Source organism: Staphylococcus canis (assembly GCF_016238445.1).
In the GTDB taxonomy this organism is placed as follows: domain Bacteria; phylum Bacillota; class Bacilli; order Staphylococcales; family Staphylococcaceae; genus Staphylococcus; species Staphylococcus canis.
Map to the genome: position 1 here is coordinate 57,672 of NZ_JABANU010000006.1, position 42,472 is coordinate 100,143.

Here is a 42,472-nt window from a genome sequence, read left to right on the forward strand (position 1 = left end):
GACTTTTAATGCGATGAAGCGAAAGGTTACTGACACACCCGGCCGCTTTGCCATGGCGATGTGTGAGATAGTTTTCGTGGAGAAGTCTATCACTAAATGAAGACGTATAAGGAGGGTAAATGATGGCAAAACAAAAAATCAGAATTAGATTAAAAGCTTACGATCACCGCGTTATCGATCAATCAGCTGAAAAAATTGTGGAAACTGCAAAACGTTCTGGAGCGGATGTATCTGGTCCGATTCCATTACCAACAGAAAAATCTGTTTACACAATTATTCGCGCGGTACACAAATATAAAGATTCTCGTGAGCAATTCGAACAACGTACACACAAACGTTTAATTGATATTGTTAACCCTACACCAAAAACTGTAGACGCTTTAATGGGTCTTAACTTACCATCTGGTGTAGACATCGAAATTAAATTATAATAGAAAATTTTAGGAGGTGGACTTTCGATGACCAAAGGAATCTTAGGAAGAAAAATTGGAATGACACAAGTATTCGGTGAAAACGGAGACTTGATCCCTGTAACAGTAGTAGAGGCAAAAGAAAACGTAGTATTACAAAAGAAAACTGAAGAGGTTGACGGTTACAACGCAATCCAAATCGGTTTCGAAAATAAAGAAGCATATAACAAAAATGGTAAAACAAATAAATATGCTAACAAACCTGAAGAAGGTCACGCTAAAAAAGCTGACACTGCACCTAAGCGCTTCGTTCGTGAATTCAGAAACATGAGTGTTGAGAATTACGAAGTAGGTCAAGAAGTCACAGTTGATACATTTGAAGTTGGTGACGTTATCGACGTTACAGCTACTTCAAAAGGTAAAGGTTTCCAAGGTGCAATCAAGCGTCATAATCAAGGCCGTGGACCAATGTCACATGGTTCTCATTTCCACAGAGCACCAGGTTCTGTAGGTATGGCATCTGATGCTTCTCGCGTATTCAAAGGACAAAAATTACCAGGCCGTATGGGCGGTAACACTGTAACTGTTCAAAACTTAGAAGTTGTTCAAGTAGATGCGGAAAACAACGTAATTTTAGTTAAAGGTAATGTACCTGGCCCTAAAAAAGGTTTTGTTCAAATCCAAACAGCAATCAAAGCTGATAAATAATCAGTAGTGAAAGGAGGAAATGCATAATGGCAAATTATGATGTATTAAAAGTTGACGGTTCTAAAGCGGGCACAGTTGAACTCAGCGATGCAGTATTCGCAATTGAACCTAACAATGATGTATTATTCGAAGCGATTAATTTACAACGCGCTTCATTACGCCAAGGAACTCACGCGGTAAAAAACCGTTCAGCAGTTCGTGGTGGTGGACGTAAACCATGGAGACAAAAGGGTACAGGACGTGCGCGTCAAGGTACAATTCGTGCGCCACAATGGCGTGGTGGTGGTATCGTATTCGGACCAACTCCAAGAAGTTACGCATACAAAATGCCTAAAAAAATGCGTCGTTTAGCGTTACGTTCAGCAATTTCAGCTAAAGTTCAAGACAATGGACTTAAAATTGTTGATAACTTTAACTTAGACGCTCCAAAAACAAAAGACTTCAAAACAACTTTAACAAACTTAGAATTACCTAAAAAAGTATTAGTTGTAACAAACGGTGAAGACGTAAATGTTGAATTATCTGCACGTAACATCCCAGGTGTTCAAATCACTACACCAGAAGGATTAAACGTATTAGATATCACTAATGCAACTAGTATCTTAATCACAGAAGAAGCAGCTAAAAAAGTTGAGGAGGTGCTCGGATAATGGAAGCTAGAGATATTCTAAAGCGCCCCGTAATCACTGAAAAATCATCTGACGCTATGGCGGAGGATAAATATACTTTCGAAGTTGACGTTCGTGCGAACAAAACTGAAGTTAAAAAAGCAGTTGAAGAAATCTTTGAAGTTAAAGTTTCTAATGTAAACATTATTAACTACAAACCAAAGAAAAAACGCATGGGTCGTTATCAAGGTTACACTAACAGACGCCGTAAAGCGATTGTTACTATTAAAGAAGGTCAAATCAACCTATTCAACTAAAAACATACCAATAAGGAGGTAAGCGACAATGGCTCTTAAACATTATAAGCCAATTACTAATGGTCGTCGTAATATGACTACATTAGACTTCTCTGAGATCACTGAGTCTAAGCCTGAAAAGTCATTATTACAGCCGCTACCGAAAAAAGCGGGTCGTAACAACCAAGGTAAATTGACAGTACGTCATCACGGTGGAGGACATAAACGTCAATATCGTGTTATTGATTTCAAACGTAATAAAGATGGAGTGACTGGTAAAGTACACTCAATCCAATATGATCCAAACAGATCAGCAAACATTGCATTAATCGTATATGCAGATGGTGAAAAACGCTACATTATTGCACCTAAAGGTTTAGTAGTAGGTCAAACTGTAGAAAGTGGTTCAGATGCAGATATCAAAGTAGGTAATGCACTTGCATTGAAAGATATTCCTGTAGGTACTACAATTCATAACATTGAGTTAAAACCAGGACGTGGTGGTCAAATCGCACGTTCAGCTGGTGCTAGTGCACAAGTATTAGGTAAAGAAGGTAAATACGTATTAGTTCGTCTTCGTTCAGGTGAAGTACGTATGATTCTTTCAACTTGCCGTGCAACAATTGGTCAAGTTGGTAACCTTCAACATGAACTTGTGAACGTTGGTAAAGCTGGTAAATCAAGATGGTTAGGTAAAAGACCAACAGTTCGTGGTTCTGTAATGAACCCTAACGATCACCCACACGGTGGTGGTGAAGGTCGTGCACCTATCGGACGTCCATCTCCAATGTCACCATGGGGTAAACCAACTCTTGGTAAGAAAACACGTCGTGGTAAAAAACGTTCTGACAAACTTATCGTACGTAGACGTAAAAGAAAATAAAAATAGCTTATTTGGGTGTGCGGCGTAATCGCTGCACGCACATAATAAGAAAGGAGGCGCCACTATGGCTCGTAGTATTAAAAAGGGACCTTTCGTCGATGATCACTTAATGAAAAAAGTAGAAGCGCAAGGCGACAGCGAAAAGAAACAAGTAATTAAAACATGGTCACGTCGTTCAACGATTTTCCCAAATTTCATTGGACACACATTCGCAGTATATGATGGCCGTAAACATGTACCTGTATATGTAACAGAAGATATGGTTGGTCACAAATTAGGTGAATTTGCTCCAACACGTACATTCAAAGGTCACGCAGCTGACGACAAAAAAACTAGAAGATAATAAATTCCGATAAGTAGAGGAGGAAACACGAATGGAAGCAAAAGCGGTTGCTAGAACTATCAGAATCGCACCTCGTAAAGTAAGATTAGTCTTAGATCTAATCAGAGGTAAAGATGTAAGAGAAGCAGTAGCTATCTTAAAAGTTACAGATAAAGCATCTTCTCCTGTTATTGAAAAATTATTAATGTCCGCTTTAGCTAATGCAGAGCACAACTATGGTATGAATACAGACGAATTAGTTGTAAAAGAAGCATACGCTAACGAAGGACCAACATTAAAACGTTTCCGTCCACGTGCTCAAGGACGTGCAAGCGCAATTAATAAAAGAACAAGTCACATTACAATCGTAGTAAGTGATGGTAAAGAAGAAGCTAAAGAAGCTTAATTAAATACAAGGAGGGAATACCGTGGGTCAAAAAATTAATCCAATCGGACTTCGTGTTGGTGTTATCCGTGACTGGGAAGCTAAATGGTACGCTGAAAAAGACTTCGCATCACTTTTACACGAAGATTTAAAAATTCGTAAATTTATTGATAATGCATTGAAAGACGCATCAGTGTCACACGTTGAAATTGAACGTGCTGCAAATCGCATTAACATTGCAATTCACACTGGTAAACCAGGTATGGTAATTGGTAAAGGCGGATCAGAAATTGAAAAGCTACGTAACAAATTAAACCAATTAACTGATAAGAAAATTCACATTAACGTAGTAGAAATCAAAAAAGTTGATTTAGATGCTCGTTTAGTTGCTGAAAATATTGCACGTCAATTAGAAAATCGTGCTTCATTCCGTCGTGTGCAAAAGCAAGCTATCGGCAGAGCAATGAAATTAGGTGCTAAAGGTATCAAAACTCAAGTATCAGGTCGTTTAGGAGGCGCAGACATCGCGCGTGCTGAACAATATTCAGAAGGAACTGTACCACTTCATACTTTACGTGCAGACATCGATTATGCACATGCTGAAGCAGACACAACTTATGGTAAGTTAGGTGTTAAAGTATGGATTTATCGTGGAGAAGTTCTTCCTACTAAGACAAATAGTGAAGGAGGAAAATAATTATGTTACTACCAAAGCGTGTAAAATATCGTCGTCAACATCGTCCTGACACTAAAGGTCGTTCAAAAGGCGGTAACTTTGTAACTTTTGGTGAGTATGGTCTTCAAGCAACAACAACATCTTGGATCACATCTCGTCAAATCGAATCAGCGCGTATTGCAATGACACGTTATATGAAACGTGGCGGGAAAGTTTGGATTAAAATCTTCCCTCACACACCATATACTAAAAAACCTTTAGAAGTACGTATGGGTGCTGGTAAAGGTTCAGTAGAAGGCTGGATTGCAGTTGTAAAACCAGGTCGAATCTTATTCGAAGTAGCTGGTGTATCTGAAGAAGTAGCGCGTGAAGCATTACGTTTAGCTAGCCACAAACTTCCAGTTAAAACGAAGTTTGTAAAACGTGAAGAATTGGGTGGTGAAACAAATGAAAGCTAAGGAAATTAGAGACTTAACCACTTCAGAAATCGAAGAACAAATCAAATCTTCAAAAGAAGAGCTTTTTAACCTACGCTTTCAATTAGCTACAGGTCAATTAGAAGAGACTGCTCGCATTAAAACAGTAAGAAAAACTATTGCGCGTCTTAAAACTGTTGCACGTGAAAGAGAATTAGAACAAGGGAAAGCGAACCAATAATTTAATTGAAAGAGGAGGTTACGAAAGTGAGCGAAAGAAATAATCGTAAAGTTTACGTTGGTAAAGTAGTTTCAGACAAAATGGACAAAACAGTTACAGTTTTAGTTGAAACTTACAAAACACATAAACTATATGGTAAACGTGTTAAATACTCTAAAAAATATAAAACGCATGACGAAAACAATTCAGCTAAACTAGGAGATATCGTTAAAATCCAAGAAACGCGTCCTTTATCAGCGACAAAACGTTTCCGTTTAGTAGAAATTGTCGAAGAATCAGTAATTATTTAATGACTATTAATAGATAAAGGAGGTTCAATCATGATCCAACAAGAAACACGTTTAAAAGTAGCAGACAACTCTGGTGCGCGTGAAGTGCTTACGATCAAAGTATTAGGTGGATCTGGCCGTAAAACAGCTAACATTGGTGACGTTATCGTAGCTACTGTTAAAAATGCTACACCTGGAGGCGTTGTTAAGAAAGGCGACGTTGTTAAAGCTGTAGTTGTACGTTCTAAATCTGGTGTACGTCGTAAAGACGGTTCTTACATCAAATTCGATGAAAATGCATGTGTAGTGATTCGTGACGACAAAGGACCACGTGGAACTCGTATTTTCGGTCCAGTAGCTCGTGAGTTACGTGAAGGAAACTTCATGAAAATCGTTTCTCTAGCTCCAGAAGTACTTTAATATAAGAATCAGTAAAAAACACAAATTCAAGGAGGTGCCCACATGCATATCAAAAAAGGTGACAACGTAATCGTTATCGCAGGTAAAGACAAAGGTAAAACAGGTAAAGTTGTAGCAACTGAACCTAAAAAAGACCGTGTCGTTGTGGAAGGTGTTAACATGATTAAAAAACACCAAAAACCAACTCAATTCAATCCTGAAGGTGGAATCTTAGAAACTGAAGCAGCTATTCATGTTTCTAACGTACAATTATTAGACCCTAAAACAAATAAACCTACACGCGTAGGCTATAAATTCGTTGATGGTAAAAAAGTTAGAATCGCTAAAAAATCAGGCGAAGAAATCAAGTCTAATAAGTAATAATAGGTGAAAGGAGGATCCACTTTGAATCGTTTAAAAGAAAAGTTCAATTCAGAAGTTACAGAAAGCTTAGTTAAGAAATTTAACTACAGTTCAGTAATGGAAGTACCAAAAATCGACAAAATTGTTGTAAATATGGGTGTTGGTGATGCAGTTCAAAACTCTAAAGTATTAGATACAGCTGTTGAGGAATTAACTGCAATCACTGGTCAAAAACCACTTATTACTAAAGCGAAAAAATCAGTTGCGACATTCCGTCTTCGTGAAGGTATGCCAATTGGTGCTAAAGTAACTTTACGTGGTGAAAGAATGTATGAATTCTTAGATAAATTAATCTCAGTATCATTACCACGTGTACGTGACTTCCGCGGTGTTTCTAAAAACGCATTTGATGGCCGTGGTAACTACACATTAGGTGTTAAAGAACAACTTATTTTCCCTGAGATTGATTATGATAAAGTATCAAAAGTACGTGGAATGGATATCGTTATCGTTACAACTGCTAACACTGACGAGGAAGCTCGTGAATTGTTAACACAATTCGGTATGCCATTTCAAAAATAATCTCTAAAGGAGGCTAATTAAGTGGCTAAAAAATCAATGGTTGCTAAGCAACAAGGTAAACAAAAGTTCCAAGTCCGTGAATATACTCGTTGTGAACGCTGTGGCCGTCCACATTCTGTATATCGTAAATTTAAACTTTGCCGTATTTGTTTCCGTGAACTAGCTTACAAAGGTCAAATCCCTGGCGTACGTAAAGCTAGCTGGTAAAATTTAATTCTTGAAAGGAGGCAACAAACTATGACATTGTCAGATCCAATTGCAGATATGCTTACTCGTGTAAGAAACGCAAACATGGTGCGTCACGAAAAATTAGAATTACCTGCATCAAATATCAAAAAAGAAATTGCTGAAATCCTTAAAAATGAAGGTTTCATCAAGAATGTAGAATATATCGAAGATGATAAACAAGGTGTTATCCGTTTATTCTTAAAATATGGTTCAAATAACGAACGTGTTATTACAGGTTTAAAACGTATTTCAAAACCAGGTTTACGTGTTTATGCTAAAGCAAACGAAGTACCTAAAGTATTAAATGGTTTAGGTATTGCATTAGTATCTACTTCTGAAGGTGTTATCACTGATAAAGAAGCTAGAAAACGTAATATTGGTGGAGAAGTATTAGCATACATTTGGTAATATTAAATAAGGAGGTGCCATAACATGAGCCGTGTCGGTAAAAAATTAATTGAGATTCCTAGCGACGTAACTGTAACTATCGATGGTAATACAGTTTCTGTTAAAGGACCTAAAGGTGAATTATCACAAACTTTAAATGAAGAAATGACATATAAACAAGAAGAAAACACACTTGAAGTTGTTAGACCATCAGATTCTAAAGAACACAGAACTGTTCATGGTACAACTCGTGCGTTAATTAACAATATGGTACAAGGTGTATCTAAAGGATACGAAAAAACACTTGAATTGATCGGTGTTGGTTACCGTGCTCAACTTCAAGGTAAAAACCTTGTATTAAACGTTGGATACTCACATCCAGTTGAAATCGAAGCTGCTGAAGGTATTACTTTCTCTGTAGAGAAAAACACAACAGTTAAGGTTGAAGGTATCGACAAAGAATTAGTAGGTGCAACAGCATCAAAAATTCGTGATGTTCGCCCACCAGAACCTTATAAAGGTAAAGGTATTCGTTACCAAGGTGAATATGTACGTCGTAAAGAAGGTAAAACTGGTAAATAATAAATAAAACTCTACAGAAAGGAGTATTAAGATGATTAGCAAAATTGATAAAAACAAAGTACGTTTAAAAAGACATGCTCGCGTACGTACGAAATTGTCAGGTACAAGCGAAAAGCCACGTTTAAACGTATATCGTTCTAACAAACACATTTACGCACAAATCATTGATGATACAAAAGGTATCACTTTAGCACAAGCATCTACTAAAGATAGCGGCGTAGAAGCATCTTCAACTAAAGTTGAACAAGCTGCTAAAGTAGGCGAAGCTGTTGCTAAAGCAGCATCAGAAAAAGGCATCACTGCTGTAGTATTTGACCGTGGTGGTTATTTATTCCATGGCCGTGTTAAAGCATTAGCAGATGCTGCTCGTGAAAATGGACTTCAATTTTAATTTAAAAGGAGGGACAAATTAAATGGCTCGTAGAGAAGAACAAGTTAAAGAATTCGAAGAACGCGTAGTTACAATTAACCGTGTTGCTAAAGTTGTTAAAGGTGGTCGTAATTTCCGTTTCACTGCACTTGTAGTTGTAGGTGACAAAAATGGCCGCGTTGGTTTCGGTACTGGTAAAGCACAAGAGGTACCTGAAGCGATCAAAAAAGCAGTTGAAGCTGCGAAAAAAGAACTTATCACGATTCCTCGTGTAAATGGTACAACACCACACACAATTACTGGACGTTTCGGATCAGGAAGTGTTTTAATGAAACCAGCTGCTCCTGGTACAGGGGTAATCGCAGGTGGTCCAGTTCGTGCCGTACTAGAGCTTGCAGGTATCACTGATATCTTAAGTAAATCATTAGGTTCAAACACACCAATCAACATGGTGCGTGCGACAATCAACGGTTTACAAAATCTTAAAAATGCTGAAGACGTTGCACGTTTACGTGGAAAATCAGTAGAAGAATTATATAATTAAGGAGGGAAATATTTAAATGGCTAAATTAGAAATCACCCTCACTCGAAGCGTTATTGGACGTCCTGAAACACAACGTAAAACTGTTAAAGCTTTAGGTCTTAAAAAAGTAAACTCAACAGTCGTTGTAGAGGATAACCCAGCGATTCGTGGACAAATCAATAAAGTAAGTCACTTAGTATCAGTAGAAGAAAAATAATTGAGGAGGTGCCGAAATGAAGTTACATGAGTTAAAACCATCAGAAGGTTCACGTCACGTACGTAACCGTGTAGGTCGTGGTGCGGCAACAGGTAACGGTAAAACTAGTGGCCGTGGTCAAAAAGGTCAAAAAGCACGTTCAGGTGGTAAAGTAAGACCAGGTTTTGAAGGTGGACAATTACCATTATTCCGTCGTATCCCTAAACGTGGTTTCACTAACATTAACCGTAAAGAATATGCTATCGTTAATTTAGACCAACTTAACAAATTTGAAGATGGTACTGAAGTAACACCTGAATTATTAATTGAATCAGGCGTTGTTAAAAGTGAAAAATCTGGCATTAAAGTATTAGGTAATGGTACATTAGAAAAGAAATTAACAGTTAAAGCACACAAATTCTCAGCTTCAGCTCAAGATGCTATTGAAGCGAAAGGCGGAGCTTACGAGGTGATCTAATTGTTTCACACGGTTATGAATTTCTTTAAAACTAAAGAAGTTCGAAACAAGATACTCTTTACGCTTGCAATGTTAGTCATTTTCAAAATTGGTACGTATATTCCAGCACCTGGTGTAAACCCAGCAGCTTTTGATAATCAACAAGGTTCTCAAGGCGTCACTGATCTACTTAATACATTCGGTGGAGGAGCCTTGAAGAACTTCTCCATATTTGCTATGGGGATTATGCCTTACATTACGGCTTCAATCGTTATGCAGTTATTGCAAATGGATATTGTTCCAAAATTTACTGAATGGGCAAAGCAAGGTGAAACAGGACGTAAAAAACTTAATACGTTTACACGTTACTTCACAATTGTTCTTGCGTTCATTCAGTCTATAGGTATGTCTTTTCAATTTAATACCTATTTAGATGGTGCATTAATTAAAAACCAATCAGCGTGGACTTATTTATTAATCGCAGTTGTACTGACTACAGGTACTGCATTTTTAATGTGGTTAGGTGAGCAAATCACGCAATATGGTGTTGGAAATGGTATTTCAATTATCATTTTTGCAGGTATTTTATCAACGTTACCATCATCACTCATTCAATTCTATCAACAAGAATTTATTGGACAAGATGATGTAACACTTGCTTGGTTAAAAGTAGCAGGACTGATTATCGGTATGATCCTTTTAACTGTTGGTGCAGTGTTTGTACTACAAGCAATTCGTAAAATACCAATTCAATATGCGAAGAAACAAGCCAATATGCGCCTTGGTTCTCAAGCCACTTATCTACCATTAAAAGTGAATTCTGCAGGGGTTATTCCTGTCATTTTTGCAATGGCGTTCTTCTTATTACCTAGAACGTTAACACTATTTTTCCCAAAAGCAGATTGGGCTCAAAAAATAGGAGAATATGCCGATCCTTCTAACAATATTGGAATGATTGTGTATGTTATCTTGATTATTGCATTTGCGTACTTCTATGCATTTGTACAAGTTAATCCAGAAAAAATGGCAGAGAATTTGAAGAAGCAAGGTAGTTATGTTCCAGGGATTCGTCCAGGTGAACAAACTAAAAAATATATTACTAAAGTTTTATATCGTTTAACTTTTGTTGGTTCTATATTCTTAGCAGTCATCGCAATATTACCAATATTAGCGACGAAGTTAATGAACTTACCACAATCGATTCAACTCGGTGGTACAAGCTTACTTATCGTAATTGGTGTTGCTATTGAAACAATGAAGAGTTTAGAAGCGCAAGTTAACGAAAAAGAATATAGAGGCTTTGGTCGACGATAATTCATAGGAGGGCATTTATGAATATTATCTTAATGGGATTACCTGGTGCTGGTAAAGGAACTCAAGCGAGTGAGATTATTAAAAAGTATCCAATTCCACATATTTCAACTGGTGATATGTTCCGTAAGGCTATCAAAGATGAAACAGAATTGGGTAAAGAAGCAAAATCTTACATGGATCGTGGAGAGTTAGTACCAGACGAAGTGACAGTAGGAATTGTCAAAGAACGTATTTCTGAAGACGATGCAAAAAAAGGTTTCTTATTAGACGGATTTCCTCGTACAATCGAGCAAGCTGAAGCGTTGAATACGATTTTAGACGAGCTTGATCGTTCAATCGATGCAGTTGTAAATATTGAGGTTCCAGAAGAGGAACTTATGAATCGTTTAACAGGACGTCGTATCTGTGAAACTTGCGGCACAACGTATCATCTTGTTTTCAATCCTCCAAAGGTTGAAGGTGTTTGTGATATTGACGGTGGTAAATTATACCAACGTGAAGATGACAACCCAGAAACTGTTGCCAATCGTTTAGAAGTAAACGTTAAGCAATCTAAACCAATTTTAGATTTCTATAATAAGCAAGGTGTTCTGAAAAATATTGACGGTTCTAAACATATCGATGAAGTTACAGAAGACGTTATCAGTATTTTAGAATCATTAAAATAGTAACGACTTGGAGCGTTATGCTTTTGAAGTCGTTAACCTTGAAGTAATTCAATCATTGTGACAAGTTATTTAACGATATCTATAGAAGTAACGTATCCAAGCAACTATGAACAAGTTGATATTCTATGATCCTTACAACTGAAAAGGAGGAGTTAATCAATGGCGAAACAAGATGTAATCGAACTTGAAGGTACAGTGCTAGACACTTTACCAAATGCAATGTTTAAAGTAGAATTAGAAAATGGTCATGAAATCTTAGCACACGTAAGTGGTAAGATTCGTATGAACTATATTCGTATTTTACCTGGCGATAAAGTAACAGTAGAAATGTCTCCGTATGATTTAACACGCGGAAGAATCACATATCGTTATAAATAATTGTCACTCCATCACTTAAGGAGGTATAAAAAATGAAAGTAAGACCATCAGTAAAACCAATTTGCGAAAAATGTAAAGTCATTAAACGTAAAGGTAAAGTAATGGTAATTTGTGAAAACCCTAAACACAAACAAAAACAAGGTTAATTAAAAGAGAGGTGTAAAAAATATGGCTCGTATTGCAGGAATTGACATCCCACGTGACAAACGTGTCGTGATCTCATTAACTTATATCTACGGTATCGGTAAAAGCACAGCACAAGAAATCATCGAAGCAGCTAACGTATCAGCTGACACACGTGTAAAAGATTTAACTGATGATGAGTTAAGTCGTATCCGTGAAGTTGTAGATGGTTACAAAGTTGAAGGTGACTTACGTCGTGAAACTAACTTAAACATCAAACGTTTAATGGAAATTTCATCATATCGTGGTATCCGTCACCGTCGTGGATTACCAGTTAATGGTCAAAAAACTAAAAACAATGCGCGTACGCGTAAAGGCCCAGTTAAAACTGTAGCTAACAAGAAAAAATAATAGGTAAAGGAGGCTAATTAAACTATGGCACGTAAACAAGTATCTCGTAAACGTAGAGTTAAAAAGAATATTGAAAATGGTGTGGCACACATCCGTTCAACTTTCAATAACACAATTGTAACTATTACTGATGAATTTGGTAATGCTTTATCATGGTCATCAGCAGGTGCGCTTGGATTTAAAGGTTCAAAAAAATCTACACCATTCGCAGCTCAAATGGCTTCTGAAACTGCTTCAAAATCTGCTATGGAACATGGCTTAAAAACAGTTGAAGTAACTGTAAAAGGACCAGGACCTGGTCGTGAATCAGCTATCCGTGCATTACAATCAGCAGGTTTAGAAGTAACAGCGATTAAAGACGTTACTCCAGTACCACACAACGGTTGTCGTCCACCGAAACGTCGTCGCGTATAATTTAAATTTTTCATTATGTCACTAAACACCGAAATTATAGTTTATGCAAGTCGACGTTCTTAAGGAGGATATATAAATGATTGAAATTGAGAAACCTAGAATTGAAACAATTGAAATTAGTGATGATGCTAAATTCGGTAAGTTTGTTGTTGAACCATTAGAACGTGGTTATGGTACTACACTAGGAAACTCCTTACGTCGTATCCTACTATCATCATTACCAGGTGCGGCTGTGAAATATATCGAAATCGAAGGTGTTTTACACGAATTCTCAGCTATTGATAATGTTGTAGAAGACGTGTCGACAATCATTATGAATATCAAGAAGCTTGCGCTCAAAATTTATTCAGAAGAAGAAAAAACACTTGAAATTGATGTTAAAGAAGAAGGCGAAGTTACTGCTAACGATATCACACACGACAGTGATGTTGAGATCTTAAACCCAGACTTAAAAATTGCAACGGTATCTCAAGGTGGTCACCTTAAATTACGTCTTGTTGCTAACAAAGGTCGCGGTTATGCATTAGCAGATCAAAATAACTCAAGTGATATGCCAATCGGTGTTATTCCAGTAGATTCACTTTATTCACCTGTTGAACGTGTGAATTATACGGTAGAGAGCACTCGTGTAGGTCAAAGCTCTGACTTCGACAAGTTAACATTAGACGTATGGACTGATGGTTCAATTACGCCACAAGAGTCAGTATCACTTGCTGCTAAAATCATGACAGAGCACTTAAACATTTTCGTTGGTCTTACTGACGAAGCACAAAATGCTGAAATCATGGTTGAAAAAGAAGAAGATCAAAAAGAAAAAGTACTTGAAATGTCTATCGAAGAATTAGACTTATCTGTACGTTCTTACAACTGTCTAAAACGTGCTGGTATTAACTCAGTACAAGAACTCGCTGATAAATCAGAGGCTGATATGATGAAAGTTCGTAACTTAGGTCGCAAGTCTCTTGAAGAAGTAAAATACAAATTAGAAGACTTAGGATTAGGTCTAAGAAAAGAAGATTGATAAAGGAGGTTAACTCATGGGTTACAGAAAATTAGGTCGTACTTCAGATCATCGTAAAGCAATGTTACGTAACTTAGCGACATCTTTAATCGTTAGTGAACGTATCGAAACTACAGAAGCTCGTGCGAAAGAATTACGTAGTGTTGTTGAAAAATTGATCACTTTAGGTAAAAAAGGTGATTTAGCATCACGTCGCCAAGCAGCTAAAACATTACAAAATGTTGAAATCTTAAACGAAGATGAAACAACTCAAACAGTTTTACAAAAACTGTTCGGTGAAATCGCAGAACGTTATGCAGAACGTCAAGGCGGATACACTCGTATTCTTAAAGTAGCACCACGTCATGGTGACGGTGCACTTAAAGTTATCATTGAATTAGTATAATTAAAATACACACTACTACATTTAAAGCAAATGAGTGCAACGATAATGTTTGCCACATACAAATATTGTCTAGCTCAGAGTGCCCCATCTAACTAAATATTGACGACAAAGCGTGAACTCAATAGGATGGGGTGCGCGCTTTTTTATTGGTGGTGTTTTTTATTTAAATAGCATCATTACTAACATAGGTTGAGACAAAGAAGGCCAGTATTATTTAAGGACCGTAACCGTATGATCGGCAAAATGTGTTGCTTAAACCTACTGACAAGCGCTATCAAGGTTTCATGGCGCGTCTATTCTTGACGTCTCAACCTTTTTCTATACATACAATTTATAAAATTCAACGTTTCATGTAAAATAAGGATAAAAGGTTGAGAGGAGCTCGTGTTATGTCAGATATCCCATTGTTACAGTTTAAAGATGTTACATTTCAATATGATTCAGATGGACCAGCGATATTAAAAAATGTCAGCTACGATGTTTATCCTGGACAGTGGGTATCAATCGTGGGTCATAATGGTTCAGGCAAATCAACTATGGCCAAACTTATAGCAGGAATCGAGCAAACATTTGACGGTGATATCCTAATTGATCAATCCTCTATTAAGGGCACAGAGTTATCTGCCTTTCATCACCATATCGGTATTGTCTTTCAAAACCCAGATAATCAGTTTGTAGGCTCAACTGTTAATTATGATGTGGCATTTGGCCTTGAAAACAAATCAGTCCCTACCGAAGAAATGCATGAGATTGTAGCACGTGTATTAAAAGATGTGGATATGTACGATAAACAAAATCATGAACCCTCAGCTCTTTCAGGTGGTCAAAAGCAGCGCGTTGCAATAGCTGGTGTTCTAGCATTACAACCTAAACTCATCATTTTAGACGAAGCGACAGCAATGCTTGATCCTGAAGGGAAACGAGAGATTTTTGACATGATTAAAAAATTGAATCATGTACATCAAGTAACGGTCATCTCAATTACGCATGATTTATCTGAAGTGGTAGAGTCAGATAAAATTATAGTGATGAACCAAGGGCGTATAGCGATGTCTGGCTCTGTCGCATCAATTTTTAAACACAGTCATGAACTCCTTGAAATGGGGCTTGATTTACCATTTGAAATGAGAATTGCTCAGAAACTAAATTTAAGCCAAGCATACTTGAATTATGACGAATTATTGGAGAGTCTCACATGATTAAATTTGAAACAGTCTCATACGTTTATCAACAAAAAACACCATATGAATATTTAGCGTTGAACCATATTACTACTTCTTTTGAACAGGGGCGCTATTACGCTATTATAGGTAAAACTGGTTCGGGCAAATCAACGCTTATTCAACATCTTAATGGCTTGCTTAAACCGTCAAAAGGACAAATGGTCTTTTACGATACCGTTGTTCATCATAAAACGAAAGACAAAGCATTAAAAGCTATCCGCAAATCAGTCGGAATGGTCTTTCAATTTCCAGAGTCTCAACTTTTTGAAGAAACTGTTGAAAAAGAAGTATTATTTGGACCTAAAAATTATGGACAAGATTTAAAGCGTGCAAGAACGAAAGCTGTAGAAATGTTAGAACGTCTCGGCTTTGATGCTGAAAAAACAATGAAACAGTCTCCATTTATGTTATCAGGAGGTCAGATGCGTAAAATAGCACTCGTTGCAATTCTCGCTATGGAGCCTGATATTTTAGTGTTAGACGAGCCAACAGCAGGACTAGATCCAAAAAGTAAACACCAACTGATGCAGTTATTTAAAAAGTTACAAACAGAAGAAGGTAAAACGATTATTTTAGTTACACATGATATGAATGATGTTGCAGCTTATGCAGACTATGTCAAAGTCATGCAAAAAGGGATGATTAAATGTGAAATGACACCAGAAGCTTTATTTTGTCAAACGGATTATGTGAGAGCTATGCATTTAGATATACCGGATATAGTGATGTTACAACAAGATGTCGAAAAGCGTCTAGGTATCCATTTTGATCATCTCGCAATGACTGAAGATGATTTTGTACAAATGTATCAAGAATGGAGTGAATCTCATGAAAGATAAGCTGATTATAGGACGTTATCTTCCTCTCAATTCACCCATTCATCATCTTGATCCAAGAGCTAAGTTCATTTTTGTATTTTTCTTCATCATGGTTATTTTTATCAGTCATGCTTGGTTGTCGTATGTTTGGTTAGCGCTCGTATTATATACAATTTTACGTTTTTCACGTGTGCCATTAGGTTTTTTATTAAAAGGTTTAATTCCGATATTTATCTTTTTGAGTTTTACATTTATCATGCACTTGTTTCTTACGAAAGGCGGTACGCGTCTTGTTGAGTTCGGGATGATTAGTATTGATTCACATGGTATCAATGAAGGTGCTTTAATTGTGTTGAGGTTATCGTTTATTATGATTGTTTCAACCATGCTAACGCTCACAACCAGTCCTCTCGATTTAACAGATGCCTTTGATCGACTGTTTAAGCCGCTTAATTATATTAAGATACCTGTTCCAGCGTTAAGTATGATGATGTCGATTGCCTTACGATTCATACCAACACTCATGGAAGAACTCGATAAAATTATGCTTTCACAAAAATCGAGAGGCTCTGATATCAGTTCAGGATCGCTTGCTAAAAGGATTAAAGCCTTTGTCCCATTACTTATTCCATTATTCATTTCAGCTTTCCAACGTGCAGAAGAGCTCGCTGTTGCTATGGAAGTAAGGGGATATGATGCGAATAGCAAACGTACAAGTTACCGTACGCTTGAGTGGAGCACGAAAGATACAATTGCAGTATTGACGATTATTCCAATTGGAGTGATATCCGTACTTATTAAATTTATATTTTAGAAAGGATGCCAAATATGCAAAGAGTACTCGTCAAAATTAGTTATTACGGTGGAGACTTTTTAGGATTTCAAATTCAAAATCAAGGGCGCACAGTACAAGGATATTTTGAAAAGATTTTAAAACGCATGCATAAGCATCCAGTTCGAATTCATCCCTCGAGTCGTACTGACCGCGGTGTTCATGCAAAAATGCAATATTTTCACTTTGATACCGAGTTAAATATTAAAGCAACGCAATGGCAGTATGCGATGAACCGTGCGTTACCAGATGATATTTATGTCCATGAGGTGAGCTTTGTTAGTGAAGATTTCCATTGCCGTTATGATTGTGTAGGGAAGACTTATCGTTATGCGATTTATCAAGATGAGCACCGCAATCCTTTTCAATCGAAATTGAAGACTTATATCTCTGAACCATTAGATATTGAAGCGATGCAAGAAGCGGCACACCATTTTATTGGGACGCACGATTTCACCTCATTTTGCTCGCAAAAAACAGAAGTTGAGAGTAAAGAAAGAACAATTTATGAAAGTCGTATTGAAAAGACATCAGATGGTTTAGATTTTATTATTACAGGATCCGGCTTTTTATATAATATGGTTCGAGTTATTATGGCATTTTTACTTGAAGTTGGGAAAGGTAAACGTCATCCCGAAGAAGTACCAGAACTGTTGAAAGCAAAAGACCGTAATCAAGTACCACATACTGCACCAGCAGAAGGACTATATCTTGAGAAAGTATATTTAGCGGATACTGAATTAAAAGAAGACTTCGGGACAAATATAAAAATTCATTATAAAAAATCCCTACAAAATTCAGTAGAATACATTGACAATTGACGATAAAAATTATATCATAGTTAACGGTATTGTTTTATATCACCCCACGATAAGCCCCGGAAACTTATTGTGTTACAAGATATAGAAGCAGGACAGATCAACAGTTAACGGAATAAATTATCTCGTTTAAAATTGTTAATGCAACACATTCAAAACTAAGCATTATTTATTCACTAGGAGGACTATAGTTATGCGTCAAACATTTATGGCTAACGAATCAAATATTGAACGCAAATGGTACGTTGTTGACGCTGAAGGACAAACATTAGGTCGTTTATCTTCAGAAGTTGCAGCTATCTTACGCGGTAAAAATAAAGTAACTTATACACCACACGTTGATACTGGTGACTACGTAATCATCATCAACGCATCTAAAATTCAATTCACTGGTAATAAAGAACAAGATAAAATTTATTACCGTCACTCAAATCACCCAGGTGGTTTAAAATCAATCACTGCTGGCGAATTAAAACGTAAAAACCCAGAACGTTTACTTGAAACTTCTATCAAAGGTATGTTACCAAGTTCACGTTTAGGCGAAAAACAAGGTAAAAAATTATTCGTTTATGGTGGCGCTGAACACCCACACGCTGCACAACAACCAGAAAACTACGAGTTACGTGGTTAATTAGAAGGAGGAAATTACATTGGCACAAGTTGAATATAAAGGCACAGGCCGTCGTAAAAACTCAGTAGCACGTGTACGTTTAGTACCAGGTGAAGGTAACATCAAAGTCAACGATCGTGACGTACGTGACTACTTACCATTCGAATCATTAATCTTAGACTTAAACCAACCATTCGACGTTACAGAAACTAAAGGTAACTATGATGTATTAGTTAACGTACACGGTGGCGGTTTCACAGGTCAAGCACAAGCAATCCGTCACGGTATTGCACGTGCATTATTAGAAGCAGATCCTGAATACAGAGGTTCTTTAAAACGCGCTGGATTACTTACTCGTGACCCACGTATGAAAGAACGTAAAAAACCAGGTCTTAAAAAAGCACGTCGTTCACCACAATTCTCAAAACGTTAATATCAGGTTATATCAATGTTTACAGCACTTTCCAACTTTTGTTGGAGGGTGCTTTTTTTGTGCCTATAAAGTAAAAATAATTAACCAAAAGTTTGTTAATTATTTCACATATACTATTGTGATTTTTGTCACAAACTGTTATAATAATATTGTAATAAAAAAAACGAAACGCGTTTCATTTTCACTAAGGAGAGATAAAGATAATGAAAAAAGTAAGTATTATTGGTTCAGGTGCGGTAGGGGCGACGACAGCGTTCTTACTATCAGAGAAAGATTATGTGAATGAAGTGGTTATTGTTGATATCGATGAGGATAGAGCTAAAGGAAATGCGATGGATATGATGCACGGAGCAAAAGTATCAATGGCAAAGCGCGTCATTTCTGGAGGATATGAAGATACACAAGATTCAGATGTTGTCATTATTACGATAGGCGTGCCTGAAAAGGTAGGAGAATCTAGACTTATTCCATTACAAAAGAATGCAGATATATTGAATGATATTGTACCTAAAATTGTAAAGGCAAGTCCTAATGCTAAAATTCTTGTCGTGAGTAATCCGGTTGATATTTTAGCGTATCTCACATATAAAATTTCTGGTTTACCTGCACAACAAGTGATTGGTTCTGGAACGTTACTTGATTCTTCAAGACTAAGCTATTTATTAAGTCGTGATTTCAATATTAGTGATGAAAGTATTCAAGCGACAGTAGTTGGGGAACATGGTGATTCACAAGTCGTGTTATGGAGTAAAACAACAATTGGTGGTTTACCTGTTGAAGACTTTGCGAAACTTCAAGGTATCGAGTTACCCCAAGATTATAAACAAAAAATTGAACAAGAAGTGAAAGATACCGCATTTGATGTATGGCAAATGAAAGGACCAAACTGTTATTGTGTCGCAAACGCTATTGAAAAAATTGTGAGAACGATTTTGCGTCATGAGCGTCAAATCTTACCTGTTTCAAATCTATATACACCATCTGACTCAGAGGAAGGGCTATTCTTAAGTCGACCATCTATTGTTAGTGGAGAGGGTGTTGAACAACAACTTAACTTTGATTTAGCAGAATCTGAGCGTCAAAACCTTCAACATTCTTACCAATTAATGTCAGAAATTGTACAACAAATAAAATTATAAGGTGATAGAGATGAGTAACCAAATGGAGCGTAACAAACAGTCACAACCTGTCAATATCATTAATATTTTAAAGTTCGTCATCTGTACGATTTTAGGTATTGTGATTGTCCTAATCCCGTTTTCATTTAGTAACGGGGTAGATACTGTTTTATTTCATTATTTAAAACTTGTTGTTCAGGCATTATATACACCTATTCAAGTTTTAATTATATTAGCTTTTGTAATTTCAGCATTATTAGCAACTTATGACATGATCGCTAAACCAGCTTGGATTAGAGAAAATCCAACGCTTAAAAATTTATTTTCAACAACACCTTTCTACTTATTCAATCGAATCATGGGGGCTGTAATTAGTTTACTGTGTTTCTTTAAATTCGGACCTCAAGTCATTACATCAATGGAAACTGGTGGCGCGATGCTTGATCTCGCGACGCAACTGAGTGTCCTCATTCCAATTATGTTATTGCTTCAAACATTAATTTTAGAATTTGGTGCAATGGAGTTTATTGGTGAGTTAGTTGGGTTTATCATGCGACCTTTATTTAAAATGTCAGAAATGACAGCAGTAAGTGCAATCAGTGCTTGGGTTGGTCCAGGTAACGCAGCTATTCTAGGAACAAAAGAATTGTTTGAAAAAGGATATTTCACTGTAAAAGAAGTTGCAGCAATTGGAAGTCAATTTGCGATTTCAAGTGTCGGATGGGTCGTTCTTGTATGTAGTGTCTTAGATGTGATGGATAAGTTCGGTATGATATTTCTAGGTATTACACTGATTGGTATGATTGTTGCAGCAATTAGTGTGCGTATTCCTCCTATATCAAAATATCCAGACGTTTATGTGGATGGTAGTACAGAACGCCATGTCGAAGTAGATCAATCTCAAAGTAAATGGCAAAGAGCAATCGGAAATGCTTGTTTAAGAGCTTCACAAGTGACAGCTCAAAATTTCATTTCTAAAAAAGATAACATGATGTTTTATGTTTTATGGCTCATGCCGATTATCGTATTTTGGGGAACTATTGCGCTCGCAATATCAGTATATACACCATTATTAGGTTGGGTATCTTATCCGGTAGAACTTGTATTGAATCTATTTAATGTGGCTGAATCTAATATTACAGCAAGTGCCATTATGTCAGGATTTGCTGATAACTATTTACCAGTTATCTTAGGGAGTAAAGTGACATCAGCTGAGAGTCGTACAATTATAGCGATGATGAGTATTCTGCAGTTGATCTTTATGTCAGAAATTGCAACATTACTTAAATCAACAGGCGCGCTTAAAAACTTTAAAGACATTTTAATTATTTTCTTACTAAGAACTTTTATTTCATTACCGTTTGTTATATTATTTGTTAAAATAATTCTATTTTAATGCGTAGGAATGAGAAAATATGGGTGAAAATATTAAAACAATCGTTCAAGCGTTTCAAATTATTGAACACATCTCAAATCATAGAGTTATGGGCATTTCTGAGTTGAGTAAAGCATTGGATATGCCAAAAGCAACGATTTTTAGAACGATTAAGACATTGGAAAATTTAGATGTGATTCAACAAAATGATGATGCTACATATACACTGGGATACAAAATGCTTGTCTACAGTCAAAATGTTGATGTGGCTAGTCAGTTGATCACGCTTGCAAAACCTTTAATGAAGCGAATTGCGGACAATTTTGGTGAGACGGTAAATTTAGGGATACCCTATAAAACAGAGGTGCTCTTTATCCATTCTGAAGTAGGAGAATTCTATACATTACAACCGCAATTAGCACGAACAAGTCCGATGTATTGTTCAGGTATTGGTAAGTTATTTTTAGTGGATATGACGGATTCAGAGGTCAAAACGTATATCTCAACCGCTAAAAAAAGGACAATTCATACATTAACGACATTTCAACAATTTGAACAAGAAAAAGCGAAAATTATAAGAGAAGGCTATGCGTTAGATGAAGAAGAGTACGAATATGGATTATCGTGTATGGCGATTCCAATTAAAGATAAAGCAGGTCAAACTCGAGCAGCATTAAGCATCTCAGGACCAACAAGTCGACTCAAATTTAAAGGGTATGAGACTTTACTGGAGCAATTAAAAGCAGAAGTAAAAACATTAAATCAACAGTTATTGGCCATTGATTATTTCGAATCATGAGCGAAAATAGCGTAAAGTGGTAACCTTACTTTGAAAGCATGCTCTTTTTTGTTACCCTAAACCTTAGGTAATGTTTTATAACGAATTTATCTAAGTTTACACCGTGTTTACAAAGAGGTGGAGCAGATGCTTGAAAAGTTCGAAAAACTTGCGAATCATGTTGTTACACAAGTTATTGCATTGATAATATCGATAGGCTTTGTAGTGTTAAGTCTTATGAATATTATTGAAGGCAGCTCAACGATAAAAGTTGTGCTAAGTATTTTACCATTAATTGTTTTTAGTATTAGTGGTATTATTACGATTTATAATATAAAAAGACTGGTACGTGAAAAGCAATAGATTGATTCTGACCAAGAATCATTGATATAAAAAAGCTCGACCTGATAGTGGGGGTCGAGCTTTTTTATGTTGTATTTTTAAAAATGTTGAATTTTTGTTTGATTTTTAAGCCTTTTTTTGTTTGAATTTGGGTATATATGTAGTAAATTAATAATAATATTACGAATTGGCTTAACAATACATTTGGAATTCAAAATGTTAAAATTAAAATATTATAAAGGTGTGGGGTATTTGAATAAATATGAGCGCTTAGATGAGATTGCACGTCGTGTGAATGAGAAAGGGACAATCCGCATTACTGACATTGTTGAGGATTTAAATGTTTCTGATATGACAGTAAGACGTGATCTTGTTGAATTAGAAGAACAAGGTATTTTGACTAAAATTCATGGTGGCGCAAGAAGTAATCTCGCTTATCAATATAAAGAAATGTCACATCATGAAAAGCATACTAAAAACAGTAAAGAAAAATTAGAAATTGCCAAAAAGGCTGCAGAGTTAATTGAAGATGGGAATACTATATTCTTAGGTCCAGGCACAACGGTTGAAATGCTTGCGAAAGAAATACAAAACGAACGGTTATCGGTAATAACGAACTGCTTGCCAGTATTTCAAATCTTACAACCGAAAAAAACAGAGCAATTTTCTGTGTATCTCATTGGAGGAGCACAACGTCAGTTAACGGAGTCCTTTGTAGGAGAAATGGCGAATACATTGCTTGAAAAAATGCGTTTTTCAAAAATATTTTTTAGCGCAAATGGTATTAAAGGTAATGATGTAATGACTTCATCATATGAAGAAGCCTATACACAAAAGTTAGCCATCGCGCATTCAAATGAAAAGTATATTTTAGCTGATGACTCTAAGATGGGAAAAGAAGATTTTGTTTCTTTTTGTCAATTAAAAGATTTAACAGCGATTATCACAAATGAATTAAATGAAGAGCAACTGACAACAATGCAACATTACATTGAAGTCATTTAAATTAAACACGTAAATCAAGAGTTAGAACATTTTATTCGTTCTAGCTCTTTTTTTTGTTTAATGTTGATAAGTTCACACAATTATCAAACATAAAACAACGTATAATGTTGAATTAATGTTTGATTGGGTGTATAATTTAAACATAAAGATATGAAAGCGTTTGTAAATGTGCATGTCAACAAATAATTCGGAAGGATGATCATTGTGAAAGTGATTATTGGTGCAGACCAACAAGGTTTGGAGCTAAAAGAACATATTAAAACATTTTTAAACGACAATCATTACGATGTTGTCGATGTAACAAGTGAAGATTTAAAAGATTTTGTGGATGTCACTTTAGCTGTAGCAAAAGAAGTGCAACAAGCTGATGACAATTTAGGGATTGTCATTGATGAGTATGGTGCAGGTAGCTTTATGGTAGCAACAAAAATTAAAGGCATGATTGCTGCTGAAGTTTCAGATGAGCGTTCTGCATATATGACACGTAGTCATAATAACGCGAAGATGATTACAATGGGCTCAGCGTTAGTTGGTAAAACATTAGCACAAAACATCGTTAAAGGCTTTGTTGAAGGTGCTTACGATGGTGGACGTCACCAAATTCGTGTAGATATGTTAAATAAAATGGGATAACAGGAGGCTAAAACTTATGAAAATTGCAATTGGTTCTGATCATATTGTAACTGATACAAAAATGGAAGTATCACAATTTTTAAAATCACTTGGACATGAAGTGATTGACTGTGGCACATACGATTTCACACGTACACACTATCCTATCTTTGGTAAAAAAGTAGGTGAAGCGGTGACAAGTGGTGAAGCTGACTTAGGTGTTTGTATTTGCGGAACAGGTGTAGGGATTACCAATGCTGCAAATAAAGTGCCAGGTGTGCGTACAGCATTAGTACGTGATATGTCTTCAGCATTATACGCTAAAGAACAACTCAATGCGAATGTAATTGGATTTGGTGGAAAAATTGTTGGTGGATTATTACTAAATGACATTGTTGAAGCATTTATCAATGCGGAATACAAACCAACTGAAGAAAACAAAGCACTTATTGATAAAATCCAAAAAGTAGAATCAATCAATGAACATCAAAACGATGAAGATTTCTTTAATGAATTCCTTGAAAAATGGGATAAAGGCGAATATCACGATTAATTCACAATCACATCAGTAACTGAATACACATTAGAGGTTAGGTCATCAATACTTCGTAAAGACATCGTTCAACGTCTTATAGAGGGATATTAAACGTTTAAGATACGATAAATACGTCGATCGTTTGGCGTCTCATCGGCATTGTTGTCCCAGCCTCACATTAATATAAGAGGTGTCAAGAATGAGTACAAAACAAGAATTTTTAAAAAAAGTAAGTAATGATAAAGGAATTATTTCAGCGTTAGCATTTGACCAACGTGGTGCTTTAAAACGCATGATGTCAAAGTATCAAGAAGGTGAACCTCAAGTAGCAGATATGGAGAAACTTAAAAAATTAGTTTCTGAAGAGTTAACACCATATGCCTCTTCAATCCTTTTAGATCCAGAGTATGGCTTACCTGCAACTGAAGTAAGAGCAGATGATGCCGGATTATTACTTGCTTATGAAAAAACAGGATATGACGTTAATGCGAAAGGACGTTTACCAGATAGTCTTGTAGATTGGTCAGCAAAACGTATTAAAGAAGCAGGCGGTCAAGCTGTTAAGTTTTTATTATATTATGACGTGGATGATGAAGCGGAGATTAACAATCAAAAAGAAGCTTACATCGAGCGTATTGGTTCAGAATGTAAAGCAGAAGATATCCCATTCTTCTTAGAAATTTTAGCATACGATGACTCAATTGCAGATAATAAAGGGCCTGAATATGCAAAGGTAAAACCGCATAAAGTTATCGAAGCGATGCGTGTATTTTCAAAAGAACGTTTTGGTGTGGATGTATTAAAAGTAGAAGTTCCAGTTGACATGAACTATGTAGAAGGATTCGGTGATGGTGAAGTGGTTTATACACGTGAAGAAGCAGCTGAATTCTTTAGACAGCAAGATCAAGCGACACACTTACCATACATTTATTTAAGCGCAGGTGTATCGGCGAAGTTATTCCAAGATACATTACGTTTTGCTCATGAAGCGGGAGCACAATTTAATGGTGTACTTTGCGGACGTGCGACTTGGTCAGGTGCTGTTCAAGCGTATATCGAACAAGGTGAAGGTGCAGCAAGAGAATGGTTACGTACTGAAGGTTACAACAATATTCAAGAACTCAACAAAGTTTTAGAAGAAACAGCGGTTGCATATAAGGAAAATCATTAATTTACTAATTTGATCGTGGAGGCGATTTCGATGAACAGAGAAGAAGTGTCAATGTTAGGTTTTGAAATTGTAGCATATGCAGGAGAAGCGCGTTCAAAATATTTAGCCGCACTTAAAGCAGCAGAAGAAGGCGACTATGATAAAGCAGAACAACTTATTGAAGAAGGGAATCAAAGCATTGTAGACGCACATAATGCACAAACATCATTACTTCAAAAAGAAGCAGCTGGGGATGATATTGCCTACAGTGTAACAATGATGCATGGTCAAGATCATTTAATGACGACGTTATTATTAAAAGATATGTTAAAGCACATCATTGAATTGTACAAAAGAGGGAGCTGACATCTATGAATAAGCTAATCGCATTTATCGAAAAGGGGAAGCCATTTTTTGAAAAGCTCTCACGTAATATTTATTTAAGAGCAATTCGTGATGGATTTATTTCAGCAATGCCTGTCATCTTATTTTCAAGTATTTTCTTATTGATTGCTTACGTGCCAAATATTTTTGGTTTCACATGGAGTAAACAAGCAGAAGCACTGATTATGAAACCTTATAGCTATACGATGGGTGTTGTAGGATTACTTGTTGCAGGAACGACGGCTAAAGCTTTAACAGATTCATATAATCGAAAGTTAGAAAGTACGAATCAAATTAACTTTATCTCAACGATACTCGCATCGATTTGTGGATTTTTATTTCTAGCATCGAATCCGCTTGAAGAAGGTGGATTTGCGAGTGCATTTATGGGAACAAAAGGTTTACTTACAGCTTTCTTATCAGCATTTATTACTGTTATGATTTATAACATCTGTGTGAAAAACAATGTCACAATCAAAATGCCAAAAGAAGTGCCACCTAACATTTCACAAGTTTTTAAAGATTTAATTCCATTTGGCCTTGTGATTATGGTGCTATATGGATTGGATTTACTTTCAAGAGCTGCGATCAATACTAATGTAGCAGAAGCTATTGTGAAATTTTTTGAACCATTGTTTACAGCGGCAGATGGATGGGTTGGTATTACCATCATTTTTGGTGCCTTTGCACTCTTCTGGTTTGTTGGGATTCACGGACCATCAATTGTAGAACCTGCAATTGCAGCGATCACTTATGCCAACATTGAAACGAACTTTAATTTACTACAATCTGGAGAACATGCAGATAAGATTTTAACTCCAGGTACACAAATGTTCATCGTTACAATGGGGGGAACAGGTGCGACATTAATTGTACCATTCCTATTCATGTGGCTCTCTAAATCAAAACGAAACAAAGCAATTGGACGTGCTTCAGTTGTCCCAACATTCTTCGGGGTGAATGAACCTATTTTATTCGGTGCACCAATTGTATTGAACCCAGTATTCTTTGTGCCATTTATCACTGCGCCGATTGTTAACGTATGGATCTTTAAATTCTTTGTTGATTTCCTAGGTATGAATAGTTTCAGTGTGGTTTTACCTTGGACGACACCAGGACCTCTAGGGATCATCATGGGTACAGGATTTGAAGTATGGGCGTTCGTATTAGCGATTACTTTAATTATTGTCGATGTAGTTATCTACTATCCATTCTTCAAAGTATATGATCAACAAGTATTAGAAGACGAGCAAAAAGGAATCGACTCTTCGGACGAATTGCGTTCAAAAGTTGCAGATAATTTTGACACGAAAAAAGCAGATGCAGTTATTGCGTCATCTGTAGGTGCAACTACTGCACAAGAAGTTGAGGCAAAAGCTGATGAATCTATTACAGGTACGACAACTTCAGAAGCAGATGATATTACAGAACAAACTAATGTCCTTGTATTATGTGCTGGCGGCGGTACAAGTGGTTTACTTGCGAATGCTTTAAATAAAGCAGCAGAAGAACACAACAAACCTGTGAAAGCTGCTGCAGGTAGTTACGGTGCACATACTGACATTATGAAAGACTACGATTTAATCATCTTAGCACCACAAGTTGCTTCAAACTATGAGGACATTAAACAAGATACAGATCGTCTTGGTATTAAACTTGCGAAGACACAAGGTGCAGAATATATTAAGCTGACACGTGATGGTGAAGGCGCATTACAATTCGTTAAAGATCAATTTAAATAAAAGGAGCCTGAATCGAATGAAGAAATTACCAAAGGACTTTATTTTCGGTGGCGCAACTGCAGCATATCAAGCTGAAGGTGCAACAAACACAGACGGTAAAGGACGCGTAGCATGGGATACGTACTTAGAAGAGAACTATTGGTATACAGCAGAACCAGCAAGCGATTTTTATAATCGTTATCCAGTCGACTTAGAATTGAGCGAAAAGTTTGGTGTGAACGGCATTCGAATTTCTATTGCTTGGTCACGTATCTTCCCTACAGGTTATGGTGAAGTGAATCAAAAAGGGGTAGACTATTATCACCGTCTTTTTAAAGAATGTTTAAAACGCAATGTAGAGCCGTTTGTAACATTACATCATTTCGATACACCAGAAACATTACATTCGAATGGTGATTTTTTAAACCGAGAAAATATTGAACACTTTGTAGATTATGCAGCATTTTGTTTTAAAGAATTTGATGAAGTGAAATACTGGACAACATTTAATGAGATCGGACCCATTGGGGATGGCCAATATCTTGTTGGTAAGTTTCCACCAGGTATTCAGTACGATTTCGAAAAGGTCTTCCAATCTCATCACAATATGATGGTTGCACATGCTAAAGCTGTTAAAATTTATAAAGATAATGAATATCCAGGTGAAATTGGTGTTGTGCATGCGTTACCAACAAAATATCCATATGACAAAAATAATCCAGAAGATGTGCGTGCAGCTGAGTTAGAGGATATTATTCATAACAAGTTCATTTTAGATGCAACATATTTAGGACATTATTCAGATGAAACAATGGAAGGCGTTAATCATATCTTAAGTGTTAATGGGGGTACATTAGATTTAAGAGATGTCGATTTCGAAATATTAGAAGCGGCAAAAGATTTAAATGATTTCTTAGGCATTAACTATTATATGAGTGATTGGATGCGTGGGTTTGACGGAGAAAGTGAAATTACACATAACGCAAAAGGGAATAAAGGTGGTTCGAAATACCAATTAAAAGGTGTCGGTCAACGTGAGTTTGATATTGATGTGCCGCGTACAGATTGGGATTGGATGATTTACCCTCAAGGCTTATATGATCAAATTATGCGTGTGAAAAATGACTATCCGAACTACAAGAAAATTTATATTACAGAAAATGGACTAGGATATAAAGATGAATTTGTTGATAATACGGTATATGATGACGCACGTATTGATTATGTGAAAAAGCATTTAGAAGTGATTGCAGATGCGATTGAAGATGGTGCGAATGTTAAAGGCTATTTCATCTGGTCTTTAATGGATGTCTTCTCATGGTCAAATGGCTATGAAAAACGTTATGGACTATTCTATGTCGATTTTGAAACACAAGAACGTTATCCGAAAAAAAGTGCTTATTGGTATAAGAAACTCGCCGAAACACAAATTATCGAGTAGCACGTATCTCCTCCAAGACTAATACGTATGCTATAGGATAACCAAAAGCAAAATATGGAAACGGTAATATTAATATAAAAGAAAAAGTTGCGAAAAAAGCACCGGTTTTGTCGAAAGGCAAAGCCGGTGCTTTTTGATTTATAAGCAATAAAAAACCCCACTGACACAGCGGGGTGTTAACGTTTAATTACATTTACGCTTTAAGCTTGTTTTAACTTAACTATGTTTTTTTAGAATGAAGTAAAACTTCTATAATTAACTTAACATAATTATTCACAAATGTCAAAATATTTGAGATAATATTTTTAAAATAAGCTAACGGAGGTAAACATTATGGTACAAAAGCCATATATTTTAAGTCTTGATATTGGAACAGGCAGCGTGGGTTATGCGTGTATGGATTTGAATTTTAACGTGCTTAACTATTTTAACAAGGATGCGCTCGGTGTGTATTTATTTGATGGAGCAGAGACAGCCGAAACACGAAGACTTGCGCGTGGGGCTAGACGTCGTAACAATCGTCGTATAAAACGATTAGGCCTGCTTCAAGAAGTTTTAGCGCCGCTTGTGCGTAATCCAAACTTTTATCAATTTGAACGTCAACATCAATGGAAAAATGACAATACCGATTTTAAGCATAAAAGTTTATCAGAAGTATTGACATATTTAGGATATAACTCTAAAGCGTATCCAACGATTTATCATCTCCAAGCAGCATTATTAAATGAAAAAAGACAATTTGATCCTGAATTAATTTATCTTGCATTGTATCATCTAGTGAAGTATAGAGGACATTTTTTATTTGAACGTCTAGATATGAACGATATCTCAGGTGGAGAAAGTTTTGACGACTTTATCGAATTGGTTCACTTATATGAAGTGGAAAACCAACGTACACTTGATTTAGATCGCGAAACGATAGAAGAGATTTACAACATCTTGCTTAGAAATGATTTAACTAAATCAGATCGTGTGAATCAAGTCAAAAAGAAAGCGAAAATACTGGATCAGTTCGCTAAAATGGTACTAGGATTAAAATTCAGTGAGTATAAACTTTTTGATAATGCGGATAATATGGAAGCATTAAAAGAAATTAATCAATCTCATACACTAGATTCAGAATACGAAGAAAATCTCAGTGAAGCCTTAACACAAAGTCAAATTGAACTTATTCAATTGGCGAACAAAATATATTCTACTATTGTGCTAAAAGAGATTTTAAAAGGCCATGATTCAATCGCAATAGCTAAAGTTGCGGCGTATGAAAAGTTTAAACATGAACTTAAAACTGTGAAAGACCTTGTATATCAAGCAGATGCGACTAAAGCGGCATTCAAATCTATTTTTGTTTCGTCTAAAAGTGCACTAAAAGCGTATGAAGCGTATCCAGATAATAAAAACTTTAAAGCACTATGTACGTTTGATCAATATAGAATTAAACCAAAAGATAAATATAAAAGCTTATTAACGGAATTAAAAAAATATATACCAGAGGATCATGAGTTATATAATGAACTCAACCAAGAAACATTGCTTAAAGTGTTAAATACAACCGATAACGCAAGTATTCCAATGCAAAATAACTTGTATGAAGCGGAAAAAATATTACGTAATCAACAAGTGTTTCACTCAGACATTACGGATGAAATGATTGATAAGGTGTTAGAACTGATTCGATTTAGAATTCCATATTATGTTGGACCGCTCGTAAAAAATAAAGACCAAGCCAAATTTGGCTGGATGGTTAAAAATGAAAACGAATCGGTTAAACCATGGAACTTTGAAACAGTTGTTAATCGTTCAGAAAGTGCGACTGAGTTCATTCGACGTATGACAAGTAAGTGTACATACTTAATTAATGAAGATGTCTTACCTAAACACAGTTTGTTGTATCAAGAAATGGAAGTTTTGAACGAATTGAATAATGTTCAAATTAGAACGCAAAGTGAGCCAAAAAATCGAAAATATCGCATGACCCCAAAAGTAAAACAATTTGCGTTCGATCATATTTTCACGCAAACCAAAACAGTGAGTCATCGTCACTTTATAGATAAAATGCTTAACTCAAACTATAGAGAGTATTTCATGAAAAATGGTGACGTTTTATCTGTATATGGGACACAAGACGAGAAGAAATTCACCTCAAAATTATCTTCTTATATTGATATGAAGAAAATATTTGGCTCTGTTGAAGATAAAAGAGCAGAAATTGAACAGATTATCTTATGGATTACACTCTTCGAAGATAAAAATATTCTTGTGAAGAAACTTAAAGAAAATTATCCAGACCTCACAGAAAAACAGATTAATCAACTGAAAAAATTGAATTATTCTGGTTGGGGCAGATTAAGTGAAAAACTACTAACGCATGAACATCAAGGCCATTCTGTTATTGAACTGTTAAGACAAACTGATAAAAACTTTATGGAAATTATTACAGACGATACTTATGATTTTGAATCGTTTATTCAAGCGGAAAATCAAATACCGACACAACAGATTCGTTATCAAGATATTGCGGATTTAGCTACATCACCTGCACTGAAAAAAGGAATTTGGTCAACGATTAAACTTGTTAGAGAACTAACATCAATATTTGGTGAACCTGAGAAAATCATTATCGAATTTGCGACAGAAGACGGTGAAAAAGGAAAACGTCAGAAAACACGAAAACAAAGTTGGGAACAGAATATTAAAGATAAGAAGTTAAAATCAATTGAAGAATATCAACATATCATTCAAGTAGCTAATGGTTTAACGAATGAACAATTGAGAGAAGATAGTCTGTGGCTATACTTATCTCAAAATGGAAAATGTATGTACTCCGGTAAAAAAATCGACCTTGACTTATTACTGTCTAAAAGTGGCGATAAGTATTATGAAATTGATCATATTATTCCGCGTAGTTATATTAAAGATGATTCGATTGATAACAAAGTACTTGTACTTAAAGAGATGAACCAAACCAAAGGGGATCTCGTACCATTACAGTTTATTTCTAACCCTGACTACTTAATTCAGTTTTGGAAGAGGTTAAATGCATCTGGTTTAATTAGCCAATTGAAGTTAAATCGATTAATGAAAAAAGAATTTACAGAAATGGATAAAGAGGGCTTTATTCAACGTCAACTTGTAGAAACACGTCAAATTTCTGTACACGTTCGTGACTTTTTAAACGAAGAGTATCCAAATACGAAAGTTATCCCAATGAAAGCTAAAATAGTAAGCGAATTCCGTAAAAAGTATGATATTCCTAAAATTCGTAGTTTGAATGATGAACATCATGCGATTGATGCATACTTAAATGGCGTCGTTTATCGAGGAGCACAAGTTGCATATAAAGATGTGGACTTTTTCGATTTTAATTTCAGATGGGAAAAGGTTAAAGAGAAATGGAAACAAATGGGCGAATTTAATCGTAAAAACAAATTGAAAAATCTATTCTTTATTAATGCGTTAAGAAAAATTGACTTGTCAAAAGGAGAACCACTGATCTCTAAAGTAGAGATGGATTTAGATCGTTTTAAGGTTAATATTTCTAAAAAGCGCGCAAATATCTCTCAACATTTTTACAAACAAACAGCGTACTCACCGAAAACAAATACACCTAAATACGAATCAAATAAAACAGATGTTGCAGTTTATACCGAGATGAACCGTTATCGTACACATCTTCTAGCGGTAAGAACAATTGATAAAAAAGGTAAAAGTAAAGTGAACTATTACGCAATTGATGAATATATGTTTGAACATTATAAACATCAAAATCATGATATGAAAGCTCTTGCACTTCATCTAGCTCATAGAGAAATTAGTGAAGAAATATTAGATGCACAAATTGTTTATACCTTATACAAAGGTGATTTGCTTATGTTAAATGGCCATCCATGTTATCTCGTATCTAGTGGAGAAGTCATTAATGCTAAGCAATTTAAGCTCTCTCTTGATGAACAACGTGCGCTTAAAAAAGCTTTAAATAAAAAAGACACACCAACTGAAGTACTTATTGAACAATATGCTAATTTAGCTGAAAAAGCGATAGAAGCGTATGCAGAATATTTGAATACGAAGTCTAATCAAGATAAAGCACAAAAGGTTAGAGACTTATTCATTAATACTACTCAAACGCATCAAGACTTTGTAGATTGTGTTGAAGAGTTATTTAAAGCGACTAAAGCCTCAGCCGTGCGATCAGAAAAAATCGGAAGTCGAAAAATTGTTGGTAAAAAAGCTTTCACTGAAAAGAAATCAAATATGAAAGTTGCTTATACGTCAATTACCGGCCTTAAAACAACACGCCCAAAATCACTGTTCAAACTTGCGGAGTCGAACAATGAGCTTTAGAACGATAATGATTACAAAAGAATCTAAATTGTCGCTACGCCGTAATCACATGATTGTGAAAGGCGAACAAATGAGTCAAGTTCCGTTAAATGAAATGTTATGTCTTGTCATTGAGCACCCTAATGTCTCAATGACGGGACATTTAATCAATGCGCTGAGTGATAATAAAATAATTACGTTGTTGTGTAATCAAAAACATTTGCCTCATTCTTTTTTATTACCAGTATATGGTCATCACAGACAAGCAAGACGAATTCAACAACAAATGAATTGGAAGAAAATTTATAAAGATACATTATGGCAAGAGATTACGAGAATTAAAATTTTAAATCAGAAAAATGTGTTAGAAGCGGTAGGACATAAAGCTCAAGCTCAACAATTTTTAAACTATGCGAAAGACGTTACATTAGGAGATGCAACTAATCGAGAAGGTCATGCAGCGAAAGTATATTTTAATCTTATATTAGAAGATGGCTTTCATAGAGGGTATGACAACGCTCAAAACGCTGCATTAGATTATGGGTATCAAGTATTATTAGCGATTGTGTCCAGAACAATTGTGAGCAAAGGGTTCTTAACTGAAATTGGTATAAAACATGCGAATGAATTTAACGTATACAATCTTGGATCAGATTTTATGGAGATATTAAGACCGTTAGTCGATTACACTGTATTAAAGCATGTCGAGTCAGAATTTGGAAAAGATGAAAAACGAGCAATTTTAAATTTATTAAATCGAAAACTCAAAATTGGATCAAAGCGTTATTATCTCGTCAATGCGGTTGAAATCTACATTGACAGTTTACTGAAATACTTATCAAATGGTGATATAGATACGATAAAAATACCCACTTGGACGTATTAAGGGAGTGTGAAGAGGTGAGATACTTGAGATTAATCATTATGTTTGATTTACCTGTTGAAACATCACTTGAAAAACGCGCGTACCGTAAATTTATTAAATTTTTAACAAATGAAGGATATGTGCGTATGCAGTTCTCTATTTATTGTAAACTCATTTTTAATAGTATGACTTTGAAACATCAAGTTGATAAACTTAAAGACGCCGTACCATCAGATGGACTCGTACAAACCCTCGTGGTTACCGAAAATCAATTTTCCAATATGGAATACCTAGTAGGCGAAGCACCAGAAGGTCATGTCGGCCTTAACTCAGAAAGAATGATAGAGCTATGAAAATCGCAAGCGACGTTACAGAAGTACTTGATATAGAAGCGGTCAGCACAAACGTTATAACATTTGAAAGTTCGCAACATTGCGATACTTTTATTCAGAGTTTTTTGAATTACTTGAATAAAAAACCACCAATCGATCATCACTTTGCACATTTTATTACAGATAATTACGATACGATACCAATTCAACAGTTTAATCCAATCATCTTGAATTGTGGTGATCGAGACTTACTTAAACAAAAGATAATTGAAGAATATGTGTATAAACAATTTGAACATCAAGTTTCAACAGATGCCAATGTTAATGCATTATATCAAAAATTTGAACAAAGTTTACGCTTATTCAACTATGCATTAGGTATTCAAGACACTCATTACCAAATCGAAGTACAGGATACATCATTAAATCTAAAACGATTTTTAAAGTTATTTGGTTTAGAATTTCATCATAATTTAGAAGATTTAAGTGAAATTCAAAAACGTAAACTACTGATCGACGTTTCTATTAAAGATAAAAAAGAAAATGTCTTAATCATCTTATATCCAGAAGCATTTTTAGGACACAAAGATATTCAAACATTTATGAACTTACTTAAACAATATGAACTCACAACTATAGTTTTAACTAATCATCCTTCAATTATTATGAATGAACACAATGTGTTTTTATGTAAACGCAATAAACTATGCCATTCCATTCATGAAGTCAAAGAAGATATAGAAGTTCTAACCAATCAAAAAGTAAGTGATGAAGTAGTACGAATGGTTGCTTACGCTGAATTTATCGGGACAGAAATAGAAACATTCGCGCCTTATTTTCAGTTTATTAATCAATACGAATAAGCTATAATAAAATTACTATGTTGAAAAAAATTAAACGTTACGATGAAACACTTCATCGTATAGATAACTATTTTTTTGAAGTGCGTCGACTCAATTTATTCAAGATCATATAAAAAGTTTTACTTTTATTTCTATAAAAACGCTAAAACCTTAGATTCAAAGCGTTAATATACTCGAATTTGCGGAATTTGAGGTTTTAGCACTATGTTTTTTTTAGAAGGAAGTAAAACTTCTTCATACTTACATAAATATAAATCTACGTTTTAGCACTATGTTTTTTTAGAAGGAAGTAAAACACTGACAAAGACAACATCGTGACACGTCTGTTTTAGCACTATGTTTTTTTAGAAGGAAGTAAAACATCGCGCGAGCAGAGTTCACTACTGCGTTGGTTTTAGCACTATGTTTTTTTAGAAGGAAGTAAAACATCGCGCGAGCAGAGTTCACTACTGCGTTGGTTTTAGCACTATGTTTTTTTAGAAGGAAGTAAAACGGTACTAATGTCTCTTTTGTGTTATGAATGTTTTAGCACTATGTTTTTTTAGAAGGAAGTAAAACACACTAAAAGCGCAACAAGACAAAACTCTAGTTTTAGCACTATGTCATTTAGGTAGTTTGGCGATCGGCACTTAAAGTTTTTAAACTATGTTTTAAATATGAAATTATAAAAAGAGTGGAACCTTGCGTATAACGCTTGTCCCACTCTTGTTATATTTAATCTTTATTGTCGAAGTTACGACCTTCTAGTCCAGCAAGTTCTTCTTTAGATGCTTTAGGTGCTTTCATTTCAAAGATTTCATCGACGACGGTATAGTCATAATAGCCTAGACGAGCAATTGGGCGGATGGATTTGATGTCTAGTTTGCCGTTGTCTAGAATGACTTTATCATCAATATGAACTTGTGCGACGCGACCGATGACGATGTCGACTGTTGAGACGGGATCACCGGTTGGGATGCGTACAGTTTGAACGTATTCGCATTCGAAGTGTACGGGTGATTCTTTGACGCGATAGCCTGGTGCTTCGATACAAGCTTCTTTTGTAACACCGGCGAATTCGAATTCATCTTCTTCTGGTGGTAAGGCTTTTGAAGAGAGGTTAACCGCTTCTCTCAAATCATAAGTTGCCATGTTCCACACGAACCATCCTGTTTCTTCAGCGTTTTTCACTGTATCTTTACGCTCGTGATCGCCGAGTACTGATTGATTGGCCGCAAACATGACCATTGGTGGATCCCATGTCAAGTTTTGGTATTGACTGTATGGTGCTAAGTTATCGTGACCGTCTTTCGATTGTGTAGAAATCCAGCCAATGGGTCTCGGTACGGTACTACTTTTAAATGGGTCATGAGGAAGACCATGACTTCTAACGCCTTGCTTTGGAGAATATTGCATATTGAAACACTCCTTTTATGTTATCTTATTATCAAAATATAACGATATCTTTTATTTGTCCAATATAAACTGATAATCAATTTATAGTTTCGTTTTATTTATAAATGCAATATTCATAGATTCATTCACATCTATAAGTGTTGTGCTTGATCATGAATGAGTTAAAGGTGCGATTAATTCAAGTGTCTTTTTGCGATTGGCTTCACCAAACACTTGAGGCAGAACTAAGATTTCATCCGCTTCAAAGTAGTCACTTAAGGCTTGTAATCGTTGTTGTACTGTTTCTGCATTGCCACTAATGACGCGTTTTTCATTTTGTGCGCGTTTTTCTTTTTCACGTTCCGACCATTGATGATGTTGAATGCTCTCTGGACTATCATAATGCTCAGGTTGCTTTAAATAATGTACACGTTGTAACCAATAATGCAAGCTGTTTTCAAGTTGCTGACGATAGGCATCATCTTGATGTGCAAGGACAAAGGTAGATACGATTAAATAAGGTGATTGATTAGGATGATGCTCTAAAAAAGTATTGCGATACAGCGTTGTAATTCTTTTTTTAGCTTGTGTTTTTTGACCTAGTGGTGCAAAAACAAAAATGGCACCTAAACGACCTGCACGTTTTGCGCTATTTTCACTGGATCCTAAAATTGCGATTTGAGGTTGCGTGGTTGTTTGTGGCATCGCAACTAATGTTTTGAATCGATGAGGTGTTGTAGTATCATCATTGAAATACTTATATAAATCCTCAAGTTGTTGGTCAAATGATGGACCGTCTGTTTTCCCTTCATTTAATGCTTCATGAACAATGTGATAACTTTTGGAATGACCGAGTGCAATGTCTGTACGTCCAGGATGACGTGCTTCGAGCATTTTAAAAATTTCAGCCATTTTATAAGCACTGTAATGCGGTAACATAATGCCACCAGCACCCATGCGTATTTTTGACGTTTGTTCTAAAAGCATTGTGGCGAGTATTTCAGGTGCACTAGTAGCGACAGAAGATACTTTATGATGTTCAGCGAGCCAATAACGATAATAGCCTAATGATTCAGCGTATTGTGCAAGTTCAACCGTGTGACGCAGGGCATCGGTTGCGGTACGTCCTTCAAAAATTGGACTATAATCCAAAATGCTTAATCTCATAGGTCTCTTCCTTTCATATGTTATATTTTAATTATCAAGGAAAGTTCAAAGAATCTCGAGCACGATGCTTAAATAACATGAAAGAAGGGATTTATATGGAATCCATTATTGCCAAACAACCTTTCCAATTATCAGAAGGGAATTTATTTGAAAAGGTTACACGACCAGAACAAGAGGTTAAAGCACATGAAATAGGAATTCAAGTAGAAGCGTCAGGTGTGAATCCTATTGATGCGAAGACGCGTCAAACGCCTGTTACTGGCGAGGTACGAGTACTTGGTTATGAAGGTGCAGGTGTGGTTGATAAAGTAGGATCTAATGTGACACGTTTTAAAAAAGGCGATAAGGTCATGTTTGTAGGTGCACCGAAATGGGAGGGGTCGAATCAGACTTATCAAGTATTAGGTGAACATTATGTCACACATCTTCCTGAGCATTTATCGTTTGAAGAAGGTGCAACATTACCTCTAACAGCATTTACAGCATACGAAACATTATTTGATATTTTTGGAATTTCGAGAGATGCGAGTCAAAATTTAGGGCGCACGATATTGATTATTAATGGTGCAGGTGGTGTTGGTTCCATTGCGACACAAATTGCGAAAGCATATGGTCTAAATGTCATTACAACAGCATCTCGACAAGAAACGATAGCGTGGTCTCAGAAAATGGGCGCCGATACTGTTTTAAATCATCGTGAAGATTTAGAAGCGCAGTTTGAAGCACACAATTTACCGCAACCTGATTATATATTCTGTACATATGATACGGATCGTTATTATGAACCGATGATTCGTTTAGTGAAACCACGAGGGCATATTGCGACAATTGTTGTCTTTAAAGAAAATCAAGACCTCAATGCTTTAAAACAAAAAGCAATCACCTTTACACATGAGTCAATGTTTACACGTTTAACATATGAGTTCGAAACGGAATATTATCAAAAATATTTAGATGATTTGGCTGAAAAGCTCAATGCTGGAGTGTATCAATCGACATTAACAGAAGTGCTACACGGATTAACACCTGAAAATGTTTATAAAGGGCACCAAATGATGGAAGAACAATCACATATTGGCAAATTAGCAATTAAGTTTTAAGTTTACGGTTATAACATTCAAAATAGGGAAAAAAGAGAAAAACAAATACTGAGGTGTTCGGGATATGAAAGCTGGAAAAGTAGGCACAGTATTTTGGATTTCTCTTTTTTTATGTGCTGTTTTTGTATTGTTAGGGGCGATTTTTCCAAAAGAAATGGAGATGGCGACACAAAATGTGACGGCATGGATTTCTAAATACTGGAGTTGGTATTATCTTTTATTAGTTTTAGCATTATTTTTAGTGTGTATTTATTTATTGTTTTCAAGATATGGCAACATTACGTTAGGAAAAGAAGGGGAAGCGCCTGAATTCTCACTCAAGTCTTGGTTTGCGATGTTATTCAGTGCAGGTATGGGGATTGGTTTAGTATTTTGGACAACAGCAGAACCTATTTCACATGCATTTACGGCCACACCTTTACATAAAGCAGGTACACAACAAGCAATTAATGATAGTTTTCAGTTTGCCTTTTTTCATTGGGGCATACATGCATGGTCTGTGTATGGGATTGTCGCACTTGTTTTTGCATATTTTAACTATCATAAAGGCTATCCAGGTCTTGTGAGTGCGACTTTAACGCCTTTATTTGGTTATAAAACTATGGCGGGTCCGTTTGGGTACGTGTTAGATATATTAGCAATTATTGCGACAGTGACAGGAGTGGCTGCAACATTAGGATTTGGTGCACTTCAAATTGGTGAAGGTTTGAATTTCTTATTTAGTATCCCATCGAATTTTACGATACATGTCACTATTATTATTATCGCTACTATTTTATTTACATGGTCTACATGGTCTGGGATTAGTAAAGGGATTAAAATTTTAAGTAACATTAATATGGCAATTGCATTTGTCGTATTAATTGCAGTATTTATTGTTGGGCCTACCTTGTACATTTTGAATACATTTACTAACGGACTGGGTAATTATATTGCAAACTTTTTTGATATGAGTTTACGTATGCCAATCGATCAACCAGATAAGTTTGAATGGATGCGCAATTGGACAATCTTTTACTGGGCATGGTGGATTTCTTGGGCGCCATTTGTTGGTATTTTTATCGCACGTGTTTCAAGAGGACGAACGATTAAAGAATTTATCGTAGGTGTATTATTTGTCCCAGCGCTGGTATGTTTCATCTTCTTCGCAGTATTTGGGGCATCAGCTGTGTATCTACAAGTGAATGGTATTGCGGATATCGCAAAAGAAGCTACTGAAACCGCAACATTTGCGACGCTTGCTCATTTTCCATTAGGTTATGTAATTAGTATTTTAACGTTAATCGTTGTGATGATTTTCTTTGTAACTTCTGCAGACTCTGCGACATACGTATTAGGAATGTTAAGTACTAATGGAGACAACTTCCCAAATAGTATGGTTAAGGTGAGTTGGGGCATTATGCTTGCGTTATTTGCGCTTATTATGTTGCTTACAGGTGGTACACAAGCCATTCAAAATTTATTAATTATCGCAGCGTTACCATTTTCCTTTGTGATTATTTTAATGGTTTGGTCGTTATTTAAGGCGCTTGTGAAAGAACGGCCGAGATTAACTAAGAAATAGCATATATAGCGTGATATTACGGTGATTTCAATAATTAAGTAAATTTTTTATATCAATGTTTCAATCAAAATTAATAGGGTACTTTATGAGTATAAAGAATGAATGTGAGGTGACAGGAGAAATGAATAGACTTAAAAACTTTATTTTAGGTTTATTAATTGTAGTTATTGTCGGCTTCTTGCTATTTATGTACATAGACTACAAACCTATTACACAGTATCAAAACTATTTCTATCAATTTAACTGGTTCTTACCGTTATTAATTGGTTTATCAGCATTATTAATTTTAATTGGTTTAATTTTATTCTTTAGTACATTTAAACCAACACACCGTAAACCTGGCCTATATAAAACGTATAGTGATGGTCATATTTACGTTTCTCGTAAATCGATTGAAAATACGGTTTATGACACGATTAAAAAGTACGACGATATTCGTCAACCTAATGTTGTTTCAAAATTATACAATAAGAAGAACAACAGTTATATCGACATTAAGGCGGATTACTTAGTGCCTTCTAGTGCAGTAAGTATTCAATCTTTAAACGAACGTGTGCGTGAAGATATTAAAGAAAATGTTGAACGTTTTTCTGAATTACCCGTTCGCAAACTTGAAATTAACGTGCGTGAACAACGTAAAAATCCAAATGCGCCACGTGTTGTGTAAAGGAGGGATTCCATGGCTAATCAAGATCAAAATCAAGAGCAACAAAATTCAAACGATCAACTTGTAGCAATGTTGAATAATTATAAATGGCGTATTCTTGGTTTCTTACTTTTCTTAATCATTGCGATACTATTTTTAACGCTTGGATTCTGGAAAACAGTTTTAGTCATTGTTTTATGTTTAATCGGAATCGGTGTAGGGTATATTAAAGACCGTACACAAGATTTTATGAATTTACTCAATCGGTTAAGCTAATTTAATTGCCGATTAACTATTTCACTTTTAGCTTTATCAAACTAAATTTAATTAAAAGGAGTTTTGAACTATGGCAACTCAAAATAATCAAAGTGCAAAAGAAGCATATAATAACCAAACAGGTGTAAATGAAAGAGAACGCGAAGAACGTCGTGACAATCAAGAACCTCAATTCAAAAATAGCTTAACTTTCTCTGATGAAGTTGTAGAAAAAATCGCTGGTATTGCAGCACGTGAAGTTAAAGGTATTTTAGATATGAAAGGCGGATTTGTAGACAGCATCAGTGGTTCATTCTCAAGCAATAATAATGTTACTCAAGGTGTAAGCGCTGAAGTTGGCGAAAAACAAGCTGCAATTGACTTAAAAGTTATCTTAGAATATGGTGAATCTGCACCAAAAATCTTCCGTAAAGTTACTGACTTAGTTAAAGAACAAGTAAGACACATCACTGGTTTAGAAGTTGTAGAAGTGAACATGCAAGTTGACGACGTGATGACACGTAAAGAATGGCAACAAAAAAATGAAAAAAATAGAGACAACAACGAACACAAAGGTTTACAATAATATACATCTTTAAAAAGATGAGAGAAACTGTCGATAGTACATGCTATCGGCAGTTTTTTAGTGTGCGCTCGGCATGATTAACAACTTGATGGTGAAAGTCCATTACAGGCTTGGCAGTAGGAACTGTTAGTGAAAGACAAGGGTGTCCATCGTGAGGTGGAATCTGAAGGAAGTCGGACGCAAACAC

The 42,472-nt window shown here is 35.7% G+C and carries 57 protein-coding genes; 55 read left to right on the plus strand and 2 right to left on the minus strand.

The annotated features are described in order from the left end of the window. The first annotated feature begins 122 nt into the window (after positions 1-122). The 50 genes from rpsJ to HHH54_RS03650 all read left to right on the plus strand — a co-directional run bounded on the left by rpsJ (position 123) and on the right by HHH54_RS03650 (position 35,593). The gene (gene rpsJ / locus HHH54_RS03405; RefSeq protein WP_001118667.1) at positions 123-431 is read left to right on the plus strand and encodes a 30S ribosomal protein S10; all 309 of its coding nucleotides are present in this window, start codon (positions 123-125) and stop codon (positions 429-431) included. 27 nt (positions 432-458) lie between these two features. After that, positions 459-1,118 (plus strand): 50S ribosomal protein L3, encoded by a 660-nt coding sequence (gene rplC, locus HHH54_RS03410; RefSeq protein WP_198617438.1) that lies wholly within the window; start codon positions 459-461, stop codon positions 1,116-1,118. A gap of 26 nt (positions 1,119-1,144) precedes the next feature. After that, positions 1,145-1,768 carry a 50S ribosomal protein L4 gene (gene rplD, locus HHH54_RS03415; RefSeq protein WP_198617439.1) on the plus strand — a complete coding sequence of 208 codons (624 nt, stop codon included), beginning with the start codon at positions 1,145-1,147 and terminating at the stop codon, positions 1,766-1,768. Then, entirely contained in the window at positions 1,768-2,043 is a 276-nt protein-coding gene (gene rplW, locus HHH54_RS03420; protein ID WP_198617440.1) for a 50S ribosomal protein L23, read from the plus strand. The genes rplD and rplW overlap by 1 nt, the downstream gene beginning before the upstream one ends. 28 nt (positions 2,044-2,071) lie before the next feature. Next, the gene (rplB, locus tag HHH54_RS03425; RefSeq protein ID WP_198617441.1) at positions 2,072-2,905 is read left to right on the plus strand and encodes a 50S ribosomal protein L2; all 834 of its coding nucleotides are present in this window, start codon (positions 2,072-2,074) and stop codon (positions 2,903-2,905) included. Positions 2,906-2,969: 64 nt separating this feature from the next. After that, positions 2,970-3,248 (plus strand): 30S ribosomal protein S19, encoded by a 279-nt coding sequence (rpsS, locus tag HHH54_RS03430; protein ID WP_014613216.1) that lies wholly within the window; start codon positions 2,970-2,972, stop codon positions 3,246-3,248. A 31-nt stretch (positions 3,249-3,279) separates the two neighbouring features. Then, positions 3,280-3,633 (plus strand): 50S ribosomal protein L22, encoded by a 354-nt coding sequence (gene rplV, locus HHH54_RS03435; protein ID WP_198617442.1) that lies wholly within the window; start codon positions 3,280-3,282, stop codon positions 3,631-3,633. A gap of 22 nt (positions 3,634-3,655) precedes the next feature. Next, entirely contained in the window at positions 3,656-4,309 is a 654-nt protein-coding gene (rpsC, locus tag HHH54_RS03440) for a 30S ribosomal protein S3 (RefSeq protein WP_198617443.1), read from the plus strand. Positions 4,310-4,311: 2 nt separating this feature from the next. Beyond that, the gene (gene rplP, locus HHH54_RS03445) at positions 4,312-4,746 is read left to right on the plus strand and encodes a 50S ribosomal protein L16 (protein WP_198617444.1); all 435 of its coding nucleotides are present in this window, start codon (positions 4,312-4,314) and stop codon (positions 4,744-4,746) included. After that, on the plus strand, positions 4,736-4,945 hold the full coding sequence (gene rpmC, locus HHH54_RS03450; RefSeq protein WP_014613220.1) for a 50S ribosomal protein L29: 210 nt from the start codon (positions 4,736-4,738) through the stop codon (positions 4,943-4,945). Before rplP ends, rpmC begins: the two co-directional genes overlap by 11 nt. Positions 4,946-4,971: 26 nt before the next feature. Beyond that, the gene (rpsQ, locus tag HHH54_RS03455) at positions 4,972-5,235 is read left to right on the plus strand and encodes a 30S ribosomal protein S17 (protein WP_198617445.1); all 264 of its coding nucleotides are present in this window, start codon (positions 4,972-4,974) and stop codon (positions 5,233-5,235) included. 30 nt (positions 5,236-5,265) lie between these two features. Further along, complete coding sequence (gene rplN / locus HHH54_RS03460) at positions 5,266-5,634, plus strand: 50S ribosomal protein L14 (RefSeq protein ID WP_198617446.1); 369 nt, start codon at positions 5,266-5,268, stop codon at positions 5,632-5,634. A gap of 42 nt (positions 5,635-5,676) precedes the next feature. After that, positions 5,677-5,994, plus strand: coding sequence for a 50S ribosomal protein L24 (gene rplX, locus HHH54_RS03465; protein ID WP_198617447.1), 318 nt, complete (start codon positions 5,677-5,679; stop codon positions 5,992-5,994). Between the two features lie 24 nt (positions 5,995-6,018). After that, complete coding sequence (rplE, locus tag HHH54_RS03470; RefSeq protein ID WP_198617448.1) at positions 6,019-6,558, plus strand: 50S ribosomal protein L5; 540 nt, start codon at positions 6,019-6,021, stop codon at positions 6,556-6,558. Positions 6,559-6,579: 21 nt separating this feature from the next. Further along, a complete protein-coding gene (locus HHH54_RS03475; protein ID WP_198617449.1) occupies positions 6,580-6,765 on the plus strand; it encodes a type Z 30S ribosomal protein S14 in 186 nt (61 codons plus the stop codon). A 30-nt stretch (positions 6,766-6,795) separates the two neighbouring features. Beyond that, complete coding sequence (gene rpsH, locus HHH54_RS03480) at positions 6,796-7,194, plus strand: 30S ribosomal protein S8 (RefSeq protein WP_198617450.1); 399 nt, start codon at positions 6,796-6,798, stop codon at positions 7,192-7,194. 24 nt (positions 7,195-7,218) lie between these two features. Then, positions 7,219-7,755: a 50S ribosomal protein L6 gene (gene rplF, locus HHH54_RS03485; RefSeq protein ID WP_198617451.1), complete on the plus strand. Its 537-nt coding sequence runs from the start codon at positions 7,219-7,221 to the stop codon at positions 7,753-7,755. Between the two features lie 31 nt (positions 7,756-7,786). Further along, positions 7,787-8,146 carry a 50S ribosomal protein L18 gene (rplR, locus tag HHH54_RS03490; RefSeq protein ID WP_198617452.1) on the plus strand — a complete coding sequence of 120 codons (360 nt, stop codon included), beginning with the start codon at positions 7,787-7,789 and terminating at the stop codon, positions 8,144-8,146. Between the two features lie 22 nt (positions 8,147-8,168). After that, positions 8,169-8,669 (plus strand): 30S ribosomal protein S5, encoded by a 501-nt coding sequence (rpsE, locus tag HHH54_RS03495; RefSeq protein WP_198617453.1) that lies wholly within the window; start codon positions 8,169-8,171, stop codon positions 8,667-8,669. Between the two features lie 16 nt (positions 8,670-8,685). Further along, a complete protein-coding gene (gene rpmD / locus HHH54_RS03500; protein WP_103208050.1) occupies positions 8,686-8,865 on the plus strand; it encodes a 50S ribosomal protein L30 in 180 nt (59 codons plus the stop codon). A gap of 16 nt (positions 8,866-8,881) precedes the next feature. Next, complete coding sequence (rplO, locus tag HHH54_RS03505; RefSeq protein ID WP_198617454.1) at positions 8,882-9,322, plus strand: 50S ribosomal protein L15; 441 nt, start codon at positions 8,882-8,884, stop codon at positions 9,320-9,322. A gap of 15 nt (positions 9,323-9,337) precedes the next feature. Beyond that, positions 9,338-10,615: a preprotein translocase subunit SecY gene (secY, locus tag HHH54_RS03510; protein ID WP_432813790.1), complete on the plus strand. Its 1,278-nt coding sequence runs from the start codon at positions 9,338-9,340 to the stop codon at positions 10,613-10,615. 17 nt (positions 10,616-10,632) lie between these two features. Continuing rightward, the gene (locus HHH54_RS03515; RefSeq protein ID WP_198617456.1) at positions 10,633-11,283 is read left to right on the plus strand and encodes an adenylate kinase; all 651 of its coding nucleotides are present in this window, start codon (positions 10,633-10,635) and stop codon (positions 11,281-11,283) included. Positions 11,284-11,442: 159 nt separating this feature from the next. After that, positions 11,443-11,661, plus strand: coding sequence for a translation initiation factor IF-1 (gene infA / locus HHH54_RS03520; RefSeq protein WP_001118443.1), 219 nt, complete (start codon positions 11,443-11,445; stop codon positions 11,659-11,661). 32 nt (positions 11,662-11,693) lie between these two features. Next, complete coding sequence (rpmJ, locus tag HHH54_RS03525; protein WP_002509257.1) at positions 11,694-11,807, plus strand: 50S ribosomal protein L36; 114 nt, start codon at positions 11,694-11,696, stop codon at positions 11,805-11,807. 22 nt (positions 11,808-11,829) lie between these two features. Continuing rightward, entirely contained in the window at positions 11,830-12,195 is a 366-nt protein-coding gene (gene rpsM, locus HHH54_RS03530) for a 30S ribosomal protein S13 (protein WP_198617457.1), read from the plus strand. Between the two features lie 24 nt (positions 12,196-12,219). After that, entirely contained in the window at positions 12,220-12,609 is a 390-nt protein-coding gene (gene rpsK, locus HHH54_RS03535) for a 30S ribosomal protein S11 (RefSeq protein ID WP_198617458.1), read from the plus strand. 76 nt (positions 12,610-12,685) lie between these two features. Further along, a complete protein-coding gene (locus tag HHH54_RS03540) occupies positions 12,686-13,630 on the plus strand; it encodes a DNA-directed RNA polymerase subunit alpha (RefSeq protein ID WP_198617459.1) in 945 nt (314 codons plus the stop codon). Positions 13,631-13,646: 16 nt separating this feature from the next. Then, positions 13,647-14,015, plus strand: coding sequence for a 50S ribosomal protein L17 (gene rplQ / locus HHH54_RS03545; protein ID WP_198617460.1), 369 nt, complete (start codon positions 13,647-13,649; stop codon positions 14,013-14,015). 389 nt (positions 14,016-14,404) lie between these two features. Then, positions 14,405-15,214: an energy-coupling factor transporter ATPase gene (locus HHH54_RS03550; protein ID WP_198617461.1), complete on the plus strand. Its 810-nt coding sequence runs from the start codon at positions 14,405-14,407 to the stop codon at positions 15,212-15,214. Continuing rightward, positions 15,211-16,077, plus strand: a complete 867-nt coding sequence (locus HHH54_RS03555; protein ID WP_198617462.1) for an energy-coupling factor transporter ATPase — start codon at positions 15,211-15,213, stop codon at positions 16,075-16,077. Before HHH54_RS03550 ends, HHH54_RS03555 begins: the two co-directional genes overlap by 4 nt. Further along, positions 16,067-16,870 carry an energy-coupling factor transporter transmembrane component T family protein gene (locus HHH54_RS03560; RefSeq protein WP_198617463.1) on the plus strand — a complete coding sequence of 268 codons (804 nt, stop codon included), beginning with the start codon at positions 16,067-16,069 and terminating at the stop codon, positions 16,868-16,870. Before HHH54_RS03555 ends, HHH54_RS03560 begins: the two co-directional genes overlap by 11 nt. A 14-nt stretch (positions 16,871-16,884) precedes the next feature. After that, positions 16,885-17,709: a tRNA pseudouridine(38-40) synthase TruA gene (gene truA, locus HHH54_RS03565; protein WP_198617464.1), complete on the plus strand. Its 825-nt coding sequence runs from the start codon at positions 16,885-16,887 to the stop codon at positions 17,707-17,709. Positions 17,710-17,899: 190 nt separating this feature from the next. Beyond that, the gene (rplM, locus tag HHH54_RS03570) at positions 17,900-18,337 is read left to right on the plus strand and encodes a 50S ribosomal protein L13 (protein WP_198617465.1); all 438 of its coding nucleotides are present in this window, start codon (positions 17,900-17,902) and stop codon (positions 18,335-18,337) included. 19 nt (positions 18,338-18,356) lie between these two features. Next, positions 18,357-18,749 (plus strand): 30S ribosomal protein S9, encoded by a 393-nt coding sequence (gene rpsI, locus HHH54_RS03575; RefSeq protein WP_016426376.1) that lies wholly within the window; start codon positions 18,357-18,359, stop codon positions 18,747-18,749. Between the two features lie 203 nt (positions 18,750-18,952). Continuing rightward, the gene (locus HHH54_RS03580; protein ID WP_198617466.1) at positions 18,953-19,888 is read left to right on the plus strand and encodes an L-lactate dehydrogenase; all 936 of its coding nucleotides are present in this window, start codon (positions 18,953-18,955) and stop codon (positions 19,886-19,888) included. A gap of 10 nt (positions 19,889-19,898) precedes the next feature. Further along, positions 19,899-21,263 carry a YjiH family protein gene (locus HHH54_RS03585; protein ID WP_232796228.1) on the plus strand — a complete coding sequence of 455 codons (1,365 nt, stop codon included), beginning with the start codon at positions 19,899-19,901 and terminating at the stop codon, positions 21,261-21,263. Between the two features lie 19 nt (positions 21,264-21,282). Then, complete coding sequence (locus HHH54_RS03590) at positions 21,283-22,041, plus strand: IclR family transcriptional regulator (RefSeq protein ID WP_198617467.1); 759 nt, start codon at positions 21,283-21,285, stop codon at positions 22,039-22,041. Positions 22,042-22,167: 126 nt separating this feature from the next. After that, positions 22,168-22,383, plus strand: a complete 216-nt coding sequence (locus HHH54_RS03595; RefSeq protein ID WP_198617468.1) for a hypothetical protein — start codon at positions 22,168-22,170, stop codon at positions 22,381-22,383. A 231-nt stretch (positions 22,384-22,614) separates the two neighbouring features. Beyond that, positions 22,615-23,367 (plus strand): DeoR/GlpR family DNA-binding transcription regulator, encoded by a 753-nt coding sequence (locus tag HHH54_RS03600; protein WP_198617469.1) that lies wholly within the window; start codon positions 22,615-22,617, stop codon positions 23,365-23,367. A gap of 204 nt (positions 23,368-23,571) precedes the next feature. Continuing rightward, a complete protein-coding gene (lacA, locus tag HHH54_RS03605) occupies positions 23,572-24,000 on the plus strand; it encodes a galactose-6-phosphate isomerase subunit LacA (RefSeq protein ID WP_198617470.1) in 429 nt (142 codons plus the stop codon). Between the two features lie 16 nt (positions 24,001-24,016). Continuing rightward, positions 24,017-24,532 (plus strand): galactose-6-phosphate isomerase subunit LacB, encoded by a 516-nt coding sequence (lacB, locus tag HHH54_RS03610; RefSeq protein ID WP_198617471.1) that lies wholly within the window; start codon positions 24,017-24,019, stop codon positions 24,530-24,532. A gap of 181 nt (positions 24,533-24,713) precedes the next feature. Continuing rightward, positions 24,714-25,685 (plus strand): tagatose-bisphosphate aldolase, encoded by a 972-nt coding sequence (gene lacD / locus HHH54_RS03615; protein ID WP_198617472.1) that lies wholly within the window; start codon positions 24,714-24,716, stop codon positions 25,683-25,685. Positions 25,686-25,715: 30 nt separating this feature from the next. Further along, positions 25,716-26,030, plus strand: coding sequence for a PTS lactose/cellobiose transporter subunit IIA (locus tag HHH54_RS03620; protein WP_198617473.1), 315 nt, complete (start codon positions 25,716-25,718; stop codon positions 26,028-26,030). Positions 26,031-26,035: 5 nt separating this feature from the next. Then, positions 26,036-27,790: a lactose-specific PTS transporter subunit EIIC gene (locus tag HHH54_RS03625; protein ID WP_198617474.1), complete on the plus strand. Its 1,755-nt coding sequence runs from the start codon at positions 26,036-26,038 to the stop codon at positions 27,788-27,790. Positions 27,791-27,806: 16 nt separating this feature from the next. Next, complete coding sequence (lacG, locus tag HHH54_RS03630) at positions 27,807-29,210, plus strand: 6-phospho-beta-galactosidase (protein ID WP_198617475.1); 1,404 nt, start codon at positions 27,807-27,809, stop codon at positions 29,208-29,210. A gap of 333 nt (positions 29,211-29,543) precedes the next feature. Then, on the plus strand, positions 29,544-33,554 hold the full coding sequence (cas9, locus tag HHH54_RS03635) for a type II CRISPR RNA-guided endonuclease Cas9 (RefSeq protein WP_198617476.1): 4,011 nt from the start codon (positions 29,544-29,546) through the stop codon (positions 33,552-33,554). Then, entirely contained in the window at positions 33,544-34,419 is an 876-nt protein-coding gene (cas1, locus tag HHH54_RS03640; protein WP_198617477.1) for a type II CRISPR-associated endonuclease Cas1, read from the plus strand. Before cas9 ends, cas1 begins: the two co-directional genes overlap by 11 nt. Positions 34,420-34,433: 14 nt before the next feature. Beyond that, positions 34,434-34,751, plus strand: a complete 318-nt coding sequence (gene cas2, locus HHH54_RS03645) for a CRISPR-associated endonuclease Cas2 (RefSeq protein WP_349771829.1) — start codon at positions 34,434-34,436, stop codon at positions 34,749-34,751. Further along, positions 34,748-35,593 (plus strand): P-loop NTPase family protein, encoded by an 846-nt coding sequence (locus HHH54_RS03650; protein WP_198617478.1) that lies wholly within the window; start codon positions 34,748-34,750, stop codon positions 35,591-35,593. Before cas2 ends, HHH54_RS03650 begins: the two co-directional genes overlap by 4 nt. 714 nt (positions 35,594-36,307) lie before the next feature. On the opposite strand, the gene HHH54_RS03655 is transcribed toward HHH54_RS03650, so the two are convergent. Together HHH54_RS03655 and HHH54_RS03660 are read right to left on the minus strand one after the other, a co-directional pair. Continuing rightward, entirely contained in the window at positions 36,308-36,988 is a 681-nt protein-coding gene (locus HHH54_RS03655; protein ID WP_198617479.1) for a flavin reductase family protein, read from the minus strand. Positions 36,989-37,138: 150 nt separating this feature from the next. Then, entirely contained in the window at positions 37,139-38,134 is a 996-nt protein-coding gene (locus HHH54_RS03660; RefSeq protein ID WP_198617480.1) for an MsnO8 family LLM class oxidoreductase, read from the minus strand. Between the two features lie 95 nt (positions 38,135-38,229). Between HHH54_RS03660 and HHH54_RS03665 the strand changes: the two genes are divergently transcribed. From HHH54_RS03665 to HHH54_RS03685, 5 genes are all read left to right on the plus strand, one after another. Continuing rightward, positions 38,230-39,234, plus strand: a complete 1,005-nt coding sequence (locus HHH54_RS03665) for a zinc-binding alcohol dehydrogenase family protein (protein ID WP_198617481.1) — start codon at positions 38,230-38,232, stop codon at positions 39,232-39,234. A 64-nt stretch (positions 39,235-39,298) separates the two neighbouring features. After that, positions 39,299-40,798 carry a BCCT family transporter gene (locus tag HHH54_RS03670; protein WP_198617482.1) on the plus strand — a complete coding sequence of 500 codons (1,500 nt, stop codon included), beginning with the start codon at positions 39,299-39,301 and terminating at the stop codon, positions 40,796-40,798. A 121-nt stretch (positions 40,799-40,919) separates the two neighbouring features. Further along, positions 40,920-41,465, plus strand: coding sequence for an alkaline shock response membrane anchor protein AmaP (amaP, locus tag HHH54_RS03675; RefSeq protein ID WP_198617483.1), 546 nt, complete (start codon positions 40,920-40,922; stop codon positions 41,463-41,465). 12 nt (positions 41,466-41,477) lie between these two features. Continuing rightward, positions 41,478-41,720, plus strand: coding sequence for a DUF2273 domain-containing protein (locus tag HHH54_RS03680; RefSeq protein ID WP_198617484.1), 243 nt, complete (start codon positions 41,478-41,480; stop codon positions 41,718-41,720). Between the two features lie 70 nt (positions 41,721-41,790). Beyond that, entirely contained in the window at positions 41,791-42,285 is a 495-nt protein-coding gene (locus HHH54_RS03685; protein WP_198617485.1) for an Asp23/Gls24 family envelope stress response protein, read from the plus strand. Positions 42,286-42,472 lie beyond the last annotated feature (187 nt).

Coding starts and splice junctions, on each gene's coding strand:
- rpsJ (WP_001118667.1), top strand. CDS start 123: ATGGCAAAACAAAAAATCAGAATTAGATTAAAAGCTTACGATCACCGC.
- rplC (WP_198617438.1), top strand. CDS start 459: ATGACCAAAGGAATCTTAGGAAGAAAAATTGGAATGACACAAGTATTC.
- rplD (WP_198617439.1), top strand. CDS start 1,145: ATGGCAAATTATGATGTATTAAAAGTTGACGGTTCTAAAGCGGGCACA.
- rplW (WP_198617440.1), top strand. CDS start 1,768: ATGGAAGCTAGAGATATTCTAAAGCGCCCCGTAATCACTGAAAAATCA.
- rplB (WP_198617441.1), top strand. CDS start 2,072: ATGGCTCTTAAACATTATAAGCCAATTACTAATGGTCGTCGTAATATG.
- rpsS (WP_014613216.1), top strand. CDS start 2,970: ATGGCTCGTAGTATTAAAAAGGGACCTTTCGTCGATGATCACTTAATG.
- rplV (WP_198617442.1), top strand. CDS start 3,280: ATGGAAGCAAAAGCGGTTGCTAGAACTATCAGAATCGCACCTCGTAAA.
- rplP (WP_198617444.1), top strand. CDS start 4,312: ATGTTACTACCAAAGCGTGTAAAATATCGTCGTCAACATCGTCCTGAC.
- rpmC (WP_014613220.1), top strand. CDS start 4,736: ATGAAAGCTAAGGAAATTAGAGACTTAACCACTTCAGAAATCGAAGAA.
- rplN (WP_198617446.1), top strand. CDS start 5,266: ATGATCCAACAAGAAACACGTTTAAAAGTAGCAGACAACTCTGGTGCG.
- rplX (WP_198617447.1), top strand. CDS start 5,677: ATGCATATCAAAAAAGGTGACAACGTAATCGTTATCGCAGGTAAAGAC.
- rpsH (WP_198617450.1), top strand. CDS start 6,796: ATGACATTGTCAGATCCAATTGCAGATATGCTTACTCGTGTAAGAAAC.
- rplF (WP_198617451.1), top strand. CDS start 7,219: ATGAGCCGTGTCGGTAAAAAATTAATTGAGATTCCTAGCGACGTAACT.
- rplR (WP_198617452.1), top strand. CDS start 7,787: ATGATTAGCAAAATTGATAAAAACAAAGTACGTTTAAAAAGACATGCT.
- rpsE (WP_198617453.1), top strand. CDS start 8,169: ATGGCTCGTAGAGAAGAACAAGTTAAAGAATTCGAAGAACGCGTAGTT.
- rpmD (WP_103208050.1), top strand. CDS start 8,686: ATGGCTAAATTAGAAATCACCCTCACTCGAAGCGTTATTGGACGTCCT.
- rplO (WP_198617454.1), top strand. CDS start 8,882: ATGAAGTTACATGAGTTAAAACCATCAGAAGGTTCACGTCACGTACGT.
- secY (WP_432813790.1), top strand. CDS start 9,338: ATGAATTTCTTTAAAACTAAAGAAGTTCGAAACAAGATACTCTTTACG.
- HHH54_RS03515 (WP_198617456.1), top strand. CDS start 10,633: ATGAATATTATCTTAATGGGATTACCTGGTGCTGGTAAAGGAACTCAA.
- infA (WP_001118443.1), top strand. CDS start 11,443: ATGGCGAAACAAGATGTAATCGAACTTGAAGGTACAGTGCTAGACACT.
- rpmJ (WP_002509257.1), top strand. CDS start 11,694: ATGAAAGTAAGACCATCAGTAAAACCAATTTGCGAAAAATGTAAAGTC.
- rpsM (WP_198617457.1), top strand. CDS start 11,830: ATGGCTCGTATTGCAGGAATTGACATCCCACGTGACAAACGTGTCGTG.
- rpsK (WP_198617458.1), top strand. CDS start 12,220: ATGGCACGTAAACAAGTATCTCGTAAACGTAGAGTTAAAAAGAATATT.
- HHH54_RS03540 (WP_198617459.1), top strand. CDS start 12,686: ATGATTGAAATTGAGAAACCTAGAATTGAAACAATTGAAATTAGTGAT.
- rplQ (WP_198617460.1), top strand. CDS start 13,647: ATGGGTTACAGAAAATTAGGTCGTACTTCAGATCATCGTAAAGCAATG.
- HHH54_RS03550 (WP_198617461.1), top strand. CDS start 14,405: ATGTCAGATATCCCATTGTTACAGTTTAAAGATGTTACATTTCAATAT.
- HHH54_RS03555 (WP_198617462.1), top strand. CDS start 15,211: ATGATTAAATTTGAAACAGTCTCATACGTTTATCAACAAAAAACACCA.
- HHH54_RS03560 (WP_198617463.1), top strand. CDS start 16,067: ATGAAAGATAAGCTGATTATAGGACGTTATCTTCCTCTCAATTCACCC.
- truA (WP_198617464.1), top strand. CDS start 16,885: ATGCAAAGAGTACTCGTCAAAATTAGTTATTACGGTGGAGACTTTTTA.
- rplM (WP_198617465.1), top strand. CDS start 17,900: ATGCGTCAAACATTTATGGCTAACGAATCAAATATTGAACGCAAATGG.
- HHH54_RS03580 (WP_198617466.1), top strand. CDS start 18,953: ATGAAAAAAGTAAGTATTATTGGTTCAGGTGCGGTAGGGGCGACGACA.
- HHH54_RS03585 (WP_232796228.1), top strand. CDS start 19,899: ATGAGTAACCAAATGGAGCGTAACAAACAGTCACAACCTGTCAATATC.
- HHH54_RS03590 (WP_198617467.1), top strand. CDS start 21,283: ATGGGTGAAAATATTAAAACAATCGTTCAAGCGTTTCAAATTATTGAA.
- HHH54_RS03595 (WP_198617468.1), top strand. CDS start 22,168: ATGCTTGAAAAGTTCGAAAAACTTGCGAATCATGTTGTTACACAAGTT.
- lacB (WP_198617471.1), top strand. CDS start 24,017: ATGAAAATTGCAATTGGTTCTGATCATATTGTAACTGATACAAAAATG.
- lacD (WP_198617472.1), top strand. CDS start 24,714: ATGAGTACAAAACAAGAATTTTTAAAAAAAGTAAGTAATGATAAAGGA.
- HHH54_RS03620 (WP_198617473.1), top strand. CDS start 25,716: ATGAACAGAGAAGAAGTGTCAATGTTAGGTTTTGAAATTGTAGCATAT.
- HHH54_RS03625 (WP_198617474.1), top strand. CDS start 26,036: ATGAATAAGCTAATCGCATTTATCGAAAAGGGGAAGCCATTTTTTGAA.
- lacG (WP_198617475.1), top strand. CDS start 27,807: ATGAAGAAATTACCAAAGGACTTTATTTTCGGTGGCGCAACTGCAGCA.
- cas9 (WP_198617476.1), top strand. CDS start 29,544: ATGGTACAAAAGCCATATATTTTAAGTCTTGATATTGGAACAGGCAGC.
- cas1 (WP_198617477.1), top strand. CDS start 33,544: ATGAGCTTTAGAACGATAATGATTACAAAAGAATCTAAATTGTCGCTA.
- HHH54_RS03650 (WP_198617478.1), top strand. CDS start 34,748: ATGAAAATCGCAAGCGACGTTACAGAAGTACTTGATATAGAAGCGGTC.
- HHH54_RS03655 (WP_198617479.1), bottom strand. CDS start 36,988: ATGCAATATTCTCCAAAGCAAGGCGTTAGAAGTCATGGTCTTCCTCAT.
- HHH54_RS03660 (WP_198617480.1), bottom strand. CDS start 38,134: ATGAGATTAAGCATTTTGGATTATAGTCCAATTTTTGAAGGACGTACC.
- HHH54_RS03665 (WP_198617481.1), top strand. CDS start 38,230: ATGGAATCCATTATTGCCAAACAACCTTTCCAATTATCAGAAGGGAAT.
- HHH54_RS03670 (WP_198617482.1), top strand. CDS start 39,299: ATGAAAGCTGGAAAAGTAGGCACAGTATTTTGGATTTCTCTTTTTTTA.
- amaP (WP_198617483.1), top strand. CDS start 40,920: ATGAATAGACTTAAAAACTTTATTTTAGGTTTATTAATTGTAGTTATT.
- HHH54_RS03680 (WP_198617484.1), top strand. CDS start 41,478: ATGGCTAATCAAGATCAAAATCAAGAGCAACAAAATTCAAACGATCAA.
- HHH54_RS03685 (WP_198617485.1), top strand. CDS start 41,791: ATGGCAACTCAAAATAATCAAAGTGCAAAAGAAGCATATAATAACCAA.